Source organism: Faecalimonas sp. LCP19S3_D12, from assembly GCF_052121495.1.
In the GTDB taxonomy this organism is placed as follows: domain Bacteria; phylum Bacillota; class Clostridia; order Lachnospirales; family Lachnospiraceae; genus Faecalimonas.
The window spans coordinates 1-55,702 of the sequence record NZ_JBQKED010000008.1; the positions used below are offsets into that span (position 1 = coordinate 1).

General features: G+C 39.7%; 67 protein-coding genes and 1 tRNA gene (1 of these 68 cut by a window edge). 58 read left to right on the top strand and 10 right to left on the bottom strand.

Features of this window, described 5'->3' with window-relative positions; translation table 11 throughout:
- From ACTQXY_RS03560 to ACTQXY_RS03600, 9 genes are all read left to right on the top strand, one after another.
- Positions 1 to 355: transposase (locus tag ACTQXY_RS03560; RefSeq protein WP_441658302.1), on the top strand; the 355-nt coding region annotated here is incomplete at its 5' end.
- Positions 356 to 867: 512 nt separating this feature from the next.
- Entirely contained in the window at positions 868 to 1,740 is an 873-nt protein-coding gene (locus tag ACTQXY_RS03565) for a transporter substrate-binding domain-containing protein (protein ID WP_441658303.1), read from the top strand.
- 22 nt (positions 1,741 to 1,762) lie between these two features.
- On the top strand, positions 1,763 to 2,422 hold the full coding sequence (locus tag ACTQXY_RS03570; protein WP_441658304.1) for an ABC transporter permease subunit: 660 nt from the start codon (positions 1,763 to 1,765) through the stop codon (positions 2,420 to 2,422).
- The gene (locus ACTQXY_RS03575) at positions 2,403 to 3,077 is read left to right on the top strand and encodes an amino acid ABC transporter permease (protein WP_004612080.1); all 675 of its coding nucleotides are present in this window, start codon (positions 2,403 to 2,405) and stop codon (positions 3,075 to 3,077) included. Before ACTQXY_RS03570 ends, ACTQXY_RS03575 begins: the two co-directional genes overlap by 20 nt.
- A gap of 1 nt (position 3,078) precedes the next feature.
- A complete protein-coding gene (locus tag ACTQXY_RS03580; protein WP_441658305.1) occupies positions 3,079 to 3,831 on the top strand; it encodes an ATP-binding cassette domain-containing protein in 753 nt (250 codons plus the stop codon).
- Between the two features lie 234 nt (positions 3,832 to 4,065).
- Positions 4,066 to 4,569, top strand: coding sequence for a GreA/GreB family elongation factor (locus ACTQXY_RS03585; protein ID WP_029158218.1), 504 nt, complete (start codon positions 4,066 to 4,068; stop codon positions 4,567 to 4,569).
- A gap of 102 nt (positions 4,570 to 4,671) precedes the next feature.
- The gene (locus ACTQXY_RS03590) at positions 4,672 to 5,433 is read left to right on the top strand and encodes an N-acetylmuramoyl-L-alanine amidase (RefSeq protein ID WP_022250126.1); all 762 of its coding nucleotides are present in this window, start codon (positions 4,672 to 4,674) and stop codon (positions 5,431 to 5,433) included.
- Positions 5,434 to 5,465: 32 nt separating this feature from the next.
- The gene (locus ACTQXY_RS03595) at positions 5,466 to 6,227 is read left to right on the top strand and encodes a sigma-70 domain-containing protein (RefSeq protein ID WP_441658306.1); all 762 of its coding nucleotides are present in this window, start codon (positions 5,466 to 5,468) and stop codon (positions 6,225 to 6,227) included.
- On the top strand, positions 6,224 to 7,009 hold the full coding sequence (locus tag ACTQXY_RS03600) for a ParA family protein (RefSeq protein ID WP_441658307.1): 786 nt from the start codon (positions 6,224 to 6,226) through the stop codon (positions 7,007 to 7,009). The genes ACTQXY_RS03595 and ACTQXY_RS03600 overlap by 4 nt, the downstream gene beginning before the upstream one ends.
- A 35-nt stretch (positions 7,010 to 7,044) precedes the next feature.
- Here ACTQXY_RS03600 and ACTQXY_RS03605 read toward each other — a convergent pair whose 3' ends face one another.
- The gene (locus ACTQXY_RS03605) at positions 7,045 to 7,758 is read right to left on the bottom strand and encodes a phosphatase (RefSeq protein WP_441658308.1); all 714 of its coding nucleotides are present in this window, start codon (positions 7,756 to 7,758) and stop codon (positions 7,045 to 7,047) included.
- Between the two features lie 224 nt (positions 7,759 to 7,982).
- Between ACTQXY_RS03605 and ACTQXY_RS03610 the strand changes: the two genes are divergently transcribed.
- The 23 genes from ACTQXY_RS03610 (at position 7,983) to ACTQXY_RS03720 (ending at position 29,056) form a co-directional block, all read left to right on the top strand.
- Positions 7,983 to 10,514 carry a pyruvate formate lyase family protein gene (locus ACTQXY_RS03610; RefSeq protein WP_441658384.1) on the top strand — a complete coding sequence of 844 codons (2,532 nt, stop codon included), beginning with the start codon at positions 7,983 to 7,985 and terminating at the stop codon, positions 10,512 to 10,514.
- Positions 10,515 to 10,539: 25 nt separating this feature from the next.
- Positions 10,540 to 11,331 carry a glycyl-radical enzyme activating protein gene (locus ACTQXY_RS03615; RefSeq protein ID WP_441658309.1) on the top strand — a complete coding sequence of 264 codons (792 nt, stop codon included), beginning with the start codon at positions 10,540 to 10,542 and terminating at the stop codon, positions 11,329 to 11,331.
- 2 nt (positions 11,332 to 11,333) lie between these two features.
- A complete protein-coding gene (locus ACTQXY_RS03620) occupies positions 11,334 to 11,711 on the top strand; it encodes a BMC domain-containing protein (protein ID WP_441658310.1) in 378 nt (125 codons plus the stop codon).
- 6 nt (positions 11,712 to 11,717) lie between these two features.
- Positions 11,718 to 12,179 carry a EutP/PduV family microcompartment system protein gene (locus ACTQXY_RS03625; protein WP_441658311.1) on the top strand — a complete coding sequence of 154 codons (462 nt, stop codon included), beginning with the start codon at positions 11,718 to 11,720 and terminating at the stop codon, positions 12,177 to 12,179.
- Between the two features lie 126 nt (positions 12,180 to 12,305).
- Complete coding sequence (locus tag ACTQXY_RS03630; protein WP_441658312.1) at positions 12,306 to 13,109, top strand: class II aldolase/adducin family protein; 804 nt, start codon at positions 12,306 to 12,308, stop codon at positions 13,107 to 13,109.
- Between the two features lie 28 nt (positions 13,110 to 13,137).
- On the top strand, positions 13,138 to 13,653 hold the full coding sequence (locus tag ACTQXY_RS03635) for a heme-binding protein (RefSeq protein WP_441658313.1): 516 nt from the start codon (positions 13,138 to 13,140) through the stop codon (positions 13,651 to 13,653).
- Positions 13,644 to 15,032 (top strand): aldehyde dehydrogenase family protein, encoded by a 1,389-nt coding sequence (locus ACTQXY_RS03640; protein ID WP_441658314.1) that lies wholly within the window; start codon positions 13,644 to 13,646, stop codon positions 15,030 to 15,032. The genes ACTQXY_RS03635 and ACTQXY_RS03640 overlap by 10 nt, the downstream gene beginning before the upstream one ends.
- 15 nt (positions 15,033 to 15,047) lie before the next feature.
- A complete protein-coding gene (locus ACTQXY_RS03645) occupies positions 15,048 to 16,265 on the top strand; it encodes a zinc-dependent alcohol dehydrogenase (protein ID WP_441658315.1) in 1,218 nt (405 codons plus the stop codon).
- An 18-nt stretch (positions 16,266 to 16,283) separates the two neighbouring features.
- The gene (locus ACTQXY_RS03650; RefSeq protein WP_441658316.1) at positions 16,284 to 16,601 is read left to right on the top strand and encodes a BMC domain-containing protein; all 318 of its coding nucleotides are present in this window, start codon (positions 16,284 to 16,286) and stop codon (positions 16,599 to 16,601) included.
- 43 nt (positions 16,602 to 16,644) lie between these two features.
- Complete coding sequence (locus ACTQXY_RS03655; protein WP_441658317.1) at positions 16,645 to 16,920, top strand: BMC domain-containing protein; 276 nt, start codon at positions 16,645 to 16,647, stop codon at positions 16,918 to 16,920.
- A 28-nt stretch (positions 16,921 to 16,948) separates the two neighbouring features.
- Positions 16,949 to 17,233 carry a BMC domain-containing protein gene (locus tag ACTQXY_RS03660; RefSeq protein WP_441658318.1) on the top strand — a complete coding sequence of 95 codons (285 nt, stop codon included), beginning with the start codon at positions 16,949 to 16,951 and terminating at the stop codon, positions 17,231 to 17,233.
- A gap of 144 nt (positions 17,234 to 17,377) precedes the next feature.
- Positions 17,378 to 17,656 carry a BMC domain-containing protein gene (locus ACTQXY_RS03665; RefSeq protein ID WP_441658385.1) on the top strand — a complete coding sequence of 93 codons (279 nt, stop codon included), beginning with the start codon at positions 17,378 to 17,380 and terminating at the stop codon, positions 17,654 to 17,656.
- Positions 17,657 to 17,781: 125 nt separating this feature from the next.
- On the top strand, positions 17,782 to 18,423 hold the full coding sequence (pduL, locus tag ACTQXY_RS03670; protein ID WP_441658319.1) for a phosphate propanoyltransferase: 642 nt from the start codon (positions 17,782 to 17,784) through the stop codon (positions 18,421 to 18,423).
- Between the two features lie 33 nt (positions 18,424 to 18,456).
- Entirely contained in the window at positions 18,457 to 18,723 is a 267-nt protein-coding gene (locus ACTQXY_RS03675; protein ID WP_441658320.1) for a EutN/CcmL family microcompartment protein, read from the top strand.
- Between the two features lie 9 nt (positions 18,724 to 18,732).
- Positions 18,733 to 20,058, top strand: a complete 1,326-nt coding sequence (locus tag ACTQXY_RS03680; RefSeq protein WP_441658321.1) for a 4Fe-4S dicluster domain-containing protein — start codon at positions 18,733 to 18,735, stop codon at positions 20,056 to 20,058.
- Between the two features lie 16 nt (positions 20,059 to 20,074).
- Positions 20,075 to 20,623: a BMC domain-containing protein gene (locus tag ACTQXY_RS03685; protein WP_441658322.1), complete on the top strand. Its 549-nt coding sequence runs from the start codon at positions 20,075 to 20,077 to the stop codon at positions 20,621 to 20,623.
- 21 nt (positions 20,624 to 20,644) lie between these two features.
- Complete coding sequence (locus ACTQXY_RS03690; RefSeq protein ID WP_441658323.1) at positions 20,645 to 21,409, top strand: DeoR/GlpR family DNA-binding transcription regulator; 765 nt, start codon at positions 20,645 to 20,647, stop codon at positions 21,407 to 21,409.
- Between the two features lie 9 nt (positions 21,410 to 21,418).
- Entirely contained in the window at positions 21,419 to 22,567 is a 1,149-nt protein-coding gene (locus ACTQXY_RS03695) for an iron-containing alcohol dehydrogenase (RefSeq protein ID WP_441658324.1), read from the top strand.
- Between the two features lie 173 nt (positions 22,568 to 22,740).
- The gene (locus ACTQXY_RS03700; RefSeq protein ID WP_441658325.1) at positions 22,741 to 23,592 is read left to right on the top strand and encodes a ketose-bisphosphate aldolase; all 852 of its coding nucleotides are present in this window, start codon (positions 22,741 to 22,743) and stop codon (positions 23,590 to 23,592) included.
- A gap of 42 nt (positions 23,593 to 23,634) precedes the next feature.
- Positions 23,635 to 24,642 (top strand): substrate-binding domain-containing protein, encoded by a 1,008-nt coding sequence (locus ACTQXY_RS03705; RefSeq protein WP_441658326.1) that lies wholly within the window; start codon positions 23,635 to 23,637, stop codon positions 24,640 to 24,642.
- On the top strand, positions 24,642 to 26,150 hold the full coding sequence (xylB, locus tag ACTQXY_RS03710; protein ID WP_441658327.1) for a xylulokinase: 1,509 nt from the start codon (positions 24,642 to 24,644) through the stop codon (positions 26,148 to 26,150). Before ACTQXY_RS03705 ends, xylB begins: the two co-directional genes overlap by 1 nt.
- Before the next feature lie 13 nt (positions 26,151 to 26,163).
- Positions 26,164 to 27,210 carry an alcohol dehydrogenase catalytic domain-containing protein gene (locus tag ACTQXY_RS03715; RefSeq protein WP_441658328.1) on the top strand — a complete coding sequence of 349 codons (1,047 nt, stop codon included), beginning with the start codon at positions 26,164 to 26,166 and terminating at the stop codon, positions 27,208 to 27,210.
- 145 nt (positions 27,211 to 27,355) lie between these two features.
- Complete coding sequence (locus tag ACTQXY_RS03720) at positions 27,356 to 29,056, top strand: methyl-accepting chemotaxis protein (protein WP_441658329.1); 1,701 nt, start codon at positions 27,356 to 27,358, stop codon at positions 29,054 to 29,056.
- 37 nt (positions 29,057 to 29,093) lie between these two features.
- Here the strand turns inward: ACTQXY_RS03720 and ACTQXY_RS03725 are convergent, their stop codons facing one another.
- On the bottom strand, positions 29,094 to 29,630 hold the full coding sequence (locus ACTQXY_RS03725) for a hypothetical protein (protein ID WP_441658330.1): 537 nt from the start codon (positions 29,628 to 29,630) through the stop codon (positions 29,094 to 29,096).
- A gap of 185 nt (positions 29,631 to 29,815) precedes the next feature.
- Between ACTQXY_RS03725 and ACTQXY_RS03730 the strand changes: the two genes are divergently transcribed.
- The 6 genes from ACTQXY_RS03730 to ACTQXY_RS03755 all read left to right on the top strand — a co-directional run bounded on the left by ACTQXY_RS03730 (position 29,816) and on the right by ACTQXY_RS03755 (position 36,304).
- Positions 29,816 to 30,820, top strand: coding sequence for a substrate-binding domain-containing protein (locus ACTQXY_RS03730; protein ID WP_441658331.1), 1,005 nt, complete (start codon positions 29,816 to 29,818; stop codon positions 30,818 to 30,820).
- Positions 30,821 to 31,080: 260 nt separating this feature from the next.
- Positions 31,081 to 32,061 carry an ABC transporter permease subunit gene (locus ACTQXY_RS03735; RefSeq protein WP_441658386.1) on the top strand — a complete coding sequence of 327 codons (981 nt, stop codon included), beginning with the start codon at positions 31,081 to 31,083 and terminating at the stop codon, positions 32,059 to 32,061.
- Positions 32,062 to 32,091: 30 nt separating this feature from the next.
- The gene (locus ACTQXY_RS03740) at positions 32,092 to 33,588 is read left to right on the top strand and encodes a sugar ABC transporter ATP-binding protein (RefSeq protein ID WP_441658332.1); all 1,497 of its coding nucleotides are present in this window, start codon (positions 32,092 to 32,094) and stop codon (positions 33,586 to 33,588) included.
- Positions 33,589 to 33,600: 12 nt separating this feature from the next.
- Positions 33,601 to 34,575 carry an ABC transporter permease gene (locus ACTQXY_RS03745; protein ID WP_441658333.1) on the top strand — a complete coding sequence of 325 codons (975 nt, stop codon included), beginning with the start codon at positions 33,601 to 33,603 and terminating at the stop codon, positions 34,573 to 34,575.
- Between the two features lie 79 nt (positions 34,576 to 34,654).
- Positions 34,655 to 35,773 carry a substrate-binding domain-containing protein gene (locus ACTQXY_RS03750; protein WP_441658334.1) on the top strand — a complete coding sequence of 373 codons (1,119 nt, stop codon included), beginning with the start codon at positions 34,655 to 34,657 and terminating at the stop codon, positions 35,771 to 35,773.
- 87 nt (positions 35,774 to 35,860) lie between these two features.
- A complete protein-coding gene (locus tag ACTQXY_RS03755; RefSeq protein WP_441658335.1) occupies positions 35,861 to 36,304 on the top strand; it encodes a hypothetical protein in 444 nt (147 codons plus the stop codon).
- A gap of 42 nt (positions 36,305 to 36,346) precedes the next feature.
- Here ACTQXY_RS03755 and ACTQXY_RS03760 read toward each other — a convergent pair whose 3' ends face one another.
- Entirely contained in the window at positions 36,347 to 37,198 is an 852-nt protein-coding gene (locus ACTQXY_RS03760) for a helix-turn-helix domain-containing protein (protein ID WP_441658336.1), read from the bottom strand.
- A 121-nt stretch (positions 37,199 to 37,319) separates the two neighbouring features.
- Here ACTQXY_RS03760 and ACTQXY_RS03765 point away from each other — a divergent pair, with 121 nt between their 5' ends.
- The 3 genes from ACTQXY_RS03765 to ACTQXY_RS03775 are packed head-to-tail and all read left to right on the top strand — an operon-like array spanning position 37,320 to position 41,078.
- Positions 37,320 to 38,795, top strand: coding sequence for an FGGY-family carbohydrate kinase (locus tag ACTQXY_RS03765; protein WP_441658337.1), 1,476 nt, complete (start codon positions 37,320 to 37,322; stop codon positions 38,793 to 38,795).
- A gap of 21 nt (positions 38,796 to 38,816) precedes the next feature.
- Entirely contained in the window at positions 38,817 to 40,610 is a 1,794-nt protein-coding gene (locus ACTQXY_RS03770) for an L-fucose isomerase (protein ID WP_441658338.1), read from the top strand.
- Positions 40,611 to 40,631: 21 nt separating this feature from the next.
- The gene (locus ACTQXY_RS03775; protein WP_441658339.1) at positions 40,632 to 41,078 is read left to right on the top strand and encodes an RbsD/FucU family protein; all 447 of its coding nucleotides are present in this window, start codon (positions 40,632 to 40,634) and stop codon (positions 41,076 to 41,078) included.
- A 38-nt stretch (positions 41,079 to 41,116) separates the two neighbouring features.
- Here the strand turns inward: ACTQXY_RS03775 and ACTQXY_RS03780 are convergent, their stop codons facing one another.
- Positions 41,117 to 42,409 (bottom strand): HlyC/CorC family transporter, encoded by a 1,293-nt coding sequence (locus ACTQXY_RS03780; protein ID WP_441658340.1) that lies wholly within the window; start codon positions 42,407 to 42,409, stop codon positions 41,117 to 41,119.
- A gap of 151 nt (positions 42,410 to 42,560) precedes the next feature.
- Between ACTQXY_RS03780 and murB the strand changes: the two genes are divergently transcribed.
- The 7 genes from murB (at position 42,561) to ACTQXY_RS03815 (ending at position 48,128) form a co-directional block, all read left to right on the top strand.
- Positions 42,561 to 43,472 (top strand): UDP-N-acetylmuramate dehydrogenase, encoded by a 912-nt coding sequence (gene murB, locus ACTQXY_RS03785; RefSeq protein ID WP_441658341.1) that lies wholly within the window; start codon positions 42,561 to 42,563, stop codon positions 43,470 to 43,472.
- A gap of 3 nt (positions 43,473 to 43,475) precedes the next feature.
- Complete coding sequence (gene rapZ / locus ACTQXY_RS03790) at positions 43,476 to 44,351, top strand: RNase adapter RapZ (protein WP_441658342.1); 876 nt, start codon at positions 43,476 to 43,478, stop codon at positions 44,349 to 44,351.
- Positions 44,352 to 44,364: 13 nt separating this feature from the next.
- Positions 44,365 to 45,327 carry a DNA-binding protein WhiA gene (whiA, locus tag ACTQXY_RS03795; RefSeq protein ID WP_441658387.1) on the top strand — a complete coding sequence of 321 codons (963 nt, stop codon included), beginning with the start codon at positions 44,365 to 44,367 and terminating at the stop codon, positions 45,325 to 45,327.
- Positions 45,320 to 45,577, top strand: coding sequence for an HPr family phosphocarrier protein (locus ACTQXY_RS03800; protein ID WP_441658343.1), 258 nt, complete (start codon positions 45,320 to 45,322; stop codon positions 45,575 to 45,577). Before whiA ends, ACTQXY_RS03800 begins: the two co-directional genes overlap by 8 nt.
- A 62-nt stretch (positions 45,578 to 45,639) precedes the next feature.
- On the top strand, positions 45,640 to 46,599 hold the full coding sequence (locus ACTQXY_RS03805) for a YegS/Rv2252/BmrU family lipid kinase (protein WP_441658344.1): 960 nt from the start codon (positions 45,640 to 45,642) through the stop codon (positions 46,597 to 46,599).
- A 16-nt stretch (positions 46,600 to 46,615) separates the two neighbouring features.
- Entirely contained in the window at positions 46,616 to 47,986 is a 1,371-nt protein-coding gene (locus ACTQXY_RS03810) for a sodium-dependent transporter (RefSeq protein WP_441658345.1), read from the top strand.
- Positions 47,987 to 48,056: 70 nt separating this feature from the next.
- A tRNA-Glu gene (locus ACTQXY_RS03815) sits at positions 48,057 to 48,128 on the top strand.
- A gap of 90 nt (positions 48,129 to 48,218) precedes the next feature.
- Here the strand turns inward: ACTQXY_RS03815 and ACTQXY_RS03820 are convergent.
- The 5 genes from ACTQXY_RS03820 to ACTQXY_RS03840 form a co-directional block, all read right to left on the bottom strand.
- On the bottom strand, positions 48,219 to 49,343 hold the full coding sequence (locus tag ACTQXY_RS03820) for a tyrosine-type recombinase/integrase (RefSeq protein ID WP_441658346.1): 1,125 nt from the start codon (positions 49,341 to 49,343) through the stop codon (positions 48,219 to 48,221).
- A 165-nt stretch (positions 49,344 to 49,508) separates the two neighbouring features.
- Positions 49,509 to 49,826, bottom strand: coding sequence for a DUF2085 domain-containing protein (locus tag ACTQXY_RS03825; RefSeq protein ID WP_441658347.1), 318 nt, complete (start codon positions 49,824 to 49,826; stop codon positions 49,509 to 49,511).
- 29 nt (positions 49,827 to 49,855) lie between these two features.
- On the bottom strand, positions 49,856 to 50,065 hold the full coding sequence (locus ACTQXY_RS03830; protein WP_441658348.1) for a hypothetical protein: 210 nt from the start codon (positions 50,063 to 50,065) through the stop codon (positions 49,856 to 49,858).
- 79 nt (positions 50,066 to 50,144) lie between these two features.
- Positions 50,145 to 50,606 (bottom strand): ImmA/IrrE family metallo-endopeptidase, encoded by a 462-nt coding sequence (locus tag ACTQXY_RS03835; RefSeq protein ID WP_441658349.1) that lies wholly within the window; start codon positions 50,604 to 50,606, stop codon positions 50,145 to 50,147.
- 11 nt (positions 50,607 to 50,617) lie between these two features.
- A complete protein-coding gene (locus tag ACTQXY_RS03840; RefSeq protein WP_441658350.1) occupies positions 50,618 to 51,070 on the bottom strand; it encodes a helix-turn-helix domain-containing protein in 453 nt (150 codons plus the stop codon).
- 162 nt (positions 51,071 to 51,232) lie between these two features.
- On the opposite strand from ACTQXY_RS03840, the gene ACTQXY_RS03845 reads away from it, so the two are divergent.
- Entirely contained in the window at positions 51,233 to 51,466 is a 234-nt protein-coding gene (locus ACTQXY_RS03845; RefSeq protein ID WP_441658351.1) for a helix-turn-helix domain-containing protein, read from the top strand.
- Positions 51,467 to 51,471: 5 nt separating this feature from the next.
- Positions 51,472 to 51,618, top strand: coding sequence for a BC1881 family protein (locus tag ACTQXY_RS03850; protein ID WP_441658352.1), 147 nt, complete (start codon positions 51,472 to 51,474; stop codon positions 51,616 to 51,618).
- Here the strand turns inward: ACTQXY_RS03850 and ACTQXY_RS03855 are convergent.
- Complete coding sequence (locus tag ACTQXY_RS03855) at positions 51,615 to 51,821, bottom strand: KTSC domain-containing protein (RefSeq protein WP_441658353.1); 207 nt, start codon at positions 51,819 to 51,821, stop codon at positions 51,615 to 51,617. The two genes, ACTQXY_RS03850 and ACTQXY_RS03855, sit on opposite strands and share 4 nt — an antisense overlap.
- A 222-nt stretch (positions 51,822 to 52,043) precedes the next feature.
- On the opposite strand from ACTQXY_RS03855, the gene ACTQXY_RS03860 reads away from it, so the two are divergent.
- From ACTQXY_RS03860 to ACTQXY_RS03895, 8 genes are all read left to right on the top strand, one after another.
- Positions 52,044 to 52,268 (top strand): carboxypeptidase, encoded by a 225-nt coding sequence (locus tag ACTQXY_RS03860; protein WP_441658354.1) that lies wholly within the window; start codon positions 52,044 to 52,046, stop codon positions 52,266 to 52,268.
- Positions 52,269 to 52,370: 102 nt separating this feature from the next.
- Positions 52,371 to 52,817: a hypothetical protein gene (locus ACTQXY_RS03865; RefSeq protein WP_441658355.1), complete on the top strand. Its 447-nt coding sequence runs from the start codon at positions 52,371 to 52,373 to the stop codon at positions 52,815 to 52,817.
- Entirely contained in the window at positions 52,795 to 53,064 is a 270-nt protein-coding gene (locus ACTQXY_RS03870) for a hypothetical protein (protein WP_441658356.1), read from the top strand. Before ACTQXY_RS03865 ends, ACTQXY_RS03870 begins: the two co-directional genes overlap by 23 nt.
- 23 nt (positions 53,065 to 53,087) lie before the next feature.
- Positions 53,088 to 53,348 carry a hypothetical protein gene (locus tag ACTQXY_RS03875; protein WP_441658357.1) on the top strand — a complete coding sequence of 87 codons (261 nt, stop codon included), beginning with the start codon at positions 53,088 to 53,090 and terminating at the stop codon, positions 53,346 to 53,348.
- A 117-nt stretch (positions 53,349 to 53,465) separates the two neighbouring features.
- The gene (locus tag ACTQXY_RS03880; protein ID WP_441658358.1) at positions 53,466 to 53,690 is read left to right on the top strand and encodes a hypothetical protein; all 225 of its coding nucleotides are present in this window, start codon (positions 53,466 to 53,468) and stop codon (positions 53,688 to 53,690) included.
- 30 nt (positions 53,691 to 53,720) lie between these two features.
- Positions 53,721 to 54,170, top strand: coding sequence for a hypothetical protein (locus tag ACTQXY_RS03885; RefSeq protein WP_441658359.1), 450 nt, complete (start codon positions 53,721 to 53,723; stop codon positions 54,168 to 54,170).
- Positions 54,170 to 55,348: a DUF2800 domain-containing protein gene (locus ACTQXY_RS03890; RefSeq protein ID WP_441658360.1), complete on the top strand. Its 1,179-nt coding sequence runs from the start codon at positions 54,170 to 54,172 to the stop codon at positions 55,346 to 55,348. The genes ACTQXY_RS03885 and ACTQXY_RS03890 overlap by 1 nt, the downstream gene beginning before the upstream one ends.
- Positions 55,349 to 55,350: 2 nt before the next feature.
- A protein-coding gene (locus ACTQXY_RS03895; protein ID WP_441658361.1) for an ssDNA-binding protein crosses the window boundary here: on the top strand, positions 55,351 to 55,702 show its 5' portion. The gene runs 278 nt beyond the window's last position; the window shows 352 of its 630 coding nt (coding positions 1–352); its start codon is at positions 55,351 to 55,353; the stop codon falls past the right edge of the window.

Genomic DNA, 55,702 nt, shown 5'->3' on the forward strand with positions numbered 1-55,702 from the left:
CATCAGTTACCGGATGGGCGCAATGATCCTTGCTGAAATCGGAGATTTCAGCCGTTTTGATTCCGCAGATAAGATCCTTGCATATGCAGGAATGTCTCCCTCCACTTATCAATCCGGGCAGTTAGATAACTGTTATTCTCATATGGAGAAACGAGGTTCCAGATACCTCCGGTACGCCCTTTATAATGCCACAAAATATGTCTGTCACTGGGATAAATCTTTTGGTGCATATCTTGAAAAGAAACGCTCGGAAGGCAAGCATTATAATGTCGCATTATCTCATGCCACTAAGAAGCTTGTGCGCTTAATTTTTGCAATGGAAAAATCAGGAAAAGCATACCTGCCAGTAGCTTAATTTTTTCTGTAACTATCTCCTTTTAGAGTGCCAGCAACGACACTCTGTTTGTCATGCAGTTTTCAAGGTTCAACTATATCTGAAATGCATTTTTGCAATTCATTTAAAAACCTTTCATTTTAGACTTGACTTTTAATAGTTAGTCTTTCGTTTACCTATTATATCACTAGGTATATCATTTTTAAAGAAAAATAAAATAACCTATTGACATAGTGGGTAAATAGGTGTAATATTACAACAACGAATTTGAGTAGACTATGATTAAGGAGGCGAGTGCAATGAAAATTTATAACATTACTGTAAATAATATGATGTGTTTCTGTCGAATGATTTTTTCCCGGGCATTTTTATATGGCCAGGTGTTTCGACATACATTGCTGTGCGCCTGTAAAGAGCATTTAGATTAAATGTTACATATGCCATTTTGTCCGGGAGTTGAAAGACTCCCGTTTTTTTTCGCTCAATTTCGGACAAATGTAAAAGCACAATAAGAGAAAGAGAGGATATTTATTATGAGAAAGAAGTTTTTGAAAAAAATCAGTACAGTAGGTCTTGCAACGGTGGCGGCAGTTGGATTATTAGCAGGATGCGGAAAGACAGACCAGTCGTCAAAATCATCAAAAACAACCTATAGAACAGTGGATGAGATTAAGAAAAGCGGTACCATCAATATAGGCGTATTTTCAGATAAAGCTCCATTTGGGTATGTAGATGAAAATGGAGAGTATCAGGGATACGATATTTATTTTGCCGAAAGACTTGGAAAGGATCTCGGGGTAAAGATTAACTATGTATCTACCGAGGCGGCGAACCGTATTGAGTATCTGCAGACTGGGAAGGTTGATGTGATTCTTGCAAACTTTACAGTGACAGATGAAAGAGCAGAAGAAGTTGATTTTGCTTTGCCATACATGAATGTTTCTCTTGGTGTGGTGTCACACAAGGATCATGTGATAACTGACTTGAGTCAGGTCGGTGCAGATGAACAGGTGATTGTAATTTCGGGAACTACAGCAGAGACTTATCTGACGAAGAATTATCCGGATATTAAATTACAGAAATTTGATACATATGCAGCAGCAAAAAGTGCATTTGAGAATGGAACCGGAGTTGCATGGGCGAATGACAACACAGAAGTTATAGCATTTGCGAAAGAAAATGAAGGGTATACCATTGGAATTGACTCACTTGGAAGTTCGGATACGATTGCACCGGCTGTTACAAAAGGAAACACTTCTCTGTTAGACTGGCTGAATGAAGAAATAGAGACATTGGGAAAAGAGAAATTTTTCCATAAAGATTATGAGGAAACGCTTGTGGATGCTTACGGACTTGATTACGAAGATACGCTGGTAGTAGAAAGTGGTGTTGTGGAGAGCAACTAACGGAAGGAGATAAAATCAAAGAATGAATTGGGAAGCAATGAAATCATACCTTCCGCTATATGAGAAGGCTTGTATATTAACTTTAAAGATTGGTTGGATTGGTATTTTGTTTGCGATTGTAATTGGCTTGTTCTGTGCTTTGATTCGGCATTATAAAGTGCCGGTTCTTAGCACAATCGCAGGAGGATATATCGAATTATTCCGGAATACTCCATTGCTGGTACAGCTGTTTTTTCTGTATTTTGGTTTGCCGAAATTGGGAATATCCATTGGAGCAGAATTTTGCGGAGTGTTAGGATTGGCGCTTTTGGGCGGCGCATATATGGCGGAAGCTTTTCGAAGCGGTTTAGAGTCCGTAGAACAAATCCAGATGGAAAGCGCGCTTTCGCTGGGAATGAGCAGGCAGCAGGCGGTGAGGCATATTATTCTCCCGCAGGCGATTTCAATCAGTGTACCGGCATTTGTCGCGAATATCATATTTTTGCTGAAGGAGACGAGTGTGTTTTCTGCAATCAGTTTGATGGATTTGATGTTTACAGCAAAAGACTTGATAGGCTTGTATTATAAAACAACGGAATGCCTTGTGCTGCTTGTGATTTTTTATCTCATTATTTTATTGCCGGTATCCCTTATGGGGAGCATTGTAGAAAGGAAGGTGCGTTATGCAGGATTTGGGGTTTGATGTTTTGCTAAAAGGATCTAACATGCAGCGTCTTCTGATAGGGCTTTGGACCTCTTTGCGAATCAGCTTGATAGCAGTTGTGATTAGTATTTTTCTCGGCTTGATAGTGGGAGTTTTAATGACAAGGAAAAATATAATTCTCAAGGTGTTCACCCGTGTTTATTTAGAAATTGTAAGAATTATGCCTCAGCTGGTATTACTTTTTATTGTTTTCTTTGGAGCGACCAGAGTGTTTGGAATCGATATTGAGGCAGAAAAAGCATCTATTATTGTATTTAGTTTTTGGGGAACAGCGGAAATGGCGGATCTTGTCCGCGGTGCATTGATCAGCATTCCAAAACACCAATATGAGAGTGCAAAAGCATTGGGCATGAGTGAGCTGCAAATCTATTTACATATTGTAATGCCGCAGACATTGCGAAGATTAATTCCACTGTCCATGAATCTCATCACAAGAATGATCAAGACAACTAGCTTGATTATGATGATTGGGGTGGTCGAAGTCTTAAAAGTTGGTCAGCAGATTATTGAGGCGAACCGTACTTCGTCTCCAAATGCGGCATTTGGTGTTTTTGCAGCGGTATTTGTCTTATACTTTATTGCATGCTGGCCGATCAGTATGTTTTCAAAATACTTGGAAAGGAAATGGGTATAATATGGCGGAAGAATTGATAAAAATAGAGCAGGTTACAAAGAAATACAATGAAAATGTTATTTTCGAGGATTTGTCATTATCTATTCGAAAAGGAGAGGTTGTAGTGATTGTTGGTCCTTCCGGATGCGGGAAAAGCACCCTTCTTCGGTGTATGAATGGGCTGGAACCTATCGAAAAGGGAACAATCAGTTATTGTGGAGAAACCGTAGATGGCAGATCTAAAAATATTATGGAGATTCGTCAGAAAGTGGGGATGGTGTTTCAAAGCTATGAGCTTTTCCCGCATAAGACAATCCTTCAAAATATCACATTGGCGCCGAAATTGGTGCAGAGTCGGAATAAGAAGGAGACAGAGGCAGAAGCATTGGAACTTTTAAAACGGGTCGGGCTGGAAGAGAAGAAAGACAGCTATCCACGTCAACTTTCTGGAGGACAGAAACAGCGTGTTGCAATTGTGCGGGCTCTTTGCATGCATCCGGAAGTACTTTTGTTTGATGAGGTGACAGCGGCACTGGATCCGGAGATGGTGCGGGAGGTGCTTGAGGTACTTTTGGATCTCGCAAAACAGGGACGTACGATGGTTATCGTGACGCATGAAATGTCTTTTGCAAAGGCAATAGCAGATCGTGTAATCTTTTTAGATAAAGGAATCATTGTGGAGGAAGGAAAAGCAGAAGAGTTTTTTGAACACCCGAAAACAGAGCGGGCGCAGAGATTTCTTCATACATTTACATACGAAAAAGTGAAAAAATAATTGTGAAGAAAAGTTACAATCCTGCCGGCAGTTGCCAGCATTACATAAACGTGATAAGATATCAATAAGAGAACAATCATTTACTTGAGTTATCGTTGCGGATTTCCAACATAGAACCACCCTTATACCTTTGCGGTCAGGGTGGAATTTTCTATGTCTGCGGAATTTCAGGATAATTTCTTGCGAGCGGTTGTTTCTTTTGAAAATAGAAAAATCCAGCTAGGAGTGGTGAGCGTGTATAATCAATTGACACAAAAAGATATTGATGCAATGAAAGCGGAGATAGAACATCGAAAAGTCGTGGTGCGAAAAGAGCTATTGGAAGATGTGAAAGAGGCGAGAGCACATGGTGATCTGAGTGAAAATTTTGAATACCATGCTGCGAAGAAAGAAAAAAACAGGAACGAAAGCAGAATACGGTATTTGGAAAGAATGATAAAGACAGCAGAAGTGATCAGTGATGAATCAAAAGACGATGAAATCGGACTGAACAAGATTGTGGAATTGTATTTTGAAGACGAAGATGATGTAGAGACATATAAAATTGTGACGACTGTGCGTGGAAATTCTCTTCAGGGACTTGTAAGTACAGAGTCTCCGATTGGAAAAGCACTGCTCGGACACAAGGTGGGGGACAAAGTGTGGATTCCGATCAACGCTAATGCAGGATACTATGTAGTTGTGAAGTCAATCAAAATAGCGGATCCGGATGAGGAAGATAAACTGAGAAGTTTTTAATTAAATTGGAAATGCGGGCAGTATTTTGTGATTGATTAAAAGTGACACATAAATATGCGGTGCACATATAATGGTATATAAAGAAAACATAGGAGAGATTTTATGCCATATTCAATTATGCTCGATGCCGGACACGGGGGACGTGATCCCGGTGCAGTCTATCAGGGACGGCAGGAAAAGGATGATACGCTCCGCCTGACGCTGGCAATCGGGGAAATTTTACAAAATAACGGGATTGATGTAGAATATACGAGAACGACGGACATCTACGAGTCGCCGCTTCAAAAAGCGCAGGAAGCAAATGCCGCGGGAGTGGATTTTTTCGTATCGATTCACCGCAATTCGTTTCCGACTGACAATGTTGTGTCAGGAGTGGAATCTTTGGTGTATGATTTGTCGGGAATCAAATATGAAATGGCAAAAAACATCAATGCACAGTTAGAGACGGTCGGGTTTGTGAATCTTGGTGTGAAGGCGAGACCGAATCTTATCGTGCTTCGGAGGACAAAGATGCCGGCAGTGTTGGTGGAAGTGGGATTTATCAACTCTGATGTGGACAATGAATTGTTTGACAGCCATTTTTATGATATTGCACAGGCAATCGCAGAGGGGATTTTAGATACACTGGAGGTTGAAAATGCACCGAGTACAAATAGATATAAAGTACAGACAGGGGCGTTTCGGAATGAGGTGTATGCAAACAACCTGAAAAATGAACTGACAGAGATGGATTTCCCGGCACGTGTGGAACAGTCTAACGGCTTCTTCCGTGTGATGGTCGGAAATTATGGGACACTGGACGAGGCGACTGCGATGGAGCAAAGATTAAAAAGAGCTGGATATCAGACGGTTATCGTGACATAATAGAGATACACAAGAACAATATGGAGGTATATATGGGAGGAAGAATAGAATTTCGTGAAAAACTAAGCGGTATTTTGAAGATGGCAGAAGAGAATGGATGCCAGATTACAATAGACGAGGTAGAATGTTATTTTGAAGAGGAACATTTGTCAAAGGAACAGATAGAATTAGTCTTCGACTATCTTTTAGCGCAAAAGATAGTCGTAAAAGGCTATGAGAAGACTGGCGGAAGTGTGACGAGCAGTGAGGAAAACAAGGCTGTATTTACTGAGGAAGAACAACGATATCTTAAAGAGTATATGAAAGATATTGGCGGAGTGAGAGAGGCTGCTGAAGAAGAACGAGAAGCGTTGTTTGAAAAAGCATTGGAAGGAGACGCACTGGCAAAAAGCAGGCTGGTGGAGATATATCTGCCGGAAGTTGTGGAAATTGCAAAAGAGCTGTATCACCCGGAAGTATTTTGGGGAGATCTCGTTCAGGAGGGAAATGTCGGACTGATTCTCGGTGTAGATATGATAGACGATTTGGACAAGGCACAGGACGTGATTCGCAGAGAGATCAGACAGGCTATTCAAATGTTGATCGAAGAACAGACGGAATTAAAAAACAGAGACAAGAAGATGGTAGAAAAGGTGAATACACTGGATGAAAGTATTCAAGCATTGACAGAGGAACTTGGGCGTAAGGTGACGCTCGAGGAGCTTGCAGTGTACATGGGAATGTCAGAAGAAGAGGTGGAAGATATTCTGCGGTTGACAGGAGAAGAGACACAAGAGGAGGAAGCGCAGCAATGAAGACGCAAGTAATTTGTTTTGCGAACAATAAAGGTGGAAGTGGAAAATCGACGACATGTGCAAATGTTGGGTATGCGCTGACACAGCTTGGAAAGAAAGTGCTACTGATTGACGGGGACATGCAGTTGAATCTGTCACTTTCGTTTTTTTCGGAAGAGGATGTGCTAAAGTTTGCGCAAAGTGAAGAGAATCTTTATTATGCGATCAAGAATCAGAAAGAGTTAAAAAATTATATCATATCCACGCCTTATGAGAATTTGGATATGATACCATCTTCAACACTGATGAGTTCAATAGAGTATGAGTTGTTCACAAAATGGCAGAGAGAATTTATCTTGAAAAAAGGAATTACAAGTATCAAAGAGTCTGAAGAATACGACTACATATTGATTGATGCACCTCCGACACTTGGCGGTTGGGTAATGAACATCCTGTGTGCGTCCGATGGAATTGTGATACCGGTTGAGGCGTCGCCTTGGGGGCTGTTTGGACTTGGTAATATGTTCGAGTTCTTGGAAGAAGTAAAGCAGGTTGCAACAGATTTGAAAGTGCTCGGAATTGCGGTTACAAAAGTGGATACAAGAAAGAGCTATTTTAAACAGACAATTGACTCTCTGAAAAATTTGGAAGAAGTTCCTGTATTTGAAACCTATATCCGCGTGGACAGCAATGTGGAATGGTCGCAGGATAATAATATGCCGATTATGGCTTACAAAAAGGGTAGCAGAAGTGCGCAGGAGTATATGCTCCTGACAGAGGAGATTTTGAAGTTAACAGAATAAGAAAAAGAGGCGTTTGCAAGTGCAGAGGCCTCTTTTTAAACATATCCGAGAAAATCTTTAAAATTTTTAGAGGAAGTATTCAATATCAGTGTTTCTGGAAAAGCTAGTTCCCGAATTAATTCTAGTGCATATTGAAAATCCCCAATATGTTCAGTGCCATGACTGTCACTTGATAGCACAATCGGATGATTATATTTTTGGGAGAGTCTTAAAATCGTCCTTATATTTTCTCTCGTGTCTCCGCGGTAACCATCGGGACTTAGCGAACTGTTATTAACCTCTAACACGACATGATAGTGAATGGCTGCGACAATCAATGCTTCGTAGTCGACCGGATATTTCACGTCATCACAATGTCCGACAATCTTTACCTTTGGATGGTTCATTGCATTTATGTAGGCAAAAGTATTTTTTTCGATAGTATCTGGTTTTTTATTTGGAAGATGCATGCTGATGATGGCATAGTCCAACTTTTCTAAAATCTTATCATCTAAATCGACAGTCCCGTCATTATCCAAAATATTTAATTCCACGCCGTACAAGAGTTCAATTCCGCATCGTTTTTTGGGGGCGTATGCCAAATTGCGAAAATAGGAACTGCGGCTAGAGTGTACGGTAGCGGGACCGTGATCGCTGATTCCAAGCATGTTCAAATTGCGTTTGGCAGCCTGTTTTGCTAGATCAGTAATGGTGCTTAAAGAGGCGTGCCCGCTTGCGATAGAATGTGTATGTGGGTCAAATTCAAACATGATGTGTTAGTCCTTTCTGAGTATTTCTATATTAAGTATGCACTGTTTCCGGTTTCCTGTCAATCAAAAACAAAAAAAACCAACATATAAACAACTAAAAGGTGCATAAAACAACAAAAATATTGTTGTGTAATGTTGAATTTGTTTTGTTTTTCATTTATAATGAGAAAATAACTAGGTATATTAGGATGATTATAAAAAGACTACAAGGAGGAAGAATGGCAATGGGACTTTATACTTATCACAGTGAAAGTATTCCAAAAACAGAGCGAATCAGCAGGCTGGTAGAGAATCTGTTTGCGAAGATGCCAGAAATTGAATCAGCAAGAGCAGTTTTACTTACGGAATCTTATAGAGCAACAGAGAATGAGCCGATGATTATAAGACGTGCAAAAGCATTTGAGCATATTTTGAAGAACATTCCGATCGTTATTCGAGATGAAGAGTTAATTGTAGGCAGTACAACACTTGCACCGAGAGGTTGTCAGACGTATCCAGAATTCTCGTTTGAGTGGTTGGAAGATGAGTTTGATACAGTGGCAACAAGAACAGCCGATCCGTTCTATATTTCAGAGAAGACAAAGCAGGATCTCCGAGAAGTACACAAGTACTGGAAAGGGAAGACGACAAGTGAATTGGCAACTTCCTATATGGCGCCCGAGACGATTCGTGCAATCAATCACAATATTTTCACACCAGGAAATTATTTTTACAATGGTGTAGGGCATGTGACAGTTCAGTATGAGAAAGTGCTGGCGATTGGATATGAAGGAATCATTGCAGAGGCGGAAGCAGAATTGGCAAAATGTAATGTGGGAGATGATAATTATGCGAAAAGATCTCACTTCTTAGAGGCGGTTATTATAAGCTGCAAGGCAGTCATTACTTATGCACAGAGATATGCAGAGCTTGCTGCTAGAGAAGCACAAGCTTGTACAGATGTAAGGCGAAAGGAAGAACTTAGGAGGATTGCAGAGAATTGTTCTCGTGTTCCGGCAAAAGGTGCAACCACCTTTTATGAGGCGTGTCAGTCATTCTGGTTTGTACAGCAGCTTCTTCAGATTGAATCAAGCGGTCATTCAATTTCGCCGGGAAGATTCGATCAGTATATGTACCCTTATTATAAAGAAGATTTGGACAGCGGGAATCTGACAAGAGAGTTTGCACAGGAATTGATGGACTGTATTTGGGTGAAATTAAATGACTTGAATAAATGTCGAGATGCCGCATCAGCAGAAGGGTTTGCTGGATATAGTTTGTTCCAAAATCTGATTGCGGGAGGCCAGAATGAAGATGGAATGGATGTGACGAATGATTTGTCTTTCATGAGTATTCAGGCTTCAATGCATGTGATGCTTCCGCAGCCATCGTTTTCTGTTCGCGTGTGGAATGGAACGCCGCATGAGTTTATGATAAAAGCTGCGGAACTGACTCGTACGGGAATTGGACTTCCGGCGTATTACAATGATGAGGTGATTATTCCGGCGCTTGTGAACCGAGGACTTACACTGGCAGATGCGCGTGAATACAATATTATAGGCTGTGTAGAACCGCAAAAAGCTGGTAAGACAGAAGGATGGCATGATGCGGCGTTCTTTAATATGTGCAGACCGTTGGAACTAGTATTTTCAAATGGTGTGGACAAGGGAGAACAGATCAGCGTTCAGACTGGAAATGTAGAAGAGATGACTACATTTGAAGAATTTTTTGATGCTTACAAAGCACAGATGAATTACAATATTGAACTTCTGGTCAATGCGGACAATGCGATTGACGTTGCACATGCAGAGAGATGTCCGCTACCATTCTTATCTTGCATGGTTGATGACTGTATTAAGCGAGGCAAGACGGTACAGGAAGGCGGTGCTATATATAATTTTACAGGTCCACAGGGATTTGGTGTTGCCAATATGGCGGATTCCCTGTATGCGATCAAGAAATTGGTATATGATCAGAAAAAAATTTCGATCACGGACTACAAAAAAGCACTGTTAACGAACTATGGAAAAGGGATGGATGCCACAAGTATTTCTGAGATGACAGCCCAGATTGCAGAAAGCCTGAAAGAGGCAGGACGTTCGATAGGAGAAAAAGAGGTTGCAGCCATTCTGTCAGTTGTGAAGGAAGTTTCGGAGTCGCAGGAAGTCAGACAAAGCGGCGAGAAGCTATTGAATATGATTGAGGAAATTCCGAAATTTGGTAATGATGTTCCGGAGGTGGATGCATTTGCGAGAGAGGTAGCGTACACCTACACAAAACCGCTTGAGACATTCAAGAACCCAAGAGGCGGAATCTATCAGGCAGGACTCTATCCGGTATCTGCGAATGTTCCGCTGGGAGCGCAGACAGGTGCAACACCTGATGGAAGATTGGCACATACACCGGTGGCAGACGGAGTATCTCCATCCGCGGGAAAGGATGTGCATGGACCTACAGCGGCGGCAAATTCTGTGGCAAGATTGGATCACTACATTGCGTCGAACGGAACGCTGTTCAATCAGAAATTCCATCCTTCTGCACTGAGCGGAAGGGCAGGGCTTGAAAATTTCGTGGCTTTGATTCGTTCCTATTTTGATCAGAAAGGAAGCCACATGCAATTTAATGTTGTCAGCAGAGAGACCCTTTTGGACGCGCAGAAACATCCGGAACAATATAAACATCTTGTAGTGCGAGTGGCGGGATATAGTGCGTTATTCACAACATTGTCGCGTTCTCTTCAGGACGATATTATCAATCGTACGGAACAGGGCTTCTAATGTGAAGAGAGAAAGGTGAGACAACGTGGATTATAAGAAAACAAAAGGGCGTATTTTTGATATCCAACGATTTTCCATACATGATGGAAATGGAATCCGAACGATTGTATTTCTGAAAGGGTGTGTACTTCGGTGTCGTTGGTGCTGTAACCCGGAATCGCAGGAATATGACATTCAGACAATGATGGTTCAGGGAAAACCGAAGATTATCGGACAAGATATCACGGTGGAAGAAGTGATGGAGACGGTGGAAAAGGATCGCCCATACTATCGACGTTCGGGCGGCGGTCTTACCCTGTCGGGCGGAGAGAGTCTATGTCAGCCGGAATTTGCAAGGGATTTACTGAGAGCCGCAAAAGAAGTCGGAATCAATACGGCGATGGAGAGCATGGGATACGCATCTTATGATGTAATAGAAAGTATTCTTCCATATTTGGATCAGTATCTGCTTGATATCAAACATATGAATCCGGAAAAGCATAGACAATTTACAGGATGTTCGAATGAATTGATGCTGGAAAATGCGAAGAAAATTGCGGATTCTAACATGACAGAATTAAGTATCCGCGTTCCGGTCATACCGGGATTTAACGATCGCGTGAACGAGATTGAAGCAATTGCTTCTTATGCGGCGAGTCTGAATGGAGTGAAGAGATTGTATCTTCTTCCATATCACAGACTGGGGCAAGATAAATACGATGGGCTTGGAAGGGAATATTTTATGAAAGAAGTGCTTCCGCCGTCGAATGAACAGATGCAGACGTTATTGGGAGTGGCAGAGCGAGTATCCGGTCTGCCATGTCAGATAGGAGGGTGAGAATGGATATACAGGATTTATTAACCAATGAAGGAAAAGTGAGAATCATTCAGGAACTGGTTCCGGGAAAGCAGATTACAATTGCTCACCTGATTGCGAATCCAGATAATGAACTATATGAAAAGTTGGGATTGAATCCGAATATTGATTATTCCAAATCGGCAATCGGAATTGTTACGATTAGTCCGGCGGAGACGGCAGTGATCGCCGCGGACATTGCGGTGAAATCAGCCGGAGTGGAACTGGGATTTGTAGACCGTTTCAGCGGAACACTGATCGTGACCGGCACAGTTTCTGAGACGGAGGCGGCACTGAAAGCAATCTTAGATTATGTAGAAGAAAAAATGGGATTTACAGTGTGCAATATGACAAGGACGTAAGAGACTATGAAAAAGATTGTATTGATGGGAAGAAGTGAATGTGGAAAGACAACTTTGACACAGGCACTTCGGGGCGAGAAGATAGAGTACCATAAGACACAGTATGTGAATCATTTTGATGTGGTGATCGACACACCCGGAGAATATGCGCAGACGAAATCACTTGGTTATGCGTTGGCATTATATTCTTATGAAGCAGATGTGATTGGACTTTTATTATCTTCGACGGAACCATATTCGCTGTATCCCCCGAATGTAACGCCGATGGCGAACCGGGAAGTTATTGGGATTGTGACTAAAGTGGATGTGGAAGGCGGAGATCCGAAGAGAGCCGAAAGATGGCTGAGGCTTGCTGGATGTAAAAAAATATTCTTTGTGAATTCAAAAGCCAATGAAGGGGTTCCGGAATTGTTGGAATATCTTCGTGAAGAGGGTGACATCATGCCGTGGGAAGAAGAAAACCAATAAAAAACAACATCTATTAATATTGACGCATGTGGTTTTATGTGTTAATATTGGGATAGAAACAACAAAAAACAACAAAAGTAGGCGGATTGTGAAGAATTTGTCTAAAATCCAAGGAGGAATTAAGGAATGCAAAACGAATTCGAATTGAAAAAATTGATGTGTGAGATCGGAAGAAGGGTTTATAACAGAGGAATGGTTGCTGCAAATGATGGTAACTTTTCTGTGAAATTAAATGACAATGAATTTTTATGTACACCAACAGGTGTTAGCAAAGGGTTTATGACACCTGAATATATTTGTAAAGTAGATGCAAAAGGAAATGTACTTCAGGCGAATGGAAATTTCAGACCATCTTCTGAAATTAAGATGCACATGCGTGTATATGAAAAAAGACCAGATGTTGGTGCGGTAGTACATGCTCACCCAAGCTACGCTACATCATTTGCTATCGCAGGTATTCCTTTGACAGCACCAATTATGCCGGAAGCCGTTATCGCTTTGGGATGTGTTCCGATTGCAAAATATGGTACACCTTCTACAATGGAGATTCCGGACGCTGTAGAAGAATACTTACCATACTTTGATCAGGTATTATTGGAGAACCACGGTGCATTGACATGGTCAACAGACTTAATGAGTGCATATCACAAAATGGAATCTGTTGAATTCTACGCAGAGTTACTGTACAAATCAAAAATGCTTGGAGGACCAAAAGAGTTTGACAAAGAGCAGATTGAAAAATTATATGAGATTAGAAGACAAATGGGATTGCCTGGAAAACATCCTGCAAATCTTTGTCCTAATGCAAAAGCAGGTAAAGAAAGCTGCCATAGCTGTGGAGGTTCTTGCAAGAGTGCGGTACAGGGAACACCGGATGCAGAATTAGTATCTTCTATTACGAAAAAAGTAATGGAACAGTTAGGTCTGTAATTAGAACTTTGAATTGAGAGGAAATGCTATGGACGAACAGATGATTTCAAAAGCGGTGGAGGAAGTTCTCAGAAGAATGAACTCTGAGCGGAAGATACCAGCGCATCAGTGCCGATGTAAAAAGCACAAGATGACATTGGCGTTGGCGAAATCTTTAATCCAAAAAGTTGAACAAAAAGCAGAAGAGATTGGGTTGCCGGTGGCGATTGCGGTCTCGGATCATGCTGGAAGAATCACTGCGGTTCATTGCATGGATGGTGCATATATTGCAAGTTATGATATTGCAGTGAATAAGACATTTACTTCGGCGGGGCTTAAGATGTCTACCGCAGAACTTGCGAATTTAAGTCAGCCGGGACAGCCGTTATATGGCATTCAGCATACGAATGAAGGAAAGATTGTCATATTTGGCGGCGGAGAGCCTTTGGAAATAGATGGAAAGATAATTGGAGCTATAGGGGTAAGCGGTGGTACTGCTGAACAGGATACTATGCTTGCGGCCTATGGAAAAGAAGTGCTGAAGGAGGTAATTTCGTGTCTGTAAATGAACAGATGGTTCAGGACGTTGTGAAGGAAGTGATGGCGAAACTTCAGCTTTCTTCTGAACCGAGTGCGAAGCTTGGAGTATTTCATGATATGAATGATGCAATCGCAGCGGCTAAGAAAGCACAAGTTTATGTTCACAGAATGTCGATGGATCAAAGAGAACATATCATCTCCAACATCCGTAAAAAAACACATGAGAATGCAGAAATATTAGCGCGTATGGGTGTTGAGGAGACGGGAATGGGTAACGTTCCTCATAAAATTTTAAAACATCAGTTAGTGGCTGAGAAAACCCCTGGAACAGAAGATATTACAACAACTGCATGGTCGGGAGATAAGGGTCTGACGCTTATTGAAATGGGACCGTTTGGTGTGATTGGGGCGATTACACCGTGTACAAATCCAAGTGAGACGATTATTTGTAATACGATTGGTATGCTGGCAGGCGGAAATACAGTTGTATTTAATCCTCATCCAGCTGCGATTCGGACATCATTATATGCAATTAATATGCTGAATGAAGCTTGTGTGGAAGCTGGAGGACCAGAAAATATTGCGTGTACTGTTTTTAAACCGACATTAGAAACGAGCAATATTATGATGAAACATAAGGATATTCAGTTGATTGCGGCGACAGGAGGTCCTGGAGTTGTAACAGCAGTATTATCTTCTGGAAGAAGAGGTATCGGAGCAGGTGCAGGAAACCCGCCAGCACTTGTGGATGAGACAGCAGATGTGAGAAAGGCAGCAGAGGACATTGTGAATGGATGTACATTTGACAATAATCTTCCATGTATTGCTGAAAAGGAGATCGTGGCAGTCGAATCCATCTCAGATGAATTGATGCACTATATGGTTGCAGAACAAGGATGTTATCATGCATCCGGTGAGGAGATAGAAAGATTAGTGAATACTGTGCTCACGCCAAAAGGGCTTAACAGAAAGTGTGTAGGGCGTGATGCGAAGACGCTTCTTGGAATGATTGGAGTTACAGTACCAGATAATATCAGATGTATTGTATTTGAAGGTGAAAAAGAACATCCGTTGATTGCGGAAGAGTTGATGATGCCTATTCTCGGAGTTGTAAAAGCGAAAGATTTTGAAGATGCAGTGGAAAAAGCAGTTTGGCTTGAGCATGGCAACCGCCACTCCGCTCACATCCATTCAAAGAACATTGATAATATTACCACGTATGCAAAGGCGATTGATACAGCTATTTTAGTAAAGAACGCACCGTCTTATGCAGCTCTTGGCTTTGGCGGAGAAGGATTTTGTACATTTACAATTGCAAGCCGTACTGGAGAAGGGCTTACAAGTGCAAGTACATTTACAAAAAGAAGACGTTGCGTAATGGCAGAGAGCCTGTGCATCCGTTGATGGGAGGAAAAAACTATGGATATGAATTCAGTTAACGTAGAAGCGATTGTAAAACAAGTGCTTGAAGGCATGTTGGATAAACAAGAAGCTCCTACAACTACTATAGCAGCACCTACAGCAAATGGAGCAATTCCAAAAACAGCGAAGGTGGCAATGCTGACAGCTTTGGAACATTATGAAATCAAAGAATATCCGATTCCAGAACTTGGAGATGACGATATTCTTGTAAAAGTAGAAGGATGCGGTGTATGCGGAACAGATGCGCATGAATTTAAAAGAGACCCATTCAGCTTGATTCCGGTAGTGCTTGGACACGAAGGAACCGGAGAGATTGTGAAGATGGGTAAAAATGTGAAGAAAGATAGTGCCGGAAAAGATTTGAAAGTTGGAGATAAAGTAGTTACATGTATGATTTTTAAAGATGATCCGGATATCACGATGTTTGACTTGAACAAACAGAACGTGGGTGGCGCAGACGTGTATGGATTACTTCCTGACGATGATATTCACTTGAATGGGTGGTTCTCAGATTACATTGTAATTCGCGGCGGGTCAACAGTATTCAACGTAAGTGATTTAGATTTATACTCAAGGATTTTGATTGAACCATGTGCAGTGCTTATTCATGCGGTAGAGAGAGCAAAGACAACAGGAATCTTGAGATTTAACAGTAGAGTTGTTGTTCAGGGATGTGGACCTATCGGTTTGATTTGTATTGCGATACTTCGCACAATGGGTATCGAGAACATCGTAGCTGTTGACGGAGAACAAAAGAGATTAGACTTTGCAAAAGAGATGGGGGCTACAAAATCTGTAAACTTTAAAGAACATCAGGGAATTGAAGCACTGTCAGGAGCTGTTGCGAATTGCTTTGATGGGCACCTTGCAGATTTTGCGTTCCAGTGTACGGGATCACCAGTTGCACATGCAAACATTTATAAATTCATCAGAAACGGTGGAGGACTTTGTGAGTTAGGATTCTTCATAAATGGTGGAGACGCAACAATCAATCCACATTTTGATATCTGTTCAAAAGAAATCACAACAGTTGGTTCATGGGTATATACATTGAGAGACTATGCAACAACATTTGACTTCTTAAAGAGAGCAAAGGGAATCGGTTTACCAATGGAAAAACTGATTACACATACATTCCCATTAGAGCAGATTAACGAAGCTCACATTACAAACTTAAAAATGGAAGGTTTGAAGATTGCAGTTATTAACAAATAACAGTAAATGAGGTATAATATGGGAGAAGCAGTCGGCATTGTAGAATTATTCGGGTTGGTGGCAGCTTTTGCGGCGGCAGATGCAGGCTGTAAGGCTGCAAATGTAACTTTGGAAAATTTCGATAAGAATAAACCGGCGAATGCGGACGCATTACCTATACCACTTATTGTGGCAGTAAAATTCAGAGGCAGTGTAACGGATGTAACGGCAGCAGTAGAAGCGGCGGTACAAAAAGCCAATGAAATCTCTGGTGTGATTACAACTTACATAATCCCAAGACCAGAGGCAGATACAGAAAAGATGTTGAAGCTGAGCGGTTTAGATAAAACAAAATAGCAAATAAACAAATTTTTATATGAAAAATCAGGAGGATTAAAAAATGGTACAACAGGCATTAGGAATGGTAGAAACAAGAGGACTTACAGCAGCAATCGAGGCAGCGGATGCAATGACAAAATCAGCTGAAGTTACATTAGTAGGAACAGAGAAAATTGGATCAGGATTAGTAACAGTTATGGTACGTGGAGATGTAGGAGCTGTAAAAGCGGCAGTAGAGGCGGGTTCAGATGCAGCATCAAGACTTGGAGAATTGGTAGCAACACATGTAATCCCAAGACCACATACAGATGTAGAAAAAATTCTTCCAACAATCTAATTACTATTAGTGAAAAGGAGTTCATTTCATGGGAAAATCATATGGATTTATTGAAATTCCTAGTACGACGGCAGCTATTGATGCACTCGACATTATGTGTAAGACAGCGGATGTGGAATTTGTAACTTGGGAGAAAAAACTAGGTGGAAGACTTGTCACGATTATTGTGCAGGGAAGTGTGTCCGCAGTCACACAGGCGGTAGAAGCAGCGACGGAAAAGGCAATAAAAAAACCGGTTGCAAAGACAGTTATTGCGAATCCCCATGAAGAGATAGTAAAGATCGTTGAGAGAAGTGCTAGCCGATTAAAATAGGAGGCAGGAATCATGGCGGAAGAGAAGAAAACAGCAGCAAAGCCTGCGGCAACAAAAACAACAGCAAAAGCGACAGCAAAGGCTCCGACCAAAACGGTACAGAGAGTAGTAAAACAAAAACAACAGCCAAAGGAGGAAATCAGAATGGCACAGGAAGCATTAGGAATGGTGGAAACAAGAGGTTTAGTAGCGGCGATTGAAGCGGCAGATGCAATGACAAAAGCAGCTAATGTAACATTAGTAGGAACAGAGAAAATCGGATCAGGATTGGTAACAGTTATGGTACGTGGAGATGTAGGAGCTGTAAAATCAGCTGTAGAATCTGGAGCAGCAAGTGCATCAAGACTTGGAGAATTAGTGGCAACACATGTAATCCCAAGACCACATACAGATGTAGAAAAAATTCTTCCGGCATTAAAATAATGTAATCAATCACAAATCAGTTGCTTCGCCAAAGCTCGGATGAAAGATAACTTTGGCGAAGTAACATTGATAGTGTTCTATGAATGTTAGAGGAAGGTTACCTTGATGAAAAGGCGGGTTCAGATATGGAAAATAATAATGTGGAATTAATTGCAAGGCTGGTTATGGAAGCAATTGATAAAAAAGAAAGTACAAGCAATGGTTTCATGGTACCGATTGGTGTATCTGCAAGACATATTCACTTGACACAGGAACATGTTGAGGTTCTCTTTGGAGAAGGATATCAGTTGACAAAGAGAAAAGAACTTATGGGTGGACAATTTGCGGCGAATGAGCAGGTGACAATTGTAGGACTCAAATTAAGAGCCATTGAAAACGTCAGAGTTTTAGGTCCGGTCAGAAGTAAATCACAGGTAGAAATTTCTGCCACAGATGCGATAAAATTAGGTGTGAGAGCACCAATCAGACTATCAGGCGATATAGAGGGATCAGCCCCGATTGCAGTAGTTGGGCCGAAAGGTGTTATTTATCTTGATGAAGGCTGTATTATTGCAAAGAGACATATCCATATGGCACCAAAAGACGCTATAGCAGCAGGAGTTCGTAACGGAGACATCGTGTCTGTAAAAGCAGATAATGAGAGAGGTACTGTTTTTAACCATGTACAAATCAGAGTGGATGAAAGTTTCACACTAGAGATGCATATCGATACAGATGAAGCGAATGCGGCAAAGATTTCTACAGGCGAGACAGTGACTATCATATAATGAAAAAATAGCTGTAATGGTTTGGAGGTAATTATGCTCGCAGGTAAAGTAGTGGGAAGTATCGTTGCCACGAGAAAAAATGAAAAGTTAGTAGGAAATAAGTTTATGATCGTAGAGATTATGGACAGTATGAGAGCGAAAGAAGAACAATTGATTGCGGTTGACAATATTGGCGCAGGAATTGGGGAATATGTTCTTGTGGCTCAAGGAAGTGCCGCGCGTAAAGGATGCAATATGCCAGATGCGCCTGTTGATGCGGCGATTGTTGGAATTATTGATGATGGAACAAGACTGGAGTAGTGAAAGTTTATGGAAATAAAAGAATTGAGCAACATATTGCAACAAAATGGAATCGTTGGTGCAGGTGGAGCAGGATTTCCCACTTATGCAAAGTTGGATGAACGTGCAGAGACAATCATCCTGAACTGTGCAGAATGTGAACCGCTACTAAGATTACATAGACAATTATTGGAAAAACATGCTCGTGAGATCGTAGAGACATTTCATATGATTGGTCAGACTGTTGGTGCAAAAGATATCATAATTGGTATAAAAAAAGCATATAAAAAGACGATTGAGGCATTGAATGAATGTATTGGAGATTACGAGGGAGTAAGATTAGGGCTTTTAGATGAAGTATATCCGGCAGGAGACGAAGTTGTCCTAATCTATGAAGTGACTGGTAAAGTTGTAAGACCGGGGGGGCTTCCAATAGAAAGTGGTGTGGCGGTATTTAATGTTGAGACAGTATACAATGTATACCGTGCGATGAAACATAACACACCAGTTGTAGATAAATTAGTATCAGTAGTGGCAGAGGTAAATAATCCGATAACTGTAAGAGTGCCAATAGGATGTACAATAGAAGAGGTTGTAGCTATGGCAGGAGGAGTTACGACTCCAAATGCAGTATATTTTATAGGTGGTCCTATGATGGGAAACATCGGGACAGGGGCACAGGCGGTAACAAAGACAACGAATGCGGTGTTGGTTCTGCCGGAAAATCATTTGATTATTCAGAAGAAAAAAAGTAAAGCATCCATTGATTTGAAACGTGCAGCAGCGTCTTGTTGCCAGTGTACAATGTGTACAGATTTATGTCCTAGACATCTTCTTGGACATCCAATTGAACCACATAAATTTATGCAGGCAGCGACATGTAAAGATATGCAGAAGACAGAAATATTTATCAATACAATGTTCTGTTGTTCATGTGGATTATGTGAGCTATATTCTTGTATGCAGAGTCTGTCGCCAAGAAGCCTGATGGCTGAGTACAAAGTGGGACTTAGAGCAAATGGCATCAAACCACCACAAGGGGTTGAGGCAAAAGCAGTTGGTCCTGAAAGAGAATACAGAAAAGTACCAATGGAACGCCTGATGGCACGACTTGATTTGACAAAATATGACAGAGAAGCACCACTTGATGATGATGTTGTTGATATGAAGAGGGTAAAGATCATGTTGAGCCAGCATATTGGAGCACCTGCATCTGCAGTTGTAAAATCAGGTGATAAAGTAGAGATGGGACAGGTGATTGCAGAGCCAGGAAAAGGTTTGAGCGTTGCAATTCATGCATCTATCAGCGGTACAGTGACAGAAGTCAATGACAAGTATGTTATAATAGAGAAATAGGAAGGACGTGCACCAAATGAGTAAGGCAATTGGAATGGTAGAATATAAGACTGTTTCGGCAGGAGTTGTAGCAGCAGATGCTATGGTGAAAACTTCTGATATTAGTGTGATTGAAGCACAGACTGTATGTCCTGGAAAATATATTGTGATTATTACAGGTGATTTAAGTGCAGTAGATGCAGCGGTGAATACAGCGAAGGTACAGCATGAAGATCATTTAATCAGCAGTTTCGTATTGGGAAATCCACACGAATCTATTTTCCCGGCAATTTATGGAGCAACAGAAATTGAAGAGGTGTCTGCACTTGGTATTATAGAAACATATGATGCTGCGTCAATGATTGTGGCAGCAGATGAAGCTGCAAAGACAGCAATTGTAGATTTAGTTGAACTTCGTCTTGCAAGAGGTATGTGTGGAAAATCATATATGATGTTAACTGGAGAAGTAGCTGCGGTTGAAGCGGCAATTGAACGTGCGAAAATGACAGTCGCAAAAGAAGGAATGTATTTGGATTCTTCTGTAATCGCACATCCAGATAAACAAATTCGGCAGGCAATTCTGTAATATAGAATTGGAGGAAAGAGTATGCTTGCAATAGAGAGACGTAATGCGATTTTAGAAAAACTACAGATAGAACGAAGAGTTGTTGTTAGCGAACTCAGTGAACTTTACGATGTATCAGAAGAGACAATCAGAAGAGATTTGGATAAACTTGAAAATGATGGATTTGCGATAAAAAGCTATGGAGGAGCCGTTATTAATGAGAATGCCAATCTTGATTTGCCGTTTAATGTAAGAAAGAATAGGAATGTTTTGGGAAAACAAAAAATTGCAGAGTTAATCAGCAACATGATTAATGATGGAGAGTGTATTATATTGGATGCAAGTTCTACTGCAGTTGCAATTGCCAAAGCAATAAAAGATAAGAAAGACATGACAGTCATCACAAATTCTGTGGAGATTGTAATTGAATTACTGGAAACTCCAGAATGTAAAGTAATATCAACCGGTGGTGTGGCTACAAGTGGCTCATTTGCATTGGTCGGTCCATTAACAGACAGAGCAATTCAGTCATATTATGCTGATCGAGCAATTATTTCTTCAAAAGGTTTGGATTTGAAAAATAGTTTCTCTGACAGTGATGAATTACATGCCAATAATAAAAAAACAATGCTAGAATGTGCGAAACAAAAAATCTTAGCAATTGATCATTCTAAGTTTGGGAAAATTGGATTTTCTAAAATTGGCAGTCTGAATGATATTACAACAGTTGTAACAGATGAAAAACCTGAGGAAGAATGGCTCCGAAAGCTTAATCGTCTAGGAGTGGAGTGTATTTATCCGGAATAGAGGTCAGATATGAAAAGTTTTGAGATTAAGACAAGGATTTTCTTTGGTGAACAGGCATTAGATCACTTAAAAGAATTGCCTTATAGAAAAGTTTTGATCATTACAGATCCGTTTGTAGTACAAAGCAGAATGATAGATTTAATTACCGCACCTTTAATTGAAGCAAAAATTGATTATGATATTTTTAAGGATGTTGTACCAGATCCTCCGATTGAAAAAATCAGTGAAGGTGTTAGAAAGTTATTAGAATACCGCCCAGAAGCAATCGTGGCTGTTGGCGGTGGTTCAGCGATTGATTCATCAAAATCCATTCGTGAATTTGCGTTGAAAGTGGACAATTATGGAGAGGTGGGGTTAATTGCAATCCCAACAACAAGTGGAACTGGCTCAGAAGTAACCTCATTTGCTGTCGTTTCTGACCGAGAAGCTGAAAGAAAATATCCGCTTGTATCAGAATCATTGACGCCGGAAGAGACTATTTTGGATGCCGAATTAGTGAAGAGTGTTCCGCCTGCAATTACGGCAGATACTGGAATGGATGTTTTGACACATGCAATTGAAGCTTGTGTGAGCACAAATAGAAATGATTTTTCAACTGCTTTGGCAGAAAAATCAATCGAAATATGTGGTGTATTTCTTTTAAGAGCGTATTTGGATGGAAATGATACACATGCAAGGCAGAAAATGCATGTGGCATCTTGTCTTGCCGGATTGGCATTCAATTCTGCGTCTCTAGGATTGAACCACGGAATGGCTCATCAACTGGGAGCAATGTTCCATATTCCACATGGACGTGCGAATGCAATGTTGCTTCCTCATATCATTGAATTTAACAGTGATATCAATAAGCACAGCAAGAGTAGGAAAGAATACCTGCCAGCGGTAAAAAGATATTCAACGATTGCACAAATTTTAGGATTGAGCAGTTATAATAAGATTATGACAGTGCGCTCACTTGTAAACTGGGTACAGTTTATGTTAAAAGAGATGGATATTCCTCTTTCAATTTCTCAGATGGGAACAATTACAGAAGAAGAATATATGAGTAAATTAGATGTGATGGCTGAGGCGGCTTTGGTTGATGGATGTACAGCAACAAATCCGCGAGAAGCGACGAAAGCAGATGTCATACAGATTTATAAAGATTTGTGGAAATAGGATTAGCTATAGAAAGTGAGATACTTTTCAGGAAGTATTTCACTTTTTTTATAGTAATTTGCTCTACAGAAATAAGAGGAGGATTTTTTAAGATAATATTGACTTTTCGTAAGAATCGTACTATTATAAAAACAAAAAACGAAACGTTTCGGTTTTGTAAGGAGGAATGAAAGATGCCATTAGTCACATCAAAAAAAATGTTGTTAGATGCTCAAAAAGGCGGATATGCAGTTGGTGCATTTAATGTAGAAAATATGGAGATGGTAAAAGCAGTAATAGCAGCAGCGGAAGAGTTAAATGCCCCTGTTATACTTCAGACAACGCCATCTACAGTAAAGTATGGCTCGTTAGAGACATATGCGGCAATTGTAGCTGCGGAAGCAAAAAAGGCAACAGTTCCAGTATGCCTGCATTTAGATCATGGAAACAGTTATGAATTAGCGATGGCGGCGATAGAGGCAGGGTATTCATCTGTTATGATTGATGGTTCTCATGAAAGCTTGGAGAATAACATTGCAATTACAAAGAAAGTAGTGGAAGATGCGGAGAAAAAGGAAATTCCTGTTGAAGCAGAACTAGGAAAAGTAGGCGGAAAAGAGGATGATCTGGAAGCGGAGGCTGATATGAACACAGATCCGATAGAAGCAAAACAATTTGTTGATAGAACGAGAGTTTCGTCGTTGGCAATTGCAATTGGAACGGCACATGGCTTTTATGCGGGAACACCGGTATTAGACAAAGAGAGAGTATCAGAAATAAAAGCCTTAGTATCCGTTCCGCTCGTGCTTCATGGAGCGTCTGGACTTAGTAATGAAGAGATAAAAGAATGTGTGAATCGTGGAATGTGTAAAGTGAATTTTGCGACAGAGTTACGTGTGGCTTATACGGATGCAGTAAAGAGATTATTGGAAGAAAAGCCAGAGACATTTGATCCAAAAAAAATTGGGGAAGTTGGTATGCTGGCAGTAAAAGAATTGGCTGTGAATCGTATGAAAGTATGTGGATGTGTCAATAAGGGAAAATAAGTGACTTTTAAGTTGAATAAAAAAGAGGGAAGGTAAAGAAATTTGGCAGCTACAATTAAAGATGTTGCAAAAGAGACAGGACTCGGGTTAGCGACCATATCTTCTTATTTGAATGGGGGCAATGTTCGTGAAAAAAACCGTATCAAAATTGAGAAGGCAATTGAAGAGTTACATTTTGAGGTGAATGAAGTTGCAAGAGGACTTAAGACAAATAAAACAAAAATCATCGGAGTTTTAATTCCAGAACTCAATAATATTTTCTGTGCTGAGATTATTACAGAGATAGAGGATATTTTAAGAAACAGAGGTTATGCAACGATGATTTGCGATTGTCGTACGGATGAGAAACGAGAAGATGAGGCAATTGAGTTTTTGAAAAAACGCAGGGTAGATGGCATAATTATTATGCCGTCAGGAAATAAAGGAAAGCATCTTCAGACGGTTGCAAAATCCAATATTCCAATCGTGATGATTGATAGAAAACTGAAGGATATTGATTGTGACTGTGTTTTGGTAGATAACCAGAAAGCAGCAGAAGATGCAGTTCGAAAACTTCTGGAAGCAGGACACAAAAAAATTGGAATGATTGCAGGGCCGAAAGAAGTGTTTACAGCAGATGAGCGCTTGAAAGGATATCGCAGAGCAATGGGGCAGGCGGGCGTAGAGATTTCTGAGGAGCTGATTGTGCATAGTGATTATACGATAGCTGGAGGAGCGGCAAGTGTGCGAAAGCTAGTAAAATTGAACCCTGATATATCAGCGGTGTTTGTATCAAACTACGAAATGACAATGGGGGCGATTATTGAACTGAATGAGCTCAATATTTTGATACCGGATCAATTGTCATTTATTGGGTTTGACAATGTAGAATTTGCAAGAGCATGTGTGCCAAAACTGAGTATTGTGACACAGCCGACAAAAGAAATTGCAAGACATGTCTCAGAATTGATGTTGCAGCGTTTAGAAGGGTACCAGAAAGAAGACAACAGTATTACTATCAAATTACAGACAAGTTTTGTAGAAGGAAGATCAATAAAGAGGAAAGAGTAATGAAACCATATTTATTAGGAATTGATATTGGAACAAGTGCCTGCAAAGTTGCGGTTTTTAATAGAAACGGTGAAGTGCTATCACAGGCCAATGGAAGTTATTCGGTATATTATCCCAAACCGGGCTGGGCAGAACAAAATCCAGAGGAGTGGTGGGATGCAGTGTGCTTGGCGGTGAAAGAGGCATTGCAAAAAGGTAAGATTTCACCGAATCAAATTGCAGGAGTTGGGATCGATGGGCAGAGTTGGTCGGCAATAGCTGTAGACAAAGATGGAAATGTACTCACGAATACACCAATTTGGATGGATACAAGAGCGACGGATATTTGTAAGGAGCTGAAAGAAAAGATTGGAGAGAATGCAATTTTTGAGTTGTGTGGAAATTCGCTGCAACCGTCTTATACAACTGCAAAGATTCTTTGGTACAAACAAAATATGTCGGAAGTATATGAAAAAACATATAAGATTTTGCAGTCCAACAGTTATATTGCATATAAATTGACCGGAAAAATGACCCAAGATTTATCGCAAGGGTATGGTTTGCATTGTTTTGATATGCATAGCGGAACATGGAATGAGGAGATGTGCGAGAAATTTGGAATTTCGATGGATATATTGCCAGTGATTCATGCGTGCCATGATGTGATTGGGGGAGTGACAGAGAAAGCGGCAAAGGAAAGCGGGCTTGCGGTTGGAACTCCGGTTGTAGCAGGGGGACTTGATGCAGCTTGTGGGACACTTGGAGTCGGTGTGTTGAATGTGGGTGAGACACAGGAGCAGGGAGGTCAGGCAGGAGGCATGAGTATCTGTACAGATACATATAAGGCTGATAAGCGATTAATTCTAAGTTACCATGTTGTGCCTAATCGATGGCTTTTGCAGGGAGGCACGACTGGAGGCGGAGGTGTTATGCGCTGGTTGGAACGTGAATTTGCAGACTATGAGCGGGAAGAGGGGAAAAAAGTTGGAAAGAGCTCGTTGGAGTTGTTCAATGAGATTGCAGAAAAAGTTGCACCTGGAAGCGACGGAGTTATTTTCCTGCCTTATATGTCAGGAGAACGATCTCCAATTTGGGATACGAATGCGAAGGGGATTTATTATGGATTGGATTTTCGTAAAACGAAAGGACATTTTGTGAGAGCGGCAATGGAAGGTGTGGCATTGTCTCTGCGTCATAATCTAGAAGTAGCAAAAGAAGCAGGTGCTGAAGTAAGTGTGCTGCGTGCGATGGGGGGATCAGCAAATTCACTGTTGTGGACACAAATTAAATCTGACGTGATTGGAAAATCAATTGTGGTGCCGTCCTCAGATACTGCAACGACTCTTGGAGCAGTGATTTTGGCAGGTGTTGGAGTCGGCATGTATAAAGACTTTGAAGAGGCGGTAGCTTTGACCGTGAAAGCGAAACGTTTCCACAAACCAAATCCTGAAAACGCCAACGTGTACAACAAAAATTATGAAATTTATCTGGAGCTATATAACCAATTAAAAAATACTATGAAAAAATAGGAGGAATATAAACATGAAAGCATCGGTTGTTTGTGCAAATGAAGATGTACAGTATCTAGAGTGTGAAGAACCACAGATTCGTGGGGGAATGGTAAAAGTAAAAGTGAAAGTGTCTGGCATCTGTGGCTCAGATATTCCGAGAGTACTACATAACGGCGTGCATTTTTATCCCATTGTTTTGGGACATGAATTTTCCGGTGATGTAGTGGAAGTGGGAGAAGGTGTAACGAAAGTAAAAGTTGGGGACAGAGTATCTGGTGCACCATTGCTGCCGTGTATGAAATGTGATGATTGCCAAAATGGCAATTTCTCACTTTGTAAACATTATAGTTTTATCGGTTCCAGACAGCAGGGAAGTAACGCTGACTATGTTGTAATTCCAGAGCAGAATGCAGTTCCATTTGATAAAAATATTTCCTATGAGCAGGGAGCGATGTTTGAACCCTCTACAGTTGCACTTCATGGAGTGTTTCAGAATGATTATAGAGGAGGAGAGTATGTTGCAATTCTAGGCGGCGGAACAATTGGCATGTTTACAATGCAGTGGGCAAAAATTTTTGGCTCAAAGAAGGTGGTTGTGTTTGACATTAGCGATGAGAGACTTGCTCTTGCAAAAAAATTAGGGGCAGATGTAGTTGTCAATACAACAAAGGAAAATTATATGGGAGAGGCGATGAAAATCACAGGAGAAAAGGGGTATGGATACGTATTCGAGACAGCGGGGCAGGTGCAGACAATGCATATGGCATTTGAGCTTGCTGGAAATAAGGCACATGTATGTTTTATCGGGACACCTCATGTAGACCTTTTATTCACACCGAAAATGTGGGAGAACATGAACCGTAAAGAGTTCAAATTGACTGGATCGTGGATGTCTTACAGTGCTCCGTTTCCAGGAAGAGAATGGGAACTTACCGCACATTATTTTGCGACAGGACAGCTCAAGTTTGATGATGGGTTTATCTATAAAAAAATGCCGATGAGTCAGGCTCAGGAAGCGTTCCAGATGTTCAAGACGCCGGGACTTGTACAGGGAAAAGTGTTACTCGTGAATGAATAGCAGGTGTATGGTGTCTAGAAATATAAATAAAAGGATAAGAGATTTTTTCTGTTTTTATCTTAGGTTTTTATAACAAGCAGTCGATAAATTTAAAGTGTGTATAAAAACGTATTAAATTTATATTAAGCTAAAGGGGGAAACCGTGATGAATGTAATTAGAAACCTAAAAATTAGAGGGAAACTATACATACTTATAGGGATTGCTTTGGCCGGCTTGCTTGCTTTGGAAAGTCTGTCTTTATTACAGATGAAAAATTTAAATGGAGTAACGAACGACATTACTGAAAATTGGTTATTTGGATTGAGCACTGCACGAAGTATGAGTACAACATTATCAAATGTTCGGTTGAATGAGACGATGATTTTGACGACAGAAAGCAGAGAAGATCTTTTGGCAAGTAAGGAATATCTTGAAAAAGAAAAGAATTCTATGGATACGTTTCTTGAGTCTTATAAAAAAGCTGTCGTTGATGAAAAAGATAAGAAGATTTTTAATGAGCTGGCTTTATGTTGGGATGAATATAAAGAATTTGACGCAACTATTATAAAAATGGAAGCAGAGGGCAACTGGGAAGAGGCTTTGGAAAAGCTGAACAATGAAGGGGCTAAACTGTATAATAATATAAATGATGTGATTAGTAATCTTATAGAATATAATATGAATGGAAGTGAGCAGGCTAAGATTGAAAGTAACCATACATATACTAAAGCAAAATTAAGTATGTTGGTTTTACTTTTAGTGTTTGTCTCATTGGGAGTTACTTTTTCGTATATTATCGTACGTGGGATTGTAGTTCCTCTGAGACAACTAGAGAAAGCTACCATAGATATTTCAAATGGAGAATTGGAGATTTCTATTCCATATGAGTCAAGAGATGAATTAGGAATGCTGTCAGAACGTTTTCGTAAATTAGCAAGAAAATTGAGAGTAATTATAAAAGACGAGAATGACTTTTTGGGCAGAATGGCTGCCGGGGATTTTACAGTAGATACACAATGCGAAACAGAATATATCGGAGATTTTCAACCATTACTGCTCTCTTTCAGAAAAATCTCAAAACACTTAAATGAGACAATGCTTCACATCAGTGAGAGCGCAGAACGAGTTGCGGGTGGTTCTGAACATGTTTCGGTGGGAGCACAGGCGTTATCTCAGGGATCGGTGGAACAGGCAAGCTCGATTCAGGAATTGGCAGCTACCATTGCAGAAATTTCAGAACAGATTCGTCAAAATGCGAACACGGCAATTGAAGCAAATGAGAGAGCGAGTGAGGTCAATAAAGAAATGACACTCAGTAATCAAAAGATGCAGAACATGGTAAACGCTATGGAGGAAATCAGCAATAGCTCTAATGAAATCGGAAAGATTATTAAGACAATTGAAGACATTGCATTTCAGACGAACATACTTGCTTTGAATGCCGCAGTGGAAGCTGCTAGAGCTGGAAATGCAGGAAAAGGATTTGCAGTAGTGGCAGATGAGGTTCGAAATTTAGCTAGCAAAAGTGCAGAGGCTTCAAAGAGTACTGCATCTTTGATTGAGCAGTCTATTCGATCTGTGGAGAATGGAACGTTGATTGCAAATGAGACAGCGCAATCATTGACAAATGCAGTTAATGGTTCCAAGGAATTTACACAATTAATAGATCGAATTTCAGATGCAAGTGGTCAACAAGCTTCAGCGGTAACTCAAATTACAGCTGGAATAGATCAGATTTCAGAAGTTGTTCAAACAAATTCACTGACTGCAGAAAAAAGTGCAGCCGCTAGTGAAGAATTGTCAAAACAGTCACAAAAGATGAAAAACCTAGTTAATTACTTCAAACTGAAAGAGAAAAGTGAATAAAGATATATATTAAAAAAGCTCCGAATCTGGAGCTTTTTTATGATTCTGGCTTTTCAGAAGAGACATCTGGATGGAGAAATTGATATTGTACTACACTAAATTCACTTACACTTACCATACTTGTAATGACATTACCACCGTCTAAGTACCACACATCTCCAGGTGTCCCTGAATTAGCGAATTTTTCGGAATTATACTGAAAACCACTTTCGCCCAATTCTTTTTCAGTCTCACTGTGGATTTTTTCATATACTTCTTTAGCATCCTTGGAATCAGGTGTCTCATATACCCATAATAGGCTGACTAATTTTTCTTTATCATCAAACATATAATAGATATAGCCATCTTTTCCATTGTATGTCTTAGGATAAATATAAGCAAGACCATCATATCCGGAATCATCTGTTTCAGCTGGCTCTCCTTCTAGTTTTTTTATGTCCGCTAATGAGTTTTCCCAAGTAATAGTTGTAAAGGGACATTCTGCTTTCGTTATTTTCTTTTCGCAGCTGGCAGTGGAAAGGAAAATAAAAAGTAGCACACAGGATAAAGAAAATATTTTTTTTGATAACTTCATAAGAACCTCCGTTTTGTTTGATATGAATTTATTATACAACAGATGTGAAGGAAATGAAATGTCAAAATTTTCGAAAATATAACCAATGCTATTGACTTTGTGAAGAAAGATGTGATTAACTAAAAACAACTAAGAAAAACGTTTCGCGCTATTAATATGAAAAAGAAAAGAGGAAGGTGGAAAGAATGTCAGCAACGATGCGTGACGTCAAGGAAAAGACAGGGTTGTCGATGGCAACGATCTCAAAATATTTAAATGGGGGAAATGTGCTTCCAGAAAATAAGATTTTGATTGAAAAAGCGATTAAAGAATTAAATTATGAAGTGAATGAGATTGCAAGAGGGCTTGTAAAGAACAAAACGAATACAGTTGGAGTTATGGTTTACAATATTGAATGCTATTTTGCGGGAAAGATGCTTCACTACATTGGTCAGGAACTTAGAAAACACGGGTATGGTATGATGATTTGTGATTCGTGCAATAATGAGAAGCAAGAGGCGCAAAATCTAAAATTTTTGTTGAGCAGAAAGGTTGACGGAATCATTATATTTCCAGTGAGCATTAGTGGAAACTTTTTGAAAATTGCCAGAAAAGAAAAAGTTCCAGTTGTTTTGATGGACAGATCCTTTCAGGATGAAGAATTTGACTGTGTGGGAATAGACAATCAGACTGCCGCATTTCGTGCCGTGAATCTCCTTTTGGAGAGGAATCATAAAGAAATTGCAGTAATTGCTTCAGATGTGGAATATACTGGAATTGAGAGAATCAAAGGCTATAAAGAGGCGATGGGAAAAGCAGGGTTGGAAGCAAAAGAACAGTATATGAAGCTCGGAAGACATTCAGTAGAACTTGGGTATGAAAAGATGAAGGAACTTTTAGAGTCTAAAAACCGACCAACAGCTGTACTTATGAGTAATTATGATACTGTACTTGGTGGTATTATGGCAATCAATGAATCAAAGTTTTCGTGTCCGCAAGACATATCTGTAATAGGATTTGATGATCTGATTATTGCTGATGTAGTAAGGCCGAGATTGTGGCTGGTAGTGCAGCCAATGGAAAGAATGTGCTTTGCTGCAGTTCAGCTTCTTTTGGACAGAGTAAACAAAAAGAAGAAAGAGGAGGAGTCTGTAAAAATGTGTTTTGGCACAAAAATACAAGAGGGAGATTCTATTTCTACACTTGAATGAAACGTTTTACGTCCGAGTGTTTAAAAGATGAGAGGAATGAGTGAAATAATTATCAAAAGAACCCAAAAAAATGTTGACGAAAGGGCAATATGATAGTATAATATGCACTATAGAAACAGTTTAACGGCTTTTTGTGTGTGAAAAATGCCGATTTGTGCATGCGTAATAAGGGGCGAAACGTTACACGCAATATCAAGGACGAATTTGTGGCAGACGGAAAGTAGAGGTAAATGTTTCGGAGGATAAATTATGAAGGAGGAATAAAAGTGGAAAAGATTAAACAAAATGCATTTGTGAAGAAGGTGGGATTCAATAGAATTGTTTTGGTATGTGTCCTACTCTTAATGTATTTAGCGTTTGGAATTCTGACGGGCGGAAGTTTTTTTGGATTTTCACGTATTAAGAATACACTGAATTATGTGTATTTTCTGGGATTTCTTTCTTTGGGCGTAACATTTGTTATCGCTACTGGAGGGATTGATTTCTCGATTGGACCTGTTATGTTTTGTTGTTCATTAGTTTCGGGATACAGTTTGACAACATATGGCGTTCCAATGGCAGCAAGTTTGATTATGAGTATTTTGATTGGTGTGGCGTTTGGAGTGTTTAATGGATATTTGGTTGCGTATTGGAAGGTACCGCCGTTCATTGTATCTATGGCAAGTATGAACATAGCAAAAGGTATTGCAGCAGTATTTACAAAAACACAGTCTGTAAGCTGGCCGCAGGAATCGGATGCCGATGGATGGTATAAGAGTATTGTTGCAGTGGGAGAGATTCCGACAGGGCTTATTATTTTCCTTGCGATTGCTGTGATTTGTGCTGTTATCTTAAATAAGACAAAGTGGGGACGGTATATACTTTGCCTTGGAAGCAATAAAGAAGCGGTAAGACTTTCTGGTGTAAATGTAAAGAAATGGGAAATGTTGGCATACATTATTTGTGGAACTTTAGTCGGTATCGCATCTATTTTCTTTGTTGCTACATATACAACAGTGCAGCCGGGATATGGTGACCAGTACAATAACGAAGCGATTGCTGGCTGTGTAATGGGTGGAACCTCTATGGCTGGTGGTCTTGCATCAATTAGTGGAACTGTGATTGGTGTGGTTATTATTTCTCTGTTACAACAAGGTATTCTTGCACTTGGATTTACAAAAGAATATCAGTACATTATTACCGGTTTGATCGTTATTGCAGCAGTTTATGCAGACGTTTCTGCAAGACGTAGAAAAAATTAGTGGTGATACAGAGAAAGGAGAAGTAAGAAAATGGGCGATATTATTTTGACAATGAAAGATATTGACAAATCTTTTCCTGGTGTTCACGCACTGGACCATGTGGATTTGGAAATAAGAAAAGGTGAAGTTCTTGCACTGATGGGTGAAAATGGTGCTGGAAAATCAACATTGATGAAGGTACTGACGGGTATCTATAAAAAAGATTCTGGTACAATTACATATGAGGGAAAAGAAGTTGAGTTCAAGAACACAAGAGAAGCACAGGATGCAGGTATTGTAATTGTGCATCAGGAATTGAACATGTTGGGACATTTGACGGTTGCTCAAAATCTTTTCATCGGTAGAGAATTCAAAAAAGGAATCAAAATCGATGATAAAAAAATGAATGAAGAAGCAAAGAAATTATTTGATAAATTGAATGTTGACATTGATCCAAGAGAAAAAATGGCGAACCTAACGGTAGGTAAGCAGCAAATGTGTGAAATTGCAAAAGCGGTTTCCTTTGATGCCAAAGTCATTATCTTTGATGAACCTTCGGCGGCTCTTACAGAATCTGAGATTGAAGAGATGTTTAAGATTATCCGTGATTTGAAAAAACGTGATATTGCGATGGTATATATATCACATCGTATGGATGAGATTAAAGTCATTACAGACCGTGTAACAGTTATGCGTGATGGTACATATGTTGGAACATTGATTACAAAAGATTGTACAAAAGAAGATATTATTAACATGATGGTTGGTCGTGTCATTTATGAAGATCCGAAGACGCATAGTATGGTTCCGAAGGATGCGCCGGTCGTATTGAAAGTAGAACATCTCAATGCAGGAAAGATGGTACAGGATGTAAGCTTTGAATTGCGAAAAGGTGAGATACTTGGTTTTTCAGGCTTGATGGGTGCAGGACGTACAGAGACTGCAAGAGCTCTGTTTGGTGCAGACCCAAAAGAAAGTGGAGATATTTATATTAATGGCAAGAAAGTTACAATTAACAACCCGCAGGATGCAGTTAAATGTGGTATTGGTTATCTTTCAGAAGACAGAAAGAGATATGGTATTGTAGTTCAGAAAACAGTGGCTGAGAACACAACAATGGCTTCCATGGAGAACTTTATGAATGGACTATTCATAAACAAGAAAAAGGAAGAAGAAGTGGCTCAGAAGTATGTGGATGCACTTGCAACAAAGACTCCTGGTGTAGATCAGCTGGTTGTAAACTTATCAGGTGGTAATCAACAGAAAGTTGTTATTGCAAAGTGGCTTACACGTGACTGTGACATCTTGATTTTCGATGAACCTACAAGAGGTATTGATGTTGGTGCAAAGAATGAAATTTACAAGCTGATGAATCAATTGGCACATGAAGGTAAATCAATTATTATGATTTCTTCGGAAATGACAGAAATCTTACGTATGAGTGATCGGATTATCGTAATGTGTGAAGGTAAGAAAACCGGTGAGCTTGATATTTCTGAAGCGACTCAGGAAAATATCATGAATTTTGCAACAAGAGAGATTGAGTAGGGGGAAAAGAGGATGACAAAGAAAAAGGCTTTTAGTAAAATTAATGGACGAGAAGCTATGGTATTGGGAATCATCATTGTAATGGTTGCACTTTTCAGCCTTCTCAGTCCTACATTTAGAACATATTCAACATTAGTAAGTGTGCTTGATAACTCATATTATATTACACTTATGGCGTTGGGAGTAACGTTCCCATTGATTACAGGTGGGGTTGACCTTTCTATTGGTACTGGATTAGTTTCCTATGCGTTAATTGGAGGATTCTTAATTGTACATAAAGGAGCATCTGTACCGGTTGCAATCATTGCATGTATCGGTGTTGGTGTCTTGATTGGAGTATTTAATGGATTTTTAATTGCAATCATGGACTTACCGCCATTTTTAGCAACATTGTGTACATGTATGATTACACGTGGACTTGGACCTGCACTTTGTGGTGGATTTGGTGTATCATGGCCTTCGGCAATTTCTGCTGATGGAGCATTTAGAAAAATTTTTAAATTCACATCCGCAAATGGACAGGTAATTCCAGTAGGTATCGTACTTATTATTGTTTTAGTAATTGTTATGTCTTTTGTATTGAATCATACAAGAGTTGGACGTTATACAATTGCAATCGGAAGTAATAAAGAAGCAACAAGACTTGCAGGTGTAAATGTGAAATTCTATCATATGTTAGCATACATTATTTCAGGTCTGTTTGCAGGACTATCAGGAGTTGCCTATGCAGCAACATATGCAACAATTTATCCTGGCTCAGGAGCGGGATTTGAACTTGATGCAATCGGTGGTGCGATTGTAGGTGGTGTGTCAGCAACTGGTGGAGTGGGTACGATTTTTGGAGCTTTCCTTGGTGTAATCGTAATCTGCTTAATGAAAGTTGGACTTCCGTTTATCGGATTACAAGCAAACTGGCAGCAAATCTTTACAGGTATTGTGTTGATTGCAGCGGTATTAGTGGATGTTGCAAAAAAGAAAAAAGCATAGAAGAATAGTAAAAAATTAATGAATATGGTGTTCGGGAAGGACTTCATATAAACTAAAAATTATTAAGGAGGAAGCAAAAATGAAAAAGAAAGTCGTAGCTGCATTACTTACTACAGCAATGGTATTATCCATGGGAGCGTGTGGAACAAAAGATGGAGGAAACACAACTGACGGAGGAAACGAAGGCGGTGGAGAAAGCAAAGGATATGAATTTGAAATCCTTGTAAAGAGCTTTCAGTCTACATATTGGCAGGCGGCTGTTCAAGGTATTGAACAAGCTTGTGGAGAGTTGGGTGTAAAAGCAAATACTAACGGACCAGCTAACGAATCAGATATTGCTGACCAGATTCAGATGATTGACGATGCAATCGAAAAGAAACCAGACGGAATTGGTCTTGCTGCATGTGATGCAAAATCGGTAATCAAATCAGTAAATAAAGCGTTGGAAAAAGGTATTCCAGTAGTATGTTTCGACACAGGTGTTGAAGGTGTTGAAGAAGGTGCCGTAAAAGCTACAATTGCTACAGATAATGCGGCAGCAGGTGCAGTTGCAGCAGAGAATATGTTCCCTGTAATTGAAGAAAAAATAAAAGCAGCTACAGTTGATAAAAAAGTTAGAATCGGTGAAGTTAATCAGGATGCTACAGCATTAAACATTCAACAGCGTGGACAAGGATTTATCGACAAGATGATTGAGCTTTGTACTGCAGCAGGTAAGAAAGTAGCGGTAGTTGGTAATGAATTCTATGTAAATGCAACAGAAGGAAAAGTAGATGAGAAAGAAGCGGAAATTATCATTGAAGTAGGTGTTCCGTCACAGACAACAGTAGACTTAGCTTCTACAGAAGCTCAGAAAATTATGTCTAAAGATGACACAATCGCTATCTTTGGTTCTAATCAGACAACAGCAGAAGGTGTTATCACAGCAAACCAGACATTAAATAAATTATCAACAGATCCTTCAAAAGGAATTATTGGTGTTGGATTCGATGCTGGTACACCGCAGAAAGAGGCTATCACATCAGGACAGTTTATTGGTTCTGTAACACAGTCTCCGCTGAAAATGGGATACGAAACAATTTATGCATTGACAGATATCTGTGATGGCAAAGAAGTAGCTGATATTCCAATGGACGGTTATTGGTACAACACAGACAACATGGAAGATAAAGATATCAAACCAAACCTTTACGATTAAGATCTAGTAAGTAAATACGTAAATAAAAAAGGGATCGGATTTACACCGATTCCTTTTTGAAATGATAGAGATGGCAGGAGGAACAATATGCTTAGAAATCTAGAGACAATGTTTGACAATATGAGCGATATGATGAAAAAATTGAAAAAGAAATCATATGAAATAAATATGGAACAGTTTCTTGAAAAAAATGGACATTTTTTTCAGGAGATGACAGATTATGTGGATGCATCTGATGAGAAAGAGAGCGCAGCTGCTGAGATTGCAGAGGTAGTCGGGGCGAGTGTAGAGAACAGATTTACACAGGGAGCAAAAAAAAGAATTTCTTCCCGTACTCAGGCTGATATCAATTTCTTTATGATTTATTATGTGTTCCCTGCTATTTTGAAGACAGAACATGAGCAGTGCAGGTTGATAGCGGACAGTATCTGTGCAGAATGGAAAAAGCGTTTTAAAAACAGTGAAATCGGTTATACAGATTATGATTCTTTGTATAAATCGTTTCGGGAAAAAATATTTGGTATTTTTTAAAAGAAAGGCAGCACAAAAATTTTATGCTGCCTTTCTTTTTAATTAGGACTTGAGATATTTTTTTGGTGTGGTGCCCTTATATTTTTTAAATGTTTTGATGAAGTAACTCAAATCATTAAAACCTGAAGAAAAAGCGACTTCAGTAATAGAAAGATTTGTTGTGAGTAAATGATAGCAGGCTCTTTCGATTCGATAATAGTTTAAATAATCAATTGGAGTCCGATGTGTCATCTCTTGGAAAAAGCGACAAAAATATTTTGGTGACATTCCGACGCTTTCGGATATTTCCTGAAGAGATAATGGTAAGGTGTAGGACGATTCGATAAATTCCAAAGCCTGTTTTAGCTGTAAGATCCTTTTGTGATCCCTAGGAGTTTGGGTAGGCATATCTGAGTAATAATTTTTTGAAAAAATTGTACCAAAAAATTGATACAGCGCACCTTGAACAAGTAACTCATATCCTGGATTTTTAGTTGCCATCGCATCGAATAGTGACCATGCAATTAGGTGTATATTGTCATAAGATGGTGTGTAGACGGGAAGTAATTCAATTTCGTGATTCAGTATTTGACGAATCAGATGACAACATGTGTCTGATTTGTTCATCAGCATGTTTAGATCAAAGACGATACATTCGTAAATACACCCATCAGAAGGTATTCCGGCGTGTAGAGAACCAGCCGGAATAAAAATAGTGGAACCCTCAGAAACGCAAACTTCCTGCTCGTCCAAGGTTAGTGTAAAAGTACCTTTTAAAATACGAATAATTTCAAATTCAACATGCCAGTGAAAGGACATCAGATATTGTGGATGTGTACTTGTGACGTGATGAAACTCTAATGGAAAATCAGCGGTTCCGCGCTGTCTTGTCTCTCGGTAATTTATGTACTGCATAGCTCTCCTTTAGGTGAATATTATTATATTTTTTACTATTATAACACTAGCATTACAAGAAAGACAATGGTAAAATAAAAATAACAGTAAGTTTAGAATAAAACTGAAGGGAGGCATATTAGTGAGCGATAAGAAAAAGCAGGTTCTTGCATTTGATTTCGGTGGGGGAAGCGGGCGTGCAATTCTAGGTACTTTGAAAAATGGAGAGATCCGTATGGAAGAAGTTCACCGATTTTCCAATGACCCGGTTATTATAAACGGAACGATGTATTGGGACACGCTGAGACATTTTTTTGAGATTAAACAAGGTATTGTGAAGGCGAAGCAAAAAGGCGGTTTTGAAAGTCTTGGGATCGATACATGGGGTGTGGATTTTGGACTTTTGGATGAACATGGAGCTTTGCTGGAAAGTGCCGTGCATTATAGAGATGACAGAACGATTGGTATGCAGGAGGAAGTATTCAAAGCAATTTCAAAAGAGGAGGTCTACAATCTCACAGGAAATCAGTTCGAAAACTTTAATACGATTTTTCAACTCTACTCTCTTGTTCAGAAGAGACCATGGATTTTGGAGAGGGCAGATACATTATTGTTGACTCCAGATTTGTTCAACTATTTCCTGACGGGAGAGAAAAAAGCAGAGTATACAATGGCAAGTACAACACAGTTGATGGATGCAAAGAATAAAGTATGGTCTGATAGAATTTTGGATGCACTGCGTATTCCGAAAAAGCTTTTTCCGGAGATTGTACCAAGTGGTACTGTTGTAGGAACATTACGGTCATCCATTTGTGAAGAGCTTGGTGTGGAATCGGCGAAAGTCATTGCCATTGCGGGACATGATACACAGAGTGCGGTTGTTTCAGTACCGACGCAGGAGGAAGACTTTATCTTCATCAGTTGTGGAACATGGAGCTTATTTGGAACAGAGTTAAAAGAACCTGTTATTGGAAAAGAATCATTCGAATTGAATGTAAGCAATGAAGGCGGATACGGCGGAACATACAATTTCCTGAAGAATATTATCGGTCTGTGGCTTGCACAGGAAAGTAGAAGACAGTGGATTCGTGAGGGAAAAGAGTATGGATTTGGCAAACTGGAGCAGATGGCTCAGGAGGCAGAACCCTTCCAGAGTTTTATTGATCCGGATTCACCGGAATTCAATACAACAGGAGATATTCCTGGAAGAATCCGTGCATTTTGTGAGAGAACAGGACAGAAAGTACCAGAGACAATCGGTGACATTATGTGCTGTATCAACCAGAGTTTAGCGTTAAAATATCGATATACATTAGAGCAAATTGAAACTTGTACAGGAAAGCATTTCAATGTGATTAACATGATTGGAGGCGGAATTCAGAGTAGGCTGCTCTGTCAGATGACAGCAAGTGCAAATGGACGGAAAGTAATTGCCGGACCGGTAGAAGCAACTGCTCTTGGAAATATTGCTGTTCAGTTGATAGCACTCGGAGAGATCAAAGATGTTGCAGAAGCAAGACAAATTATTGCAAAATCAGAAACTACATATGAGTATCTTCCGCAAGATGCGGAAAAATGGGATGCAGCATATGAGAAATTTAAAACTATTATTCAATAAGACTTAAGGAGGAAGAAAAAAATGGCAGAAAGCAGATTAATCGGAGGATACCCAGTAATTGGTATCAGACCAACAATTGATGGAAGAAGAGGAGCTTTAAAAGTTCGTGAAAGTCTGGAAGATCAGACGATGGGAATGGCAAAAGCGGCTGCAAAATTATTTGAGGAGAATTTAAAATACTCTAATGGGGAACCAGTGAAAGTTGTTATTGCAGATACAACAATTGGACGTGTTGCAGAAGCGGCGGCATGTGAAGAAAAATTCAGAAAAGAAGGTGTTGCTATCACATTGACAGTTACACCATGTTGGTGTTATGGATCTGAGACAATGGATATGGACCCAACAACAATCAAAGCTGTATGGGGATTAAATGCAACAGAAAGACCAGGAGCAGTTTACCTTGCATCTGTACTTGCTACACATGCACAGAAAGGCCTTCCTGCATTTGGAATCTATGGACATGATGTTGTGGATGCAGACGATTCTACAATCGGAGATGATATCAAAGAAAAATTATTAAGATTTGGACGTGCAGCAGTTGCAGCAGCTTCTATGAGAGGAAAATCTTACTTACAGATTGGATCTATCTGTATGGGTATCGGTGGATCAATTATCGATTCTGACTTTATGGAGTCATACTTAGGACTTCGTGTGGAATCTGTTGATGAGGTAGAGATCATCCGTCGTATGACAGAAGGCATCTACGATGAAGCAGAATTCCAAAAAGCACTTGCTTGGGCAAAAGAAAAATGTACAATCGGATTTGATAAAAACCCAGATGAACTGAAGATGAGCGAAGAAAAGAAAGAAGAACAGTTCGAATTCGTAGTGAAGATGGCAGTTATCATCAAAGACTTAATGAATGGAAATAAAAACCTTCCAGCAGGATGCGAAGAAGAAGCAGTTGGACACAACGCAATTGCAGCAGGTTTCCAAGGACAGAGACAATGGACAGACTTCTATCCAAACGGAGACTTTGCAGAAGCAGTGCTAAATACATCATTTGACTGGAATGGAGCAAGAGAACCATATGTGCTTGCGACAGAAAATGACGTATTGAACGGTCTTGGAATGTTATTCATGAAACTTTTGACAAACAGAGCTCAGATGTTTGCAGATGTTCGTACATATTGGAGTGGAGACGCTGTTAAGAGAGTGACAGGATATGAAATTGACGGAAAGGCAAAAGAAGCAGATGGGTTTATTCACTTAATCAACTCAGGAGCATGCTGCTTAGACGCTTGTGGCGAAGTAAAAGACGCTGACGGAAATGCAGTTATGAAACCATGGTATGAGATGACAGAAGCAGATCAGGATAAAGTTATGGCGGCTACTACATGGAACGCAGCAGATAACGGATACTTCCGTGGAGGCGGATTCTCTTCTCGTTTCTTAACAAGAGCAGAGATGCCTGCTACAATGATCCGTTTGAACTTAGTGAAAGGTTTAGGACCTGTTCTTTACATCGCAGAAGGATGGACAATCAACCTTCCAGATGAAGTATCTGACGTATTATGGAAGAGAACAGACTATACATGGCCATGTACATGGTTCGCACCAAGATGTACAGGGGAAGGCGCATTCAAGACAGCTTACGATGTAATGAACAACTGGGGAGCTAACCACGGTGCAATCTCTTATGGACACATCGGTGCTGACTTAATTACAATGGCATCTATGTTGAGAATTCCAGTATGTATGCACAACGTACCAGAAGAAGAGATCTTCAGACCAGCTGCATGGAGTGCATTTGGAATGGACAAAGAAGCTGCTGATTACAGAGCTTGCGCAACATACGGACCATTCTATAAATAAGAATCATAAGGGAGATAAGATATGTTAAAAGGAATACCATCAATTTTATCACCGGAATTATTAAAAGTATTATGTGAAATGGGACACAGTGACCGTCTGGTAATCGCAGACGGGAACTTTCCATCTGAGTCTATGGGGAAAAACGCGATTGTAATTCGTATGGATGGACATGGCGTTCCAGAAATTTTAGACGCAATCCTGCAAGTGTTCCCATTGGATACATATGTAGAAAAACCAGTTAACCTGATGGAATTAATGCCTGGTGATGTAGGAAAAGTAGAGACTCCTATTTGGGATACATACAAAGAAATCGTTGCAAAACACGATGAGCGTGGCGCTGACGCAGTGGGAAATATTGAAAGATTTGCATTCTATGATGAAGCAAAAGAAGTATATTGTATCATTGCGACAGGCGAGACAGCCATTTATGCAAACGTAATGCTGCAAAAAGGTGTTGTAGTAGAATAATAAAAAATTCCCCGCATATTCTGCGGGGAATTTCAGTTCTAAATTTCATTATCATATTCAGAATCTTTTTTTTCATAAAAATTTGGGGGCAAATAAATATGAACCTTTTCTACACGGTTCTTGTCAAGTGAATCGACTACCATGCGAATTTCGTTTTCAGTAGTAATCTCGTCGCCTTCCTCCGGAAGACGATCAAGTTGTTCGATGATAAATCCACCAAGTGAGTCATAATCCTCAGATTTCAAATTCAAATCTAACCGATCGTTCAAGTCATCTAGATTCATAGAGCCCTCTACAACAAACTCTTCTCGATTAATCTCTTTTAAAAACTCTTCTTCATTCTCATCGTATTCATCTCGAATCTCTCCGACAATCTCTTCCAAAATATCCTCCAGAGTGATAAGTCCTGCTGTCTCGCCATACTCATCTAATACGATTGCAATGTTGAGAGATGCCTCTCGCATCTCCACGAGCAGTTCGGAGATACTTTTATACTCGTACGTGAAATATGCTTCGCGTAAAATATCACGGACATGAAATTCTTTTGTGTTATCGAATAAAAGAAGATCTTTCATATTAATTGTACCGATGACATTGTCAGTTGTCTCTTCATAGACCGGAAGACGAGTGAACTTGTCCTCCCGGAAAATGTCAAGCAGTTCATTATAAGTGCTTTCCACATCAGCAAATGTGACATGTACACGTGGAACCATGACATCTTTTGCCTTGGCATCTCCAAGGTCAAATACATTGTAAATCATCTCTTTTTCTTCGGACTCAATGAGCCCATCCTCATGGCTGACATCTACAATCGTTCGGAGCTCTGTCTCAGTCATCGTAGTGGCTTTTCCGTTCGGATTGACGCGGAGAATAAACAGGATACCACGCGAAAGCATATTTATAATAAAACTGATCGGAGTTAAGATTGTCATAATAAAATGAATTGGGTAGGCATATATTAAAGCGAGTGTGTCAGAGTGTAGCGTTGCAACTGTCTTTGGGGTGATCTCTCCGAAAATAAGAATCAATACAGTGATGATTCCGGTTGCGGCGGCAACTGCTGATCCACCGAAACTGTAGGCAATACTGGTTGTCAATGCTGAAGCAGATAGGTTTACAATGTTGTTGCCAATCAAAATTGCACTTAACATTTTCCCGGAATTGTCAGTCACCTTCAATGCCATTTTTGCACGTTTATTGCCTTCCTCTGCAAGAGAACGAAGACGAATCTTGTTTACCGTAGTCAATGAGGTCTCCGCTGAAGAAAAAAAAGCAGATAACCCTAAGAGAATAATTAAAATAATAATTTGTATGACGGCACTCGAGTCCAATGATAAATTCACTCCTTCTAAAATTTACATATTGGAATTAATATACCGCATTTTGACGGATTTTGCAAGTGCCCGTTGAATTTGTAGGAGGTTTGTTGTATGATGAAACAGGTATATAAATGAACACATAGAAGTGTATGGAGAATAGAGAATGAATTTGAATTTTTATGATAAATTGACAGAATATATAGAAGAAAAACGTATATATAAGGATGAACCGATGAGGAAACATACGACATTCCGCATAGGCGGTAACGCAGACTATTTTGTAGTTCCAAAGACTGAAGAGGAAATCAGGAATGTCATTTGTTTGTGCAAAGAAGAAAGAATGCCATATTATATTTTGGGAAATGGAAGCAATCTTTTAGTTAGTGACAAGGGATATCGGGGTGTAATCATTGAGATTTGCAAGAAGATGAATGAGATTTGCGTGGAAGGGAACTTCTTGAAAGTGCAGGCAGGTGCATTGTTATCCAAAGTAGGAAGTGCGGCACTGGATGCAGGGCTTGCAGGATTTGAGTTTGCATCCGGCATCCCAGGAACGATGGGTGGCGCTGTGTTTATGAATGCAGGAGCCTATGGCGGAGAGATGAAAGACATTTTGACAGAGGTGACTGTTTTAGATGAAAACAACGAGGTACGAGTTCTGAAAAAAGAAGAGTTGGAGCTTGGGTATCGGACAAGTATTGTCGCGAAAAAAGGATATGTTGTACTGTCAGCGAAAGTAGAACTGAAGAAAGGGGATCAAATGGAGATCCGAGAAAGGATGAACGAACTGAAAGTGCAAAGAACAACAAAGCAGCCGCTTGAGTACCCGAGTGCAGGAAGTACATTTAAGCGACCGGAAGGATATTTTGCGGGAAAATTGATTGCAGATGCAGGACTTCGTGGATTTCAGGTCGGAGGAGCACAGGTTTCTGAAAAACATTGTGGTTTTGTGATCAATAAGGAGAATGCCACAGCAGCCGATATCGTAGAGTTGATGAGACAGATTATAGAAAGAGTACAGACAGAGTTCGGCGTTAAATTAGAGCCGGAAGTAAAGAAGTTGGGAGAATTTTAAAGAATGAGATTTATAATTGTGACAGGAATGTCAGGGGCAGGAAAAAGTACAGCGTTAAAGATGCTTGAGGATGTGGGATATTTTTGTGTAGATAATTTGCCCGTACCGCTTGTCCCAAAGCTGGCAGAACTGTTGCGTGTTCCGAATTCAGAGATTAATAAGATTGCTCTTGGAATTGATATCAGAAGTGGACAGAAGTTCCCTGAATTGGAATGCATTTTAGAAGGATTTAAGAAAAGTGGAATGGATTATGAGATTCTGTTTTTGGATGCGAGCGACGACGTATTGATCAAACGCTATAAGGAGACGAGAAGAAATCATCCGCTAGCGGGAGACGGAAGAGTTGATAAAGGAATTCAAAAAGAGCGTGTCTATGTAGACCAGCTGAGACAGAAAGCGGACTATATAATAGATACGAGCCGACTGCTCACGCGCGAATTGAAGGTTGAATTGAACAAGATTTTTGTGGAAAATAAAGAGTTTAAGAATCTTTATGTGACTGTGCTGTCATTTGGATTTAAGTATGGTATTCCAAACGATGCGGATTTGGTATTTGACGTTCGGTTTCTGCCAAATCCATATTACTTAGAAGAGATGCGTCCAAAGACTGGAAATGATAAGGAAATTCGGGAATTTGTGATGAAGAATGAAAAATCAATTCAGTTTTTGGAAAAGCTTGAGGATATGGTTCGATTTTTAATTCCGAACTATATTATAGAAGGAAAACATCAACTAGTAATTGCCATAGGATGTACAGGAGGAAAGCATAGGTCTGTGACACTGGCAAATGAATTGTATGAAAAACTTTGCGAAGATGAAGATTATGGAATAAAAATAGAACATCGGGATATTGAGAAGGATGCAAAAAGAAAATTATAATGAAAGACAGGAAATGTCTTTTTCCGGAAAAATAAAAGAAGAACTTGCCAGACAATGGTCCGATGCCAGACATTGTCAAATCGCGGAACTGGCGGCAATTATCAGTATGTGCGGCAAGGTTGCAATTGATAGTAGGGAAAAATATTCGATTAAAGTGAGAACAGAAAATGTATCTGTTGCCAGAAAATACTTTACATTATTGAGAAAAACATTTAATATAGATACTGAAAATTCTGTCGCGAGAAATAAATCAAATGGAAGTATTTATTATACAGTCATTATAAAAAAACACGAGAGCGCAATCAAAGTACTTCAGGCGACTAAATTGATGAATGGAGCAGGAGAAATATCAGAGGAATTTTCGATTTCCAGAAATTTGCTGTTACGGCAAAGTTGCTGCAAAAGAGCGTTTATCAGAGGGGCGTTTTTGGCAGCTGGATCCATGAGTAACCCGGCAAAAGGATACCACTTGGAAATTGTGTGTGTGTCAGGGAAGAGAGCAGACCAGCTTAAGTCTGTCATTCATGCATTTGAGATTGAGGTAAAAGTTGTTATCCGAAAAAAAAACCATGTTGTATATTTAAAAGAGGGAGCTCAGATTGCTAATCTTTTAAATGTCATGGAAGCGTCGGTTGCATTGATGGAATTTGAAAATATACGGATTCTAAAGGATATGAGAAACACAGTGAATCGAAAGGTGAATTGTGAGACTGCCAATATTCATAAAACCGTATCTGCCGCGGTCAAACAGGTGGAAGATATTACATATATAAAAAATACAGTAGGCTTAGAAGAGTTGCCGGAGGGACTAGAAGAAATCGCAAAAGTAAGGCTGCAATATCCAGAGGCAACATTGAAGGAGCTTGGAGATTTACTGATTGTACCACTAGGGAAATCAGGGGTGAACCACAGGCTTAGAAAGCTCAGTAACATAGCAGAAAAGCTTAGGGAAAACAAGGAGGACAATTATGATTAGGAGAGAAGTAACTGTTAACTGTGTAGGTGGACTGGATGCACGCCCGATTGCGATGCTCGTACAAAAAGCAAGCCAGTTTGAAAGTAATGTATACATTGAAATTTTGGAACAGAAAAAGATCAATGCAAAAAGTATTATGGGTATGATGTCTTTAAATATTTCAGATGGTGAAGCGGTTACTGTTGTAACAGACGGAAAAGATGAACAAGAGGCAGCAAGTGCGATTGAAGAGTACTTAAGTAAACAATAAGGTGAAAAAGAGCATGAGAATGCTCTTTTTTAACACCATGACAGTAGGAGGAGGTACGAATCATGAAGAAATTGTTATTTGTATATAATCCAAATGCCGGAAAGGGCTTGTTGAGACCAAAAGTATCCGATATTGTGGACATTTTTGTGAAGTCTGGATATGAGATTACAATTTATCCTACACAGAGCTACCGCGATGCATATAAAAAAGTATGTGAACTAGAAGAAGAATACCAGCTTGTTGTGTGCAGCGGTGGTGATGGTACTATTGATGAAGTCGTAACAGGGATGATGCAGAGGGAACATAAGATTCCTATAGGCTATATTCCGACTGGAACGACGAATGACTTTGCAAACAGTCTGCATATTCCGAAGGATATTTTGATGGCAGCGCACACGTCTGTCAATGGGGCACCATTTGCGTGTGACATTGGAAGATTTAATGACGATATATTTGTGTATATAGCTGCATTTGGACTGTTTACAGATGTATCGTATCAGACAAAACAGAACGTAAAGAATGTGCTTGGTCATCTGGCATATGTGCTTGAAGGTGTGAAACGGCTGTATAACATTCCGTCCTATCATGTGAAGGTGACATATGAGGATCAGGTGATTGAAGAAAACTTTGTGTATGGTATGGTGACAAACTCAAGATCTGTCGGTGGTTTCCGCAATATCATCGGAAAGCATGTAGTGTTTGACGATGGGGAATTTGAAGTGACCTTGATCAAAAGCCCAAAGAATGCGTTGGAACTTCAGGAAATTGTAGCAGCGCTTCTGATTGAGCAGATTGATACAAAACATATGTATACATTCAAGACAAATCATATTACATTTGAATCATTAGAAGAAATTCCGTGGACACTGGATGGAGAATTTGGTGGTCAGCATGATTTTGTGCAGATTCACAACGAAAAGCAGGCGCTTCAGATTATGGTATCTCCTGAGCATATTTCGTCTCTGATGGAACATCCGGAGAAACTGAGTTTAGAGGTGTCAGAAGAAAAGACAGAAGAGTAGAAAGGGAAAAGTAAATATGGAAAAGAGAGAAAAGTTTTCGTCGAGACTTGGGTTTATCCTCATTTCGGCGGGCTGTGCAATTGGACTTGGGAATGTGTGGAGATTCCCTTATATTACAGGACAGTATGGTGGGGGCGCATTTGTACTGATTTATTTGTTTTTCTTATTGGTTCTTGGATTGCCGATTATTATTATGGAATTTGCAGTCGGACGTGCTAGTCAGAAAAGTGTTGCCCTATCATATGAGGTATTGGAACCAAAAGGAAGCAAATGGCATATTCACAAATATTTTGCAATCGCAGGGAATTTTCTTCTGATGATGTTTTACACAACAGTAGGAGGCTGGATGCTTGCATATTTCTTTAAGATGCTAAAAGGTGAGTTTGTTGGGGCTGACTCAGAGAAGATTGCCAATATTTTTGGAACGCTTACATCGAACCGCAACGAGATGATTTTCTGGATGGTCATTATCTCATTGCTTGGACTTGCAGTGTGTTCCCTTGGATTAGAAAAAGGTGTGGAAAAAATCACAAAAGCAATGATGGTCAGTTTGTTCTTTATTATGCTCGTGCTTGTAGTGAGAGCATTGACATTGCCAAATGCAATGGAAGGGTTGGAGTTCTATCTGAAACCGGATGTGTCCAAGATCAAAGAAGCTGGAATTGGAACGACTGTGTTTGCGGCGATGGGACAATCATTTTTTACTCTGAGTATCGGAATCGGGGCATTGGCAATCTTTGGAAGTTATATTGGAAAAGAGCGAGCGCTGACAGGCGAAGCAATCAGTGTAACAATTTTAGATACATCTGTTGCGATTATGGCGGGACTGATAATTTTCCCGGCATGTTTTGCATTCGGAATCAATCCGGGGGAAGGGCCGGGACTCGTATTTATTACACTGCCGAACGTATTCAATGAGATGGCGGGAGGACGTGTATGGGGAGCCCTGTTCTTCTTGTTCATGACATTTGCAGCATTGTCTACGGTTATTGCAGTGTTCCAAAATATTATTACATGTACCAGAGATCTTTGGGGATGGTCATTGAAAAAAGCGACATTGCTAAACGGAATTTTACTGATCATTTTAGGACTTCCGTGTGTGCTTGGTATGACAGACTGGGCAGCTTTCCAAATTGGTGGAAAAAATATCATGGATATAGAAGATTTTCTTGTAAGCAACAACCTGCTTCCGCTCGGTTCGCTTGTGTATCTGTTGTTCTGTGTGACAAGATACGGATGGGGATGGGATAACTTCCTGAAGGAAGCCAATACTGGAGAAGGAATTAAATTCCCGGGTGGAAAGGTGTTTAAGTTCTATTTGACCTATATTTTACCGTTGGTAGTATTGTTTATCTTTGTGCAAGGATATATCACGATGATTAAGTAATTGAAAAAAATTAAAAAAGTACTTGTATATTTGGCGGTAATACGTTATAATATACAAGTACGAGTGATACGGCTCCATGGTCAAGCGGTTAAGACGCTAGCCTCTCACGCTGGAATCAGGGGTTCGATTCCCCTTGGAGTCATTTAATATAACTGCTACTATCCTTTAAAATCAAGGGATTTAGCAGTTTTTTCTTTGCTTAAAATTAGAAAAGGGGCAGAAAAGAGGGCATTTACATTATTTTTATTTTTGCAATCTGTTCATAATCATTCTGCCGAATCTTTTTTGTTACATGAAGATAAACAGCTTTTGTGATTTGACTGTCTTCGTGTCCTAGCCTTCTTGTAATAGTTTCAAGTGGTACATTGCGTTCTGCCAGCATACAGGTATGTGTGTGTCTTAAAATGTGAGGTGTAATTTTCTTTCTTCCGAGTATTCGTAACCCATTTTCTTTTAAGTATGAGTTGTATGTATAATATTGTATGTAATGCTCACCTCTTGTAGATGACATGAATAATCCTGTCCTGTAACCTTCTGTCATTTGCTGACAAAGCATATATTCTCGTATTTCTCGGCAAACAGCATACAATTCATCTTGCATGTAAACATCACGAAAGGATGCTTCTGATTTAGGTAGGCTCGAAACAAGATTATTTGAATCATATGTCTTTGTAATGTGTATCAGCCTTTCTTTGAAATCAATATCTTTTGCTTCTAATGCAATTGCTTCCCCGATCCGGATACCTGATAAAGCTAAAAATTTCGTAAGCAGCTTCCAAATTACAACATTCATGCCTTTCACAAGGGAGATGTACTCATCTGTTTCCAAAAATTTATCCTCGATTTTTTCTCTGTACGTTCTGTCTGGAAGAGGTGTAAGTTTTTCCAGATAAGCAATATCATCTATAAAATCATTGTTGTAACCCCAACGTAGAATAGACTTGAACCGCTTCATACGCTCGTTTATGGTGCTATTTTCCTCATCAGCTACTAGTAACCTGTCTTTAATGAATGGGGCACTTAAACTCGTTAATAGTGTGTCTGCGCCTAACTTCTTTTCCATAGCCTTTGCGGTAAATGTGTTTCTTCGGCACGTTGATTTCTTCAATGTTTTTTCTTGTTCGGCAATATACGCCTTTGTCAGATCTGCTACAGTGAGATTTTTCGAATATTCTCTTGTTAGGCTACTAGAAAGTTTTTCTGATATGCGTTCCTGTAAAATTCCCTCTGCCTGTTTTCGTGCGCTTCGAGTATCTTTTTCCATTGTAACAGATACTTTATTCTCCTTTCCTGTAAGTGGGTTTCTGTATCGCTCCACAAATTTTACCTTTCCATTTGGTTGTTGCTCTGACCACATAAAAATCATCTTCCTTTCTTTAAAAATGTATAAAAATAACACCCAACGAAAATATGTTCCGTTGACGGGTGTCTCCGAAGATGATACAATATATTTGTTCAGAATAAGAGTACATCTTCGGATGTATAGAGACCGTTCGGTATTGGCGTACCGGGCGGTTTTTAGTTATATTAATTCAATATTTCTTATTAATTTTACAACAAAAGACATGAAAGCAAAACCATATAGAAAACCGGTTATAATGCGTTTTAAGTTATTGGATTCATAATTTGTAAAGTACTGCACAGTACCATCAACGGCAAGTGGTAAAATCAATACAGCTATTTTAAAACTAAAAGTATGAAAAGGCATTACAATAAGAGCGATTAGATGCCCTAATGCAATTCCGGTGCATCTAGCGCAAATAGGTAATTGATACCCTTTTATAAAAAAGCTGCGATTAGGCATTTGGTGACACCCACAGTATTTTTTGCACCATTCCATTGACTTTATCCAATAATGTTCTTTAGTTGTCATACTTTAAATTTATTGCCACAATCTTGGCAAACCCAATAGTTTGTTGAGTTAATTTGCTTTCCTTTCCCACAGGCTCCACATAAAATTCCTATTGGTCCCAATAAGACCGCTCCGCAACAACCTTTTCCAGCTGAAAAATCTTTACCTTTTGATGTTGTTTCGGAAATAACTTGGCAGTGTTCTCCACCACATTTTGGACATCTCATATTTTGTTTCCTCTCTTTCTCTTTAGCTCACATCTTTAGGGGAACCACCCCTTTATATAACGCCGTAGCGGTTATATCATTAAACTCTTTCTCCAACAGTTAAGTTGGGAATAAAATAAATTACATAATTATCTAGTGTTGTGTAGACACCGTATTTATTGCGATAGCACTCAATTGCTTCATGTAAAAATTCTTCGGTCACTTCCAAGTATTCGGCAATTTCGTGCATATCTTGGCAACCAGCTTCAAAAGCTCGGATGATGCCAGCCAATCCTATTTGTTTGTTATAAGCCCATAATCTTGCTTGACGTTCCTGTTTCCGATTCTGAGCATCTGTCATGTCGACAATATTTCCAACGGTAGTGTAATGGTGTCCAAGTTCTTCTGCGAGGACACAGGCTTTTTCGATAGAATTATCAATATCTGCACTTATTCCGATTTTATTTCCTTTACATAATCCCTTTGCTTTTGACTTAAATTGTTTTTCTATAACGATGATATTTTCATCAGATGAAGATAGTAGCTGTTCATATACATTCATCTTTCTCACCTCTACAGTTCGTCTAAATCTTCTTTCATTAATTTCTGTTGTTCTTCGTCATCGGCAAAGTCATTGTGTGCAGCTTCGACTTTTAGATGTTGTGTGAGCTTAACGATGTTATTTTTTTCTATTAAATCAGTAGAACGCTCCCACTCTTTTTGAAGTGTGAAATCTACCATTTCTTTGCCGTGGTCATCGAGAGCACGGTATTTTTTTATGATATTTTCAAATTCCTCGATGGTTGTTTTGTCTTTATGTTTCAGTTCTCTCATTTCATCTTGATATAAAAAATTCGCATCTACATCAAGCGCATCTGCAATTTCTCCGACCTTTGCCGCTGTTGGTTCTCGATTTTTTTCGTAACCAGTAATAGTTGTTTTTGCAACACCAATAAGAGAGCCTAATTGCTCCTGAGTAATTCCTTTATTTTTTCTAGCCTCTTTAATTCTATCATGTAAAGACATATCTTGCACCTCCTTATAAATAGAGAATAGCACATAAATATCAATCTATCAATATAAAAGTTTTCAAAACTCAAACTTTTTTTATTTTTAAGTATTGATAAAAACTCGAAACTCGATTATCATATAATTAAAGTTCGAGAAATGAGTTTTGGAGGTGAAAAGATGAGTGTCAGGGATTATAATCTCGTACTTCCTCAAAATATAATTCGCATTATTAACGACAGAGGAATGAAACAATGTGCTGTAGCGAATAAAGCAGGATTTAGCAAACAACAATTCAGCGATATGCTGAATGGGCGAAAAATAATTAAGCCATGTGATGCACTTGCAATTGCAGATGCGCTTGAAATTACAATGAATGAATTATATGCAGTGGAAAGAATGAAAGGAGAGTGAGAGAGATGGACTTACTAAAAAGTGTTAAAACGGTTGAACTAGTTGAAGAGTTGAAAAAGCGTGAAGGCGTTAGAACAGAATACGCCGAACCGCATACTGATAAAAAAATCAACATAAACGGTCCAGCTGAAATCTTAATCATTATTGATTAACCGATACGTCTATATGGATAAACACCTTTCACATGGGAAGCTAAATAACTACCGTGCGAAGAAGCAGACATAAGACCACGATAAACAGATTCTGGCACTCCAGAATAGGCATATAATCCGCCACGATTAAATGCAACATAGAGTGTTCCGTTTTCGTATCCAATACTGGAAATATTGGAAGATGATACTGGTGTCATGTTCATGGTATCACCACCTTTCATAATTATTCGAATACTTGTTCTGATAATTATGGTAGACCACAATATGTAGAAAGTCAATATAAAAGTAGTAAAAAAACAATATAAAGTACAAAACATACGTTTATGCACAAAATATTGTCTAAGTCAATAAACGGTTTATAAAAAGTATGTGATTATTTTATAAAAAATGCAACATATAACATTTGAACTAGAAGAGAAAGGGGAGTGATAGAAGTGATTAGACCAGATGGAGCAAAAAGTGCCAAAGTTATTCAGGTTATCGAAACAAGAGCGAAAAGAGGATTGGGGACAGAAAAAGACCCAGTACGTGAGGTGATACAATACTGGGACTTTGACGGGAATTTTCTTGCAGAGATGGATGAAGAGCATAATATTCCGATTATCAATTATGAAGCAAATGCTATAAGAGAGTCTATTTCTTCGGTGTAGACAATAAATTTTCAGCCATGCGATATGCAAGTTCTGAATCTATGTATGAAACTGCATAATGAGACAAGCATTGAGTATTTCTTAGAGTAGGAGGTGAGAAGAATGAGTGGTTATAAAATGTCGAATGACGCGGTGGTTTTGAATTATACAAAAGATAACGCAGTGTCTTTCTTATGTCAGGCTATGCTTGATGAAACTTTGAGATTGCGAAAGTGTACTCGAAGAAAAGAAAGAGATTCCATAAGAAATTTTATTACAGAATCTTTTCGAATACTTGTTACAGATATTCAAGATACAGAAAATCAAGAAAAGCATTTAGATGATACGATGCTAGAGAAGCAAAAGCCCAATAGCACGGAGAGGGGCATTTATGAAGAGCCGGAAAATTCAGCAAAGGCAAATCTGACACTTACAAAAATCACAGATGAATATGCTGAATGTGATGTGAGATTGGTAGCAGGGAAAGAAAGCGGGATAGGAGGTGGACAAGATGCTATACATGGAGCAGATAAGAGGGTATCCGTATATGAGAAAAAAGCAACTCATTGAGGAATTTCAAGTATCTAGGGCTTTTGTAGATGAAAAGGTCAGAGGTATGCAAAGTGAAATTGAAAAAGGAAGATATAGCCCATACGTAATTTTAGACACAATGATTAATGTGTATGCGTTTATGGATTATATAAAATATGGGAAATTATTAAAAGATAAAAATGCAAGGAAATATCTTCCTGATTTCAAGCCAAGTGAACTTATGGAATTGTGTGGATATCAGCAAAAAATTGCACAAATAGAATAGAGCAAAGAAAAGGAGAAGGAAAGATGGAAGAAATTAGAACAGAGGAGCAGATGAAGGAGATTCAGGAGGCGATTACATATTGTCATGAACTGCTTGAGAGTAATGAGATGTTAGAGAAGAGAAATCAAGCAATGCTGAAAAAGATACGACAGGAAAAGAAGGACAAGCTGAAAGCCGAGTTATGCTGCAAGATATATGCAATCATAGCAGTTGTGGCTACGATCTTTGGATTTGGAATGGTGGTTGGAAGATGTCTTACGTTTTTAACTACAATGGGATTCTAAAAAAGAGCACCCACGTGAGCCGGCAAGCTCGGGTACTCGGATAATAAACCAATTAAATTGTAGAGGATTTTGGAGGAAAAGTCAATTGATTAAAGCAGAATACAAAAAAATGAAGCAATGGAGTTAAAGATATCCGGTGACTTGGAGACTATTTGGTGTGAAACACTCGAGATTTTGAAAAATTTTCACGCATCAATTTCTAGAACAATGAGTAAGGCGGAGGCAGATTCATTTATTGATTCTTTAGCATTTTTAAGTAAGTTATCAAGTGGGGAATTTGAAGGAAACGCTGGAGAGGTACTTCTTGGCAAATTTTTAAGAGAGAGAAATAGTAACAATTAACCATACATATAAGAAAGAGAGGAAACGTAAATGAGTTTAGAAGTAACAATCAATGTACCAGGATTAAAAGAATTATCAGAGGCACTTATGCAGCTGGCAGTTGCAATGGGAGGAAAATCTGTACAAATGGACGGGGCAGCTGTCGGACAAGCCGTACACAAACAGCAGAGTACGGAAGAAGCTCCTTGGGGGAATGCATCCGTTCCACAGCAGAACACAACGGGGACCGTACCAACTCCTTCAGTACCAGTACAAGCATCAGCACAGTCAGTGCAGGCACCTGCAGCAGTACCGACATCTGAACCGACGTATACAAGAGATGATCTGTCTAAGGCAGCCATGCAGCTGATGGACAAGGGGATGCAGGCGCAGCTTATGCAGCTGATCCAAAGCTTCGGAGTAGCATCTTTGATGGAGCTTTCACCGGAACATTATGGGAACTTTGCGACAGGACTTCGCGGAATGGGGGCGCAGATCTAATGAGCCATCAGGAGAGAACACATGCGGTCTTAAGTGCGTCGGGAGCACATCGATGGCTCCTGTGCACTCCGAGTGCAAGACTGGAAGAACAGTTTCCGGATACCACATCAGACGCGGCCAAAGAAGGAACCCTGGCACATGAGCTGGCCGAGATGAAACTGAGACATTATTTTCAGACAAAAGAGTTTGGAAAACGGAAATATAACGCCGAGGTTAAAAAGCTGAAAACCGAAGAGCTGTGGCAGGATGAAATGGACGGTTATACAGAAATCTATAAGGATTACATTAAAACGCTTGCGCTTTCATTTCCGGCAGAGCCTTATTCGGCGATTGAAAAGCGGGTGGATTTTAGTCAGTATGTTCCGGATGGATTTGGAACTGCAGACTGCATCCTGTTAAGTGGTAATACGTTGCACGTAATTGACCTCAAGTATGGAAAAGGGGTGCCGGTTAGCGCAGAAGAAAATCCACAGATGATGCTGTATGCGCTCGGCGCATATCAGGCGTACAGTTTCTTATACGACATTCGGAGCATCCATCTTGTGATCATTCAGCCTAGGCTAGACAGTATTTCAGAATGGGAATGTTCATTAGGGGAATTACTTGAATTTGCAGAATATGTAAAGGATCGTGCGAAACTGGCAATCAATGGAGAGGGAGAGTTCTGCCCAGGAGAAAAACAGTGTCGGTTCTGCAGGGCAAAAGCACAGTGCAGGGCAAGGGCAGAAGAAAACGTAAAGCTGGCTTTTAGCCAGGATAAAGGAAAACTTCCGCCGCTGATCAGTAATGAGGAAATGGGAAAATATCTTTCCACCGGGGAAGATGTGGCAAAGTGGCTTTCAGACTTAAAAGAACATGCACTGAAAGAATGCCTTGCGGGAAACGAAGTAGCAGGATGGAAGGCAGTAGAGGGAAGAGGATCCAGAGAATGGACCGATATGGAGGCAGCATTTGAAGTGTTGAAGGAAAAAGGAATTGCAGAAGAAATTCTGTACGAAAAGAAAGCATTAACACTTGCACAGGTAGAAAAGACAATCGGGAAGAAAGATTTTACAGAGATGGTGGGCAGTATGGTCATAAAAAATCCAGGCAAGCCGACCCTTGTGAAGGAGTCCGATAAACGAGAAGCAATTACAAATAAAATCACAGCCGAAAAGGCATTTCAGGAGGAGCAATAATCATGGAAAATTTAACAAACGTAACAACAGGAAAAGTAAGATTATCATATGTACATGTATTCAAACCATACGCGTATCAGCCGGGACAGGAAGAAAAATTTCAGGTAACCATCTTGGTACCAAAGACAGATATGGATACGATGAACCGGATCAATGCAGCAATTGAAGCTGCTAAGCAGAGAGGGGTTTCAGATAAATGGAACGGAGTGTGTCCTCCAATCGTTCCGACTCCGGTATACGACGGAGATGGAGTGAGACCATCAGACGGGATGGCATTTGGTCCGGAATGCAAAGGACACTGGGTATTCACTGCAAGTGCAAAAGCTGATTATCCACCGGAAGTTGTAGACGCGA

Excerpts from the sequence above, each read along its gene's own strand:
- ACTQXY_RS03625 (WP_441658311.1), top strand. The coding sequence starts at position 11,718 with ATGAAAAAGATTGTATTGATGGGAAGAAGTGAATGTGGAAAGACAACT.
- ACTQXY_RS03730 (WP_441658331.1), top strand. The coding sequence starts at position 29,816 with ATGTCAGCAACGATGCGTGACGTCAAGGAAAAGACAGGGTTGTCGATG.
- ACTQXY_RS03680 (WP_441658321.1), top strand. The coding sequence starts at position 18,733 with ATGGAAATAAAAGAATTGAGCAACATATTGCAACAAAATGGAATCGTT.
- ACTQXY_RS03580 (WP_441658305.1), top strand. The coding sequence starts at position 3,079 with ATGGCGGAAGAATTGATAAAAATAGAGCAGGTTACAAAGAAATACAAT.
- ACTQXY_RS03740 (WP_441658332.1), top strand. The coding sequence starts at position 32,092 with ATGGGCGATATTATTTTGACAATGAAAGATATTGACAAATCTTTTCCT.
- pduL (WP_441658319.1), top strand. The coding sequence starts at position 17,782 with ATGGAAAATAATAATGTGGAATTAATTGCAAGGCTGGTTATGGAAGCA.
- ACTQXY_RS03840 (WP_441658350.1), bottom strand. The coding sequence starts at position 51,070 with ATGTCTTTACATGATAGAATTAAAGAGGCTAGAAAAAATAAAGGAATT.
- xylB (WP_441658327.1), top strand. The coding sequence starts at position 24,642 with ATGAAACCATATTTATTAGGAATTGATATTGGAACAAGTGCCTGCAAA.
- ACTQXY_RS03760 (WP_441658336.1), bottom strand. The coding sequence starts at position 37,198 with ATGCAGTACATAAATTACCGAGAGACAAGACAGCGCGGAACCGCTGAT.
- ACTQXY_RS03700 (WP_441658325.1), top strand. The coding sequence starts at position 22,741 with ATGCCATTAGTCACATCAAAAAAAATGTTGTTAGATGCTCAAAAAGGC.
- ACTQXY_RS03800 (WP_441658343.1), top strand. The coding sequence starts at position 45,320 with ATGATTAGGAGAGAAGTAACTGTTAACTGTGTAGGTGGACTGGATGCA.
- ACTQXY_RS03675 (WP_441658320.1), top strand. The coding sequence starts at position 18,457 with ATGCTCGCAGGTAAAGTAGTGGGAAGTATCGTTGCCACGAGAAAAAAT.
- ACTQXY_RS03875 (WP_441658357.1), top strand. The coding sequence starts at position 53,088 with ATGGAAGAAATTAGAACAGAGGAGCAGATGAAGGAGATTCAGGAGGCG.
- ACTQXY_RS03620 (WP_441658310.1), top strand. The coding sequence starts at position 11,334 with ATGGATATACAGGATTTATTAACCAATGAAGGAAAAGTGAGAATCATT.
- ACTQXY_RS03660 (WP_441658318.1), top strand. The coding sequence starts at position 16,949 with ATGGGAAAATCATATGGATTTATTGAAATTCCTAGTACGACGGCAGCT.
- ACTQXY_RS03830 (WP_441658348.1), bottom strand. The coding sequence starts at position 50,065 with ATGAGATGTCCAAAATGTGGTGGAGAACACTGCCAAGTTATTTCCGAA.
- ACTQXY_RS03725 (WP_441658330.1), bottom strand. The coding sequence starts at position 29,630 with ATGAAGTTATCAAAAAAAATATTTTCTTTATCCTGTGTGCTACTTTTT.
- ACTQXY_RS03720 (WP_441658329.1), top strand. The coding sequence starts at position 27,356 with ATGAATGTAATTAGAAACCTAAAAATTAGAGGGAAACTATACATACTT.
- ACTQXY_RS03690 (WP_441658323.1), top strand. The coding sequence starts at position 20,645 with ATGCTTGCAATAGAGAGACGTAATGCGATTTTAGAAAAACTACAGATA.
- ACTQXY_RS03610 (WP_441658384.1), top strand. The coding sequence starts at position 7,983 with ATGGGACTTTATACTTATCACAGTGAAAGTATTCCAAAAACAGAGCGA.
- murB (WP_441658341.1), top strand. The coding sequence starts at position 42,561 with ATGAATTTGAATTTTTATGATAAATTGACAGAATATATAGAAGAAAAA.
- ACTQXY_RS03835 (WP_441658349.1), bottom strand. The coding sequence starts at position 50,606 with ATGAATGTATATGAACAGCTACTATCTTCATCTGATGAAAATATCATC.
- ACTQXY_RS03590 (WP_022250126.1), top strand. The coding sequence starts at position 4,672 with ATGCCATATTCAATTATGCTCGATGCCGGACACGGGGGACGTGATCCC.
- ACTQXY_RS03695 (WP_441658324.1), top strand. The coding sequence starts at position 21,419 with ATGAAAAGTTTTGAGATTAAGACAAGGATTTTCTTTGGTGAACAGGCA.
- ACTQXY_RS03635 (WP_441658313.1), top strand. The coding sequence starts at position 13,138 with ATGGACGAACAGATGATTTCAAAAGCGGTGGAGGAAGTTCTCAGAAGA.
- ACTQXY_RS03770 (WP_441658338.1), top strand. The coding sequence starts at position 38,817 with ATGGCAGAAAGCAGATTAATCGGAGGATACCCAGTAATTGGTATCAGA.
- ACTQXY_RS03745 (WP_441658333.1), top strand. The coding sequence starts at position 33,601 with ATGACAAAGAAAAAGGCTTTTAGTAAAATTAATGGACGAGAAGCTATG.
- ACTQXY_RS03570 (WP_441658304.1), top strand. The coding sequence starts at position 1,763 with ATGAATTGGGAAGCAATGAAATCATACCTTCCGCTATATGAGAAGGCT.
- ACTQXY_RS03775 (WP_441658339.1), top strand. The coding sequence starts at position 40,632 with ATGTTAAAAGGAATACCATCAATTTTATCACCGGAATTATTAAAAGTA.
- ACTQXY_RS03565 (WP_441658303.1), top strand. The coding sequence starts at position 868 with ATGAGAAAGAAGTTTTTGAAAAAAATCAGTACAGTAGGTCTTGCAACG.
- ACTQXY_RS03715 (WP_441658328.1), top strand. The coding sequence starts at position 26,164 with ATGAAAGCATCGGTTGTTTGTGCAAATGAAGATGTACAGTATCTAGAG.
- ACTQXY_RS03655 (WP_441658317.1), top strand. The coding sequence starts at position 16,645 with ATGGTACAACAGGCATTAGGAATGGTAGAAACAAGAGGACTTACAGCA.
- ACTQXY_RS03645 (WP_441658315.1), top strand. The coding sequence starts at position 15,048 with ATGGATATGAATTCAGTTAACGTAGAAGCGATTGTAAAACAAGTGCTT.
- ACTQXY_RS03650 (WP_441658316.1), top strand. The coding sequence starts at position 16,284 with ATGGGAGAAGCAGTCGGCATTGTAGAATTATTCGGGTTGGTGGCAGCT.
- ACTQXY_RS03850 (WP_441658352.1), top strand. The coding sequence starts at position 51,472 with ATGGACTTACTAAAAAGTGTTAAAACGGTTGAACTAGTTGAAGAGTTG.
- ACTQXY_RS03845 (WP_441658351.1), top strand. The coding sequence starts at position 51,233 with ATGAGTGTCAGGGATTATAATCTCGTACTTCCTCAAAATATAATTCGC.
- ACTQXY_RS03605 (WP_441658308.1), bottom strand. The coding sequence starts at position 7,758 with ATGTTTGAATTTGACCCACATACACATTCTATCGCAAGCGGGCACGCC.
- ACTQXY_RS03870 (WP_441658356.1), top strand. The coding sequence starts at position 52,795 with ATGAGAAAAAAGCAACTCATTGAGGAATTTCAAGTATCTAGGGCTTTT.
- ACTQXY_RS03755 (WP_441658335.1), top strand. The coding sequence starts at position 35,861 with ATGCTTAGAAATCTAGAGACAATGTTTGACAATATGAGCGATATGATG.
- ACTQXY_RS03865 (WP_441658355.1), top strand. The coding sequence starts at position 52,371 with ATGAGTGGTTATAAAATGTCGAATGACGCGGTGGTTTTGAATTATACA.
- ACTQXY_RS03685 (WP_441658322.1), top strand. The coding sequence starts at position 20,075 with ATGAGTAAGGCAATTGGAATGGTAGAATATAAGACTGTTTCGGCAGGA.
- ACTQXY_RS03595 (WP_441658306.1), top strand. The coding sequence starts at position 5,466 with ATGGGAGGAAGAATAGAATTTCGTGAAAAACTAAGCGGTATTTTGAAG.
- ACTQXY_RS03600 (WP_441658307.1), top strand. The coding sequence starts at position 6,224 with ATGAAGACGCAAGTAATTTGTTTTGCGAACAATAAAGGTGGAAGTGGA.
- ACTQXY_RS03890 (WP_441658360.1), top strand. The coding sequence starts at position 54,170 with ATGAGCCATCAGGAGAGAACACATGCGGTCTTAAGTGCGTCGGGAGCA.
- ACTQXY_RS03665 (WP_441658385.1), top strand. The coding sequence starts at position 17,378 with ATGGCACAGGAAGCATTAGGAATGGTGGAAACAAGAGGTTTAGTAGCG.
- ACTQXY_RS03575 (WP_004612080.1), top strand. The coding sequence starts at position 2,403 with ATGCAGGATTTGGGGTTTGATGTTTTGCTAAAAGGATCTAACATGCAG.
- ACTQXY_RS03810 (WP_441658345.1), top strand. The coding sequence starts at position 46,616 with ATGGAAAAGAGAGAAAAGTTTTCGTCGAGACTTGGGTTTATCCTCATT.
- ACTQXY_RS03750 (WP_441658334.1), top strand. The coding sequence starts at position 34,655 with ATGAAAAAGAAAGTCGTAGCTGCATTACTTACTACAGCAATGGTATTA.
- ACTQXY_RS03820 (WP_441658346.1), bottom strand. The coding sequence starts at position 49,343 with ATGTGGTCAGAGCAACAACCAAATGGAAAGGTAAAATTTGTGGAGCGA.
- rapZ (WP_441658342.1), top strand. The coding sequence starts at position 43,476 with ATGAGATTTATAATTGTGACAGGAATGTCAGGGGCAGGAAAAAGTACA.
- whiA (WP_441658387.1), top strand. The coding sequence starts at position 44,365 with ATGTCTTTTTCCGGAAAAATAAAAGAAGAACTTGCCAGACAATGGTCC.
- ACTQXY_RS03630 (WP_441658312.1), top strand. The coding sequence starts at position 12,306 with ATGCAAAACGAATTCGAATTGAAAAAATTGATGTGTGAGATCGGAAGA.
- ACTQXY_RS03855 (WP_441658353.1), bottom strand. The coding sequence starts at position 51,821 with ATGAACATGACACCAGTATCATCTTCCAATATTTCCAGTATTGGATAC.
- ACTQXY_RS03880 (WP_441658358.1), top strand. The coding sequence starts at position 53,466 with ATGGAGTTAAAGATATCCGGTGACTTGGAGACTATTTGGTGTGAAACA.
- ACTQXY_RS03805 (WP_441658344.1), top strand. The coding sequence starts at position 45,640 with ATGAAGAAATTGTTATTTGTATATAATCCAAATGCCGGAAAGGGCTTG.
- ACTQXY_RS03885 (WP_441658359.1), top strand. The coding sequence starts at position 53,721 with ATGAGTTTAGAAGTAACAATCAATGTACCAGGATTAAAAGAATTATCA.
- ACTQXY_RS03825 (WP_441658347.1), bottom strand. The coding sequence starts at position 49,826 with ATGGAATGGTGCAAAAAATACTGTGGGTGTCACCAAATGCCTAATCGC.